This is a genomic window from Methylobacterium tardum (assembly GCF_023546765.1).
Classification (GTDB): Bacteria; Pseudomonadota; Alphaproteobacteria; order Rhizobiales; family Beijerinckiaceae; genus Methylobacterium; species Methylobacterium tardum.
Genome location: NZ_CP097484.1, coordinates 2,109,588 through 2,165,769, shown reverse-complemented (window position 1 = coordinate 2,165,769; position 56,182 = coordinate 2,109,588). Strand labels below are relative to the sequence as shown.

53 protein-coding genes (1 of these 53 running past the window's edge) are annotated in these 56,182 nt (G+C 69.8%); 26 read left to right on the top strand and 27 right to left on the bottom strand.

Annotated elements, in window-relative coordinates; genetic code table 11:
• The 4 genes from M6G65_RS10145 to M6G65_RS10130 form a co-directional block, all read left to right on the top strand.
• On the top strand, positions 1–279 hold the final stretch of the coding sequence (locus M6G65_RS10145) for a hypothetical protein (protein WP_238200311.1). Its footprint begins 426 nt before the window's first position; only the last 279 of its 705 coding nucleotides appear in the window; its start codon lies off the left edge, out of view; it ends in the stop codon at positions 277–279.
• Entirely contained in the window at positions 279–770 is a 492-nt protein-coding gene (locus tag M6G65_RS10140; RefSeq protein ID WP_250103894.1) for a hypothetical protein, read from the top strand. The genes M6G65_RS10145 and M6G65_RS10140 overlap by 1 nt, the downstream gene beginning before the upstream one ends.
• A 583-nt stretch (positions 771–1,353) precedes the next feature.
• The gene (locus tag M6G65_RS10135) at positions 1,354–1,671 is read left to right on the top strand and encodes a hypothetical protein (RefSeq protein WP_238199635.1); all 318 of its coding nucleotides are present in this window, start codon (positions 1,354–1,356) and stop codon (positions 1,669–1,671) included.
• Positions 1,672–1,832: 161 nt separating this feature from the next.
• On the top strand, positions 1,833–2,039 hold the full coding sequence (locus M6G65_RS10130; RefSeq protein WP_238199636.1) for a hypothetical protein: 207 nt from the start codon (positions 1,833–1,835) through the stop codon (positions 2,037–2,039).
• 76 nt (positions 2,040–2,115) lie between these two features.
• On the opposite strand, the gene M6G65_RS10125 is transcribed toward M6G65_RS10130, so the two are convergent.
• Both M6G65_RS10125 and M6G65_RS10120 read right to left on the bottom strand, forming a co-directional pair.
• Positions 2,116–2,478 carry a hypothetical protein gene (locus M6G65_RS10125; protein WP_238199637.1) on the bottom strand — a complete coding sequence of 121 codons (363 nt, stop codon included), beginning with the start codon at positions 2,476–2,478 and terminating at the stop codon, positions 2,116–2,118.
• A 172-nt stretch (positions 2,479–2,650) separates the two neighbouring features.
• Positions 2,651–2,989, bottom strand: a complete 339-nt coding sequence (locus M6G65_RS10120) for a hypothetical protein (protein ID WP_238199638.1) — start codon at positions 2,987–2,989, stop codon at positions 2,651–2,653.
• 241 nt (positions 2,990–3,230) lie between these two features.
• Here M6G65_RS10120 and M6G65_RS10115 point away from each other — a divergent pair, with 241 nt between their 5' ends.
• The 5 genes from M6G65_RS10115 to M6G65_RS10095 all read left to right on the top strand — a co-directional run bounded on the left by M6G65_RS10115 (position 3,231) and on the right by M6G65_RS10095 (position 6,198).
• Positions 3,231–3,494, top strand: a complete 264-nt coding sequence (locus M6G65_RS10115; RefSeq protein ID WP_238199639.1) for a hypothetical protein — start codon at positions 3,231–3,233, stop codon at positions 3,492–3,494.
• Between the two features lie 23 nt (positions 3,495–3,517).
• Positions 3,518–3,919, top strand: coding sequence for a rhodanese-like domain-containing protein (locus M6G65_RS10110; protein WP_238199640.1), 402 nt, complete (start codon positions 3,518–3,520; stop codon positions 3,917–3,919).
• A 172-nt stretch (positions 3,920–4,091) separates the two neighbouring features.
• Complete coding sequence (locus tag M6G65_RS10105; RefSeq protein ID WP_250103893.1) at positions 4,092–5,120, top strand: PAS domain-containing protein; 1,029 nt, start codon at positions 4,092–4,094, stop codon at positions 5,118–5,120.
• Positions 5,121–5,157: 37 nt separating this feature from the next.
• Entirely contained in the window at positions 5,158–5,844 is a 687-nt protein-coding gene (locus M6G65_RS10100) for a response regulator (RefSeq protein WP_250103892.1), read from the top strand.
• Positions 5,845–5,976: 132 nt separating this feature from the next.
• Positions 5,977–6,198, top strand: coding sequence for a hypothetical protein (locus tag M6G65_RS10095; RefSeq protein WP_373323906.1), 222 nt, complete (start codon positions 5,977–5,979; stop codon positions 6,196–6,198).
• Here M6G65_RS10095 and M6G65_RS10090 read toward each other — a convergent pair.
• The gene (locus M6G65_RS10090) at positions 6,158–7,087 is read right to left on the bottom strand and encodes a DUF6328 family protein (RefSeq protein ID WP_238199642.1); all 930 of its coding nucleotides are present in this window, start codon (positions 7,085–7,087) and stop codon (positions 6,158–6,160) included. The two genes, M6G65_RS10095 and M6G65_RS10090, sit on opposite strands and share 41 nt — an antisense overlap.
• A gap of 81 nt (positions 7,088–7,168) precedes the next feature.
• On the bottom strand, positions 7,169–8,068 hold the full coding sequence (locus M6G65_RS10085) for a phosphatidylserine decarboxylase (RefSeq protein ID WP_250103891.1): 900 nt from the start codon (positions 8,066–8,068) through the stop codon (positions 7,169–7,171).
• Between the two features lie 294 nt (positions 8,069–8,362).
• On the opposite strand from M6G65_RS10085, the gene M6G65_RS10080 reads away from it, so the two are divergent.
• Positions 8,363–9,370: a CorA family divalent cation transporter gene (locus M6G65_RS10080; RefSeq protein WP_250103890.1), complete on the top strand. Its 1,008-nt coding sequence runs from the start codon at positions 8,363–8,365 to the stop codon at positions 9,368–9,370.
• Positions 9,371–9,400: 30 nt separating this feature from the next.
• Here the strand turns inward: M6G65_RS10080 and M6G65_RS10075 are convergent, their stop codons facing one another.
• The 3 genes from M6G65_RS10075 to M6G65_RS10065 form a co-directional block, all read right to left on the bottom strand.
• Complete coding sequence (locus tag M6G65_RS10075) at positions 9,401–11,578, bottom strand: hybrid sensor histidine kinase/response regulator (protein WP_430929558.1); 2,178 nt, start codon at positions 11,576–11,578, stop codon at positions 9,401–9,403.
• A complete protein-coding gene (locus tag M6G65_RS10070) occupies positions 11,571–14,138 on the bottom strand; it encodes a PAS domain-containing hybrid sensor histidine kinase/response regulator (RefSeq protein ID WP_250103889.1) in 2,568 nt (855 codons plus the stop codon). Before M6G65_RS10070 ends, M6G65_RS10075 begins: the two co-directional genes overlap by 8 nt.
• A gap of 587 nt (positions 14,139–14,725) precedes the next feature.
• Entirely contained in the window at positions 14,726–14,914 is a 189-nt protein-coding gene (locus M6G65_RS10065; protein ID WP_238199648.1) for a type II toxin-antitoxin system ParD family antitoxin, read from the bottom strand.
• 96 nt (positions 14,915–15,010) lie between these two features.
• On the opposite strand from M6G65_RS10065, the gene M6G65_RS10060 reads away from it, so the two are divergent.
• Complete coding sequence (locus M6G65_RS10060) at positions 15,011–15,409, top strand: hypothetical protein (protein WP_238199649.1); 399 nt, start codon at positions 15,011–15,013, stop codon at positions 15,407–15,409.
• A 34-nt stretch (positions 15,410–15,443) separates the two neighbouring features.
• Here M6G65_RS10060 and M6G65_RS10055 read toward each other — a convergent pair whose 3' ends face one another.
• The 3 genes from M6G65_RS10055 to M6G65_RS10045 form a co-directional block, all read right to left on the bottom strand.
• On the bottom strand, positions 15,444–16,328 hold the full coding sequence (locus M6G65_RS10055) for an NAD(P)H-hydrate dehydratase (RefSeq protein ID WP_238199650.1): 885 nt from the start codon (positions 16,326–16,328) through the stop codon (positions 15,444–15,446).
• Entirely contained in the window at positions 16,325–17,089 is a 765-nt protein-coding gene (locus tag M6G65_RS10050; protein WP_250103888.1) for a histidine phosphatase family protein, read from the bottom strand. The genes M6G65_RS10055 and M6G65_RS10050 overlap by 4 nt, the downstream gene beginning before the upstream one ends.
• A gap of 247 nt (positions 17,090–17,336) precedes the next feature.
• A complete protein-coding gene (locus M6G65_RS10045) occupies positions 17,337–20,573 on the bottom strand; it encodes a PAS domain-containing protein (protein WP_250103887.1) in 3,237 nt (1,078 codons plus the stop codon).
• A gap of 322 nt (positions 20,574–20,895) precedes the next feature.
• Between M6G65_RS10045 and M6G65_RS10040 the strand changes: the two genes are divergently transcribed.
• Entirely contained in the window at positions 20,896–21,270 is a 375-nt protein-coding gene (locus tag M6G65_RS10040) for a response regulator (RefSeq protein ID WP_238199653.1), read from the top strand.
• Positions 21,271–21,310: 40 nt separating this feature from the next.
• Here M6G65_RS10040 and M6G65_RS10035 read toward each other — a convergent pair whose 3' ends face one another.
• Positions 21,311–23,524, bottom strand: coding sequence for a PAS domain-containing sensor histidine kinase (locus M6G65_RS10035; protein ID WP_238199654.1), 2,214 nt, complete (start codon positions 23,522–23,524; stop codon positions 21,311–21,313).
• 513 nt (positions 23,525–24,037) lie between these two features.
• Between M6G65_RS10035 and M6G65_RS10030 the strand changes: the two genes are divergently transcribed.
• Positions 24,038–24,223, top strand: a complete 186-nt coding sequence (locus M6G65_RS10030) for a hypothetical protein (RefSeq protein ID WP_192708444.1) — start codon at positions 24,038–24,040, stop codon at positions 24,221–24,223.
• A 31-nt stretch (positions 24,224–24,254) separates the two neighbouring features.
• Here M6G65_RS10030 and M6G65_RS33445 read toward each other — a convergent pair whose 3' ends face one another.
• On the bottom strand, positions 24,255–24,386 hold the full coding sequence (locus tag M6G65_RS33445; RefSeq protein WP_284042378.1) for a hypothetical protein: 132 nt from the start codon (positions 24,384–24,386) through the stop codon (positions 24,255–24,257).
• A 272-nt stretch (positions 24,387–24,658) separates the two neighbouring features.
• Here M6G65_RS33445 and M6G65_RS10025 point away from each other — a divergent pair, with 272 nt between their 5' ends.
• The 8 genes from M6G65_RS10025 to M6G65_RS09990 all read left to right on the top strand — a co-directional run bounded on the left by M6G65_RS10025 (position 24,659) and on the right by M6G65_RS09990 (position 33,714).
• Entirely contained in the window at positions 24,659–25,945 is a 1,287-nt protein-coding gene (locus tag M6G65_RS10025) for a nucleotide sugar dehydrogenase (protein WP_238199657.1), read from the top strand.
• Between the two features lie 26 nt (positions 25,946–25,971).
• Complete coding sequence (locus M6G65_RS10020; RefSeq protein ID WP_238199659.1) at positions 25,972–26,562, top strand: CoA-binding protein; 591 nt, start codon at positions 25,972–25,974, stop codon at positions 26,560–26,562.
• Positions 26,563–26,991: 429 nt separating this feature from the next.
• Entirely contained in the window at positions 26,992–27,453 is a 462-nt protein-coding gene (gene rplM / locus M6G65_RS10015) for a 50S ribosomal protein L13 (RefSeq protein ID WP_160534646.1), read from the top strand.
• A 2-nt stretch (positions 27,454–27,455) separates the two neighbouring features.
• Positions 27,456–27,941: a 30S ribosomal protein S9 gene (rpsI, locus tag M6G65_RS10010; protein ID WP_192708448.1), complete on the top strand. Its 486-nt coding sequence runs from the start codon at positions 27,456–27,458 to the stop codon at positions 27,939–27,941.
• 176 nt (positions 27,942–28,117) lie between these two features.
• Positions 28,118–29,068: an N-acetyl-gamma-glutamyl-phosphate reductase gene (gene argC / locus M6G65_RS10005; protein ID WP_192708449.1), complete on the top strand. Its 951-nt coding sequence runs from the start codon at positions 28,118–28,120 to the stop codon at positions 29,066–29,068.
• A 265-nt stretch (positions 29,069–29,333) separates the two neighbouring features.
• A complete protein-coding gene (locus tag M6G65_RS10000) occupies positions 29,334–30,716 on the top strand; it encodes a coagulation factor 5 8 type domain-containing protein (protein WP_238199661.1) in 1,383 nt (460 codons plus the stop codon).
• Positions 30,717–30,788: 72 nt separating this feature from the next.
• On the top strand, positions 30,789–32,033 hold the full coding sequence (locus tag M6G65_RS09995; protein ID WP_250103886.1) for a hypothetical protein: 1,245 nt from the start codon (positions 30,789–30,791) through the stop codon (positions 32,031–32,033).
• 34 nt (positions 32,034–32,067) lie between these two features.
• Positions 32,068–33,714: an SGNH/GDSL hydrolase family protein gene (locus M6G65_RS09990; RefSeq protein WP_238199664.1), complete on the top strand. Its 1,647-nt coding sequence runs from the start codon at positions 32,068–32,070 to the stop codon at positions 33,712–33,714.
• Positions 33,715–33,897: 183 nt separating this feature from the next.
• Here the strand turns inward: M6G65_RS09990 and M6G65_RS09985 are convergent, their stop codons facing one another.
• The 5 genes from M6G65_RS09985 to M6G65_RS09965 all read right to left on the bottom strand — a co-directional run bounded on the left by M6G65_RS09985 (position 33,898) and on the right by M6G65_RS09965 (position 37,551).
• Positions 33,898–34,230, bottom strand: coding sequence for a hypothetical protein (locus tag M6G65_RS09985; protein ID WP_238199665.1), 333 nt, complete (start codon positions 34,228–34,230; stop codon positions 33,898–33,900).
• A 14-nt stretch (positions 34,231–34,244) separates the two neighbouring features.
• The gene (locus tag M6G65_RS09980; RefSeq protein ID WP_250103885.1) at positions 34,245–34,997 is read right to left on the bottom strand and encodes an FkbM family methyltransferase; all 753 of its coding nucleotides are present in this window, start codon (positions 34,995–34,997) and stop codon (positions 34,245–34,247) included.
• A 60-nt stretch (positions 34,998–35,057) separates the two neighbouring features.
• Entirely contained in the window at positions 35,058–35,393 is a 336-nt protein-coding gene (locus M6G65_RS09975; RefSeq protein WP_238199667.1) for a hypothetical protein, read from the bottom strand.
• Between the two features lie 219 nt (positions 35,394–35,612).
• Positions 35,613–37,040, bottom strand: coding sequence for a phosphohexomutase domain-containing protein (locus M6G65_RS09970; protein WP_250103884.1), 1,428 nt, complete (start codon positions 37,038–37,040; stop codon positions 35,613–35,615).
• Positions 37,041–37,260: 220 nt separating this feature from the next.
• Positions 37,261–37,551 carry a hypothetical protein gene (locus M6G65_RS09965; protein WP_238200146.1) on the bottom strand — a complete coding sequence of 97 codons (291 nt, stop codon included), beginning with the start codon at positions 37,549–37,551 and terminating at the stop codon, positions 37,261–37,263.
• Positions 37,552–37,790: 239 nt separating this feature from the next.
• Here M6G65_RS09965 and M6G65_RS09960 point away from each other — a divergent pair, with 239 nt between their 5' ends.
• Positions 37,791–38,057: a hypothetical protein gene (locus M6G65_RS09960; RefSeq protein WP_238200145.1), complete on the top strand. Its 267-nt coding sequence runs from the start codon at positions 37,791–37,793 to the stop codon at positions 38,055–38,057.
• A 791-nt stretch (positions 38,058–38,848) separates the two neighbouring features.
• On the opposite strand, the gene M6G65_RS09955 is transcribed toward M6G65_RS09960, so the two are convergent.
• Genes M6G65_RS09955 through M6G65_RS09930 form a run of 6 tightly spaced genes read right to left on the bottom strand, consistent with a single transcriptional unit; the run spans position 38,849 to position 43,396 of the window.
• On the bottom strand, positions 38,849–39,508 hold the full coding sequence (locus M6G65_RS09955; protein WP_238200144.1) for an LbetaH domain-containing protein: 660 nt from the start codon (positions 39,506–39,508) through the stop codon (positions 38,849–38,851).
• 13 nt (positions 39,509–39,521) lie between these two features.
• Positions 39,522–40,244 (bottom strand): SDR family NAD(P)-dependent oxidoreductase, encoded by a 723-nt coding sequence (locus tag M6G65_RS09950; protein WP_238200143.1) that lies wholly within the window; start codon positions 40,242–40,244, stop codon positions 39,522–39,524.
• Positions 40,245–40,254: 10 nt separating this feature from the next.
• Positions 40,255–40,482, bottom strand: coding sequence for a hypothetical protein (locus tag M6G65_RS09945; protein WP_238200142.1), 228 nt, complete (start codon positions 40,480–40,482; stop codon positions 40,255–40,257).
• Entirely contained in the window at positions 40,482–41,519 is a 1,038-nt protein-coding gene (locus M6G65_RS09940; RefSeq protein WP_250103883.1) for a ketoacyl-ACP synthase III, read from the bottom strand. Before M6G65_RS09940 ends, M6G65_RS09945 begins: the two co-directional genes overlap by 1 nt.
• Complete coding sequence (locus M6G65_RS09935; protein ID WP_250103882.1) at positions 41,512–41,823, bottom strand: hypothetical protein; 312 nt, start codon at positions 41,821–41,823, stop codon at positions 41,512–41,514. The genes M6G65_RS09940 and M6G65_RS09935 overlap by 8 nt, the downstream gene beginning before the upstream one ends.
• Entirely contained in the window at positions 41,789–43,396 is a 1,608-nt protein-coding gene (locus M6G65_RS09930) for an HAD-IIIC family phosphatase (RefSeq protein WP_250103881.1), read from the bottom strand. Before M6G65_RS09930 ends, M6G65_RS09935 begins: the two co-directional genes overlap by 35 nt.
• A gap of 208 nt (positions 43,397–43,604) precedes the next feature.
• Between M6G65_RS09930 and M6G65_RS09925 the strand changes: the two genes are divergently transcribed.
• The gene (locus tag M6G65_RS09925; RefSeq protein WP_250103880.1) at positions 43,605–45,038 is read left to right on the top strand and encodes a MaoC/PaaZ C-terminal domain-containing protein; all 1,434 of its coding nucleotides are present in this window, start codon (positions 43,605–43,607) and stop codon (positions 45,036–45,038) included.
• Positions 45,039–45,074: 36 nt separating this feature from the next.
• Here the strand turns inward: M6G65_RS09925 and M6G65_RS09920 are convergent, their stop codons facing one another.
• Positions 45,075–45,611 (bottom strand): hypothetical protein, encoded by a 537-nt coding sequence (locus tag M6G65_RS09920; protein WP_238200135.1) that lies wholly within the window; start codon positions 45,609–45,611, stop codon positions 45,075–45,077.
• Positions 45,612–45,962: 351 nt separating this feature from the next.
• Between M6G65_RS09920 and M6G65_RS09915 the strand changes: the two genes are divergently transcribed.
• The 3 genes from M6G65_RS09915 to M6G65_RS09905 all read left to right on the top strand — a co-directional run bounded on the left by M6G65_RS09915 (position 45,963) and on the right by M6G65_RS09905 (position 50,806).
• Entirely contained in the window at positions 45,963–46,565 is a 603-nt protein-coding gene (locus M6G65_RS09915; RefSeq protein ID WP_238200134.1) for an acyltransferase, read from the top strand.
• 306 nt (positions 46,566–46,871) lie between these two features.
• A complete protein-coding gene (locus tag M6G65_RS33440) occupies positions 46,872–50,504 on the top strand; it encodes a glycosyltransferase (protein WP_284042377.1) in 3,633 nt (1,210 codons plus the stop codon).
• Positions 50,501–50,806 carry a hypothetical protein gene (locus tag M6G65_RS09905; RefSeq protein WP_250103879.1) on the top strand — a complete coding sequence of 102 codons (306 nt, stop codon included), beginning with the start codon at positions 50,501–50,503 and terminating at the stop codon, positions 50,804–50,806. The genes M6G65_RS33440 and M6G65_RS09905 overlap by 4 nt, the downstream gene beginning before the upstream one ends.
• Before the next feature lie 517 nt (positions 50,807–51,323).
• On the opposite strand, the gene M6G65_RS09900 is transcribed toward M6G65_RS09905, so the two are convergent.
• The 3 genes from M6G65_RS09900 to M6G65_RS33705 all read right to left on the bottom strand — a co-directional run bounded on the left by M6G65_RS09900 (position 51,324) and on the right by M6G65_RS33705 (position 55,774).
• Positions 51,324–51,551 (bottom strand): hypothetical protein, encoded by a 228-nt coding sequence (locus M6G65_RS09900; RefSeq protein ID WP_238195624.1) that lies wholly within the window; start codon positions 51,549–51,551, stop codon positions 51,324–51,326.
• A 180-nt stretch (positions 51,552–51,731) separates the two neighbouring features.
• The gene (locus M6G65_RS09895) at positions 51,732–54,899 is read right to left on the bottom strand and encodes an efflux RND transporter permease subunit (protein ID WP_250103878.1); all 3,168 of its coding nucleotides are present in this window, start codon (positions 54,897–54,899) and stop codon (positions 51,732–51,734) included.
• A gap of 8 nt (positions 54,900–54,907) precedes the next feature.
• Complete coding sequence (locus tag M6G65_RS33705; RefSeq protein WP_347710484.1) at positions 54,908–55,774, bottom strand: efflux RND transporter periplasmic adaptor subunit; 867 nt, start codon at positions 55,772–55,774, stop codon at positions 54,908–54,910.
• Positions 55,775–56,182 lie beyond the last annotated feature (408 nt).

Genomic DNA, 56,182 nt, shown 5'->3' with positions numbered 1-56,182 from the left:
GCTGCCGACGCCGCCGCGGCCTGGATGCGCGACGAGCCGGAGGCGCTGTGGGCCAAGATGGGCCACATCGGCTCGCCGCCCGGCAACCACTACTTCCACGGCCAGTTCCTGCTCGTCGTGGCGGGCGAGGAAGGGATGGAGGCGCGCCTGCACCTTGACGCCGAGGTCATCGAGATCGGCCCGTTCTACGCCAACACCCGGTCCAAAAAGGCGAACGCGCCCAAGCGGCACGCGCTCTACGACCCGCACGGCCTCGTCGCCGGGACGGAGGACGCGTGATGGCCGATATCGATCCCGCCAAGCTCGTCGCAGCCCTGCGCAAGGCCATGACCATGGTCGAGGCGCTGTCGCTCAAGGTTGAGTTCCTGGAGGAGCAGAACGCCAAGCGCGCCCGCACCGAGGAGGAACTCGCCCAGCACCTGATGCGCCTGCGCACGGAGATGCGTGAGCGGAAGATCCACATCGGCGACGTGTTGATCGCCAGCGTGAACGCCCTGATCGATCATCAAGATGCCGAGAACGAGCGGATCCGTGCCCGCCTCGGCGAGCAGGAGAAGGACCTGCGCTACCTCCAAAGCTACGTCGCCGGGCACGAGGTGGCGTTGATCAACCTCACCGGGCAGGCACCGGAACTGGTGCTGCTGGAGGACCTCGAAGCCGAGACGTGTGCGTCGCCTGTCGTCGAGGTCGGGGCGCCCGTCTCCTACCCTGAGCCGGAGGCGGGTGGCTGCGGATCCGATGTGAGCCCCGCGACGACTGCCGGGCGCTGACGACCGAAGGTCGGGACCATGGAGCCTCGCTTGACGCGAGGTCCCACGGTGTTACCCCTTGAGCAAGGAAGCGAGACTATTGATCGTGCGGTAGAAATCGGTGGCTGGGGCGAATCCCGCTCCCTCCGCCAGCCACTATTGATTAGACAAGCTTTTTGAACTGACAGGGGCTACCCCACCATTCACCCCACCAGCAGTGGGAGGTCGGGGCAGCGAAGGCCTCCGGTATATGGACGGCACGCTCGGGCCGTCATCGACGTGAAGGCATGGCGCTCGACTCGAAAGCCCCTTAAGGAGCATTCGATGGGTGGTTCGCGATAGCCCGGGCTATGCCAAGATCCCTACACCCTGCGACGCCCGACAGGGCTGGAAGATCCGCCAGCGCATCTTGGACGCCTGAGTCTGATACCGCGACCGAACTCACCGAACAGGCTGGCCTGCCAGGTTGGGAGCCAACGAGCCACGCAATCGGGACGCGATGAGTGACCAGCCGTCCAACGTCGCTGCCCCCGCAACGGTTGAGCCGCCTGGACCGTTCATGGACTCGTCGAGGAACACTGCAGCCTGCCGGATGCCTGAGCCGATGCTGACGAAGCGATCTCAAGGAGAGAGCGAGACAGAGGCCCCGACCGGAGCAGGTCAGGCGCTGATGATGGGGGAGGCCGTTGCTGGTGCTTTCGAGGAGCACGGCGGCGAGCTGGGTAAGCTCTGCCGCGAGACGCTCGCCCGCGACCTTGCAGAAGTCGTTCAGCCGCTCCTGAGCACGTGCACCAACGCGGAGTGGATTGAGGCCATCAACGCGCGTCTCGACTTGCTAGAACGCGATACCGGCAAGCCGGGCCCCAGGCTTGTACGCTTCGAGGCAAACGGCGTCGCGGAGATGACCGCACCGGCGCGCTGAGATCCGTCTCAAGCAAAATTGGTTCGACCCTCCGTCCTGGCGACATGGCACCAGGTGAGCGGAAACGCGCGTCTCAATCCTAAGCTGACCGCATCCATGCATCTATCGCACGGGTGGTATCTGGCACTTGGTATGCCACCGAATGCGATTCGATGTCATAAATGCTGCAACGCAAACGCCAGCACGGATTGTCCGCCATGATCGCTCTCGCTGTTACCGCTCTCGTCGCCGCCGTTGCCGCCAACGTCGCGCTCGTCCCCTTCATGGCCGACCGTCTGAGCCCGAAGAGCAGCGCCCCGGCCGCAGCTGGTTCCACGCTCCTGGCGAGCAACGAAAACCACGCTGCCGTGGCGAAGATCGCCGCGTAACCGCACTATTCCTCGCTGCACTGCGAACAGATTCGCCCCGCCCGGCCCAGTGCCCGGCGGGGCTTTTCATGTCCGCTCAATAGTGGCGTTCGCTGCTCTCGCTCATCCGCCTCGGGATGTAATCGCCGGAGCGGGACTGCTGACCGAACACCAGCCAGCCGAGGCCAAAGCCGATCGCACCCGCGATGAACAGGCCGGTCATCGTCCCGGTGTCCATGTCGCTGACTGCGCGACTGCCCTGGCGGTAGTAGCGGGAACCGTACTCAGAGGCGTTGTCCCAAGCGTCTGAGGCCCTGCTGGTGGCGTCCCGCAACGTCTCCTTGGCCTGGTCCGCGACGCCAGCACCGCCGCCGGATGAGCCGCCCGCACTGCCGCCGCCCGATTTACCCGCTGACGCACCGGATAGGCCGCCCGTCTGCCCTGATTGGTTGTCTGCCATGGTCAGCTTTCCTCCTGCGCTCTGAGTGACTCATGAGGGGGAACCACTCAGCAGCGGAGGTGATCCCCCGTAGGGGGTTCAGACCGTATGTTGTGTTGGGCGGCTAGGTCATGGAGCCGGGCCTCATGCGGATGGCCGATCTCAGCCGGTAGCGTCGGCTGACGGGACGTCATCAGGACCATCTGAATGACCGGCCTGGGCGCTCAGCAGCCGGCCGGTCCTTGCCGAAACCAGAACGGCTGCTTCCGAGGCTCTCCGCGAAAGCGGACAGGCTACTGCGCTGGCCGACGACGCCAGGGCCCCAGCCGACGCCGGCACGAACGAACAGGCATGCGCCCGCGTGGTGGATCTCCAGGACCTTGGCGCGGCCGGTGCCGAGCACGGCAGCGACGAGGCTGCAGGCCTTGCTGAGCACCTCGTCCAGGTTCTGGCACGTCAAGGCGAACTCGCCGAAGTCGGCCAGCATTTTCTGACGCCTGAGCATCTCCCAGATCCGGTCGGCATCGGACATCGCCGTTCCCCATCGCTGGAAGTCTCCGCGCCTCGGCGACGAACTGCGAGTTCAGCCCCTGCTCGGCACCTCGGCTCTTTGGGGAACACACGGAGTCTTATTGCGTGCACGATGAGCGCTGGCGCGTCATGAGCGGACATTTGCCTGAGCGCCTTTGACCTGTGCGATGACGCGGCTGGGCCCGTGCGTGGATGGGCATGCGGTTCGGAACCGTCCAGGCGCCCACGGCGCTCCTGACGGTATGGACCGTCTCAAACACACCGTGCGCTCCATCCTCGCACACGCGGGGTCCTACAGGCCCGGCACCATCATTGAGGCCGAGCGGATCGTGGACGCCTACCTCGATGATTTCGAGGGCTATCGGGCGCGTCGCGCCGCGATGGATGCGCTGCTCCATGAACTCGCCTTGCCGGAGCACCACGCGCGCAACCGTGGTGGCCTGTTCGAGCTGATCGAGCTCCACCTGAAACGTCGGCATCGCGAAGCGGCACGGCTGTTCCAGTAGCCGCCAGCCGTCCCTCAGCCGGCGTGAACGACCCTAAGCCGCGCCCGAGTGGGCTGCGGACCCCGGGCTCGGCGTCGCGCTCTGGGAGTGTTCGACGCGCGCACACCCGCCGAGTTCACGGGGGAGGACTGCGCAAGAACGCCCGCGGCGGGCACCTGCCCGGGGCCCGCCGCGTCGGCCACGCCGACCTGCTGACCGCTGAAGGCCGCTTGAGGCAGCCGCAGGAGCTGCGCGCCATGCTGGAGAGCGCCGGGTTCAGCCCGGGAGAGCGGATCGTCACCCACTGCGACGGAGGCGGTCGCGCGGCCCTCGCGGCGCTCGCCGCGGTGCAGGCTGGGTTCAGCCGGGTGGACACCTACTACCCCAGCTTCTCCGACTGGGCGAAGGACGAGAGCTGCCCCATCGTGCGGGATGGCGAGAGCTGAGAGCCTGCCGGAACGTCTATGGAGCTCTCAACTCAATGGCTGCGTGAGTTGGACTAGGTGCAAAGGCGATAGGTTCAGGAGGCAAAGGCACCGGGGTTACACAGTCCTCGGCGAAACCGTCGAGGCTGCGAACCCGACTGCGCAGGGACGCGTTACTGACCTCATGGCGCACATGAACGATGATGAGGGATCGCCGGAACGCGCCGGCGGCGGACACGAGAGCTCGGGCGAGCCTGCACGCGGCAGCATGGACCAGGGGGCGCTTGAGCCCCTCGGCCGTCCAGGTCTGCGCCACTGGCAGCAGAGCACCATCACCGATCCGGACCTGAGCGACCGCGGCGGCGTCTTCTTCGCCGCCGTCGAGATGACCCGGATGCCGATGATCCTGGCCGACCCTCGCCAGGACGACACACCCATCGTGTTCGCCAACAACGCCTTCCTGGACCTGACCGGCTACGAGGAAGGCGAAGTCCTCGGCCGCAACTGCCGCTTCCTGCAGGGCGCGGGCACCGACCCGGATCACGTCCGGCAGCTCCGGGAGGCCCTCGTTGAAGGCAGGGCCACCGCACTGGAGATCCTGAACTACCGCCGGGACGGCACGCCGTTCTGGAACGCGGTGTTCATGGGTCCGGTACACAACCCCGAAGGCGAGATCATCTACTTCTTCGCCAGCCAACTCGACGTGACGAACCGGCGCGAGAGCGAGCAGCAGTTTCGGCAGGCGCAGAAGATGGAAGCCATCGGCCAGCTCACGGCAGGGCTGGCCCACGACTTCAACAACCTGTTGCACGTGATCAACGGTAGCCTCGAGCGGATGGCGGCCAAGCGGCACGATGAGCAAGCCTTCGAGCGCTATCTCGCAGCAGCCACGACGGCGGCTGATCGCGGTGCCAAGCTCACCCACCAGCTTCTCGCCTTCGCCCGGCGTGGGCGCCTGGAGCCGAAGGGCATCGACTTGAGCGAACTCGTCAACTCGGTTGCCGAGTTGCTGGAGAGCTCGGTCGGCAGCAAGGCCACGCTGCACCTGAACCTGCAGCGGCGCCTGCCGCAGGTGCGGGTGGACGCCACGCATCTGGAGATGGCTCTCCTGAACGTCGTCGTGAACGCCCGCGACGCCTCGCCGAATGGCGGCGCCATCACGGTCACCACGAAGCGGGTTCACCTCAACGGCGACGCCGCCTCGCGGCAGCTGGAGCGGTGATTACGCGCTGCTCTGCGTCTCGGACGAGGGCACCGGCATGGCGCCGCACATCGTGGCCCGGGCGACGGAGCCCTTCTTCACCACCAAGCCGCGCGGCGAGGGAACGGGCCTGGGCCTCGCCATGGCGTCAGGCTTCGTGCAGCAATCGGGCGGGAGACTGGAGATCGACAGCGGGGTCGGACGCGGCACGACGGTCCGCATGCTGTTCCCCATCCTTGAGCGACAGGCGGACGAATTCGCGCCGAAAACGGCTCCGACCGGCTATCAAACGCGCCCGCTCGATAACCCGACGGCGCCGCCTTTGGTGCTCGTAGTCGGCGACAGTCGCGAGGCTGCCGCGATGGCTGGTGAGGCCTTGCAGGACATCGGTTACCGCGTCGTCGTCGCCCACAGCGCCGAGGAGGCCCTGCAACGCTTCGACGAGGCGCACGGTAGCGGTGACGCGTTCAAGCTGGTGTTCTCGGACGTCATCATGCCGGGCGGGGCGAACGGCCTGGTCTTGGCCAAGCATGTCGCCGACCGCGACCCGACCGTGCCGGTCCTGCTCACGACGGGTTACAATGACGAGATGGCCATCGACGGTCCCCAGCCTCACGCAATGGACGTCCTCGGCAAACCGTACCGGCGCAGCGAGCTGATCGACCGCGTTCAGGCGGCCTTGCGAAGGGGGGCACGCACGGGACCGGGTCGAACGACGTCCGATTTCGGGCACGCCCAAGCCTGAGCGGCAAGATCCGCCACCGACCCCGCAGACCCGCGCCCGCTCAGCTGCGCCGGGCGAACCAAGCGCACCCGGCTTCTCCTCGGGTGCCGAGGCGACGGGGCCGACGTCCGCCTGATTGATGCGGCCTCCTGGATGAAGGGCCGCTCGTCGCTCGGCTTCCTGCGCTACGCCGCGCTCGTGCGCATCGAGAAGGACGGCAAGCGCCGCCTGGTGCTCGTCGGCCTGAAGGCGGCGGTCGAGCCCGCGGCGCCGGTGGCCCCTGTCGCAGAAATGCCGGTGGATCCGGGATGCGCAGGCCGCCTGGAGGTGCGCCTCAGGATGTGGGCGCTGTGTCCTTGCGCGCCCGCAATATGAGCGGGTGCACGTGCCAGAGCCCGCCCAGCAGCGCGAGGGAGGCGAGAGCCGCAATCAGCCCGGCCACGTTCGATGCGACGACCTTCGCAACGACGACGCCGAGATCGACCGAGATGCCGAGCGCGAGTGTCACGCTTGCGGCAAGGAGGAATCGGGTGCCGAGCGCGTGGAACTCGGGTGTGTCCTCGCCCGCGTAGACGATGCGGTGGAAGGCCGCCGGCGCCATCAGCCAGACCACCGTCAGGGCCAGCAGGGCCAGCGCGACAAGGTGCACGACCTTCGCCGCGAAGGTCAGCTTCTCGAACGCCTCCGAGAAGGTGATCACCAGCTGGAAGCCGAGGAGCGCTTGGGCGCCGGGCAGGACTACCCGGGCCTCAGTCAGCATCTGCTCGATCTTGGTTTCCAGCGGGGTGTGCTCGTGCTCGGGTTCGCGGTCGGTCATGGTGCGCTCCCGTTGTCCGGCGGTTCGTGTCATCAGCCCCTCCAACCCGTACCAGAACAGGAGGGCGAGGCCGCAGAAGAAGAGGCCGACGACGGCGCCGGGGCCGAGCCCCAGGACCGGATTGACGGCGAGGTACAGGTCGGCCCCGAGCGCCAGCGCGAAGGGCCCGAGTGCGAGGCCGGCGTAGCGCCCGATCACGCCGAGCAGGCGCTTGGTGTCCCGTCCGCCCTCGACCACGCGGTGCTGGACCGAGGGCGTGATGAGGAGCGCGATGGTCAGGGTGATGAGGGCAAGCGCTGCGACCCAGATCACGCGGTCATGGAATGGCAGGCGCTCGAAGGTTGGGCGGAAGGCGCCTTGGAACTGGAAGCCCAGCAGGATCTGCGAGCCGAGGATCAGGATGCGGGTCTCGTCGAGGCCGACCTTCACCTTCTTCGATAAGGACATACGCAGCGAGGTCCAATTGAGCCGGGATGCAGCAATCGACCACCGCCACGTCGGGTTCCGAAGGCGGACCCGGCGCGCGTACTACGCACTTTTGCGGCGAGCAGCGACGGGTTCGCCCAGGCGCACGATGGTTTCCATGCCCTGCGGCGTGTGCTCCAGGATGTCACCTGCTGGCCGCCACGCGCCGGGCTCGCCGAAGATGGCCACGGCAGAGCCGCCGAACTTGAACACCGACTTCTGCTCCCCGCGCCGGAACGGCCGGTCGAGCGGGTGACGCTGCACGATGCGTCCGACGGTGAGCGCGCCGAACTCGGCGAAGCCGAGACGGCCGAAATGCTCGGTTTGCAGGATGTTCACTTGGCGCTCGTTGCGGATGTAGATGTCCGGCTTGTTCTGCACGGCCGTCCACGACACCGTCCAGATGCTGCGCCCCAATCGTTCGTGGTCCAGCGTCCGCCCGTCGTCCGGGTAGTGAACGTGGTGGTAGTCGACCGGCGAGAGCCGCATCAGCAGGACGGGGCCGCCGAGGAAGGGCTTGGCGCGCTCGGCATTGCCGAGGATGTCCGCGGCCGCGAGCGACTGCCCCTTCACCGGGAATCGCTGCTCGGGGCCGAAGCGCTCCCAGCCGAAGTAGCGCGCCTCGGCGGGCGCGCCCATCGTGCCCGGATCCTCGGGGAAGCGGCGCTTGCCGGGCTTGAACTCGCGCACGAACCAGTCGGCGTAGGAGCGGTACCGGCGCTCCTCGAATTCGCTCATGTCGATGTGGTACTCGCGCACGAACGGCTCGATGCTCCGTCTCGTCCAGGGCGCGTCCTGGTAGAGCGCGTAAAGCTTGTCGAAGAGAGGTGTCGCGCGCAGCCGCTGCCCCGGGGCGCGCAGCGGCCTCGTCTCGTAGGTCGTTTGGTGGTCGGGCATGAACTCCTCGACCGCCTTGCCCTTGTCGCGGTCCCACAGCTTGAGTGGCTTCGGATCGGCCGCCATCACGCCTCCATACGCGACCCGGCGAAGGTGGCGGGTCCGGGGGCGACAACCCTCGCAGGCTAGGGGGTGTTCCTCCGGCCACCGCCGCAGGATGGCATGCGCCAAGCGCCTCCGCGTCCACAGCCGACGCGTCCGCTCCCGCAACGAACCGTGGCCGCTGGCCGTTGAGGGAGGCCCAGTCGCGGACGCTCACGATGACCCTTCTCGCCCCGCTCATCGCCGGAAACTCGCCATCGCCAGCACCGTCGCGCTTGTGGCGTTCGCGATAGACTGAGCGGACCGGTCCGACCCGCGATGGCCGTCATCCAAGGTGCCTCGCCGCCTGGGCTACTCTGGGCCATGTCCTTCGGCGAGCGGGGCTGCGGCCGACTCCTCGCGGCTGACGAGGCGCTCCCCGACCTGGGCGCCTTCGGTGGCGGCTTCCTCTGGCTGCACTTCGACCTGAAGGTGGCCGAGCTCGGGCCGCTGATCGACGCCGGGCATGTCGGGCCGCGTCTCCTAGCCGAGGCCGTCTTCCGTCCGGACGAGCACCAGCGCGTCACGGTCGCAAACGGCCACGTCGGTGGTGTGGTTGCCGACCTGGCCCGGCCCGGAGCCAAGCCGGACGCCTCGGGTCGCCTGCACTTCGTGATGGGACCCCGCGCGCTGGTGAGCGGACGCAGGGGGCCGACCGAGAGCCCGGACGCCACCCGCGCCACCGTCGAGAAGGGCCAATCGATTCCCTCGCCCGTTCTCCTCTTGGAGACGATGGTCGGCCACGTGGTCGCCTCGATGGCCGCGACGGGCCAGCGGCTCTCGGACGAGGTCGACGGGATCGAGGATCGCGTGCTCGATGGGCGCGTGCGCGACGACCGCCGTCGCCTCGGCCCGATCCGCCGGAGTGCCGTGCGCCTGCACCGACAGCTTCTCGGCCTCGCCGCCGTGTTCCACCGGTTGGAGGAGGACGACGCCGCGCACGACCTGCACGGACCCGCCGTCGCCGTAGCGGCGCGCCTCGCCCAGCGGCTCGATGCCCTGGACCGGGACGTGACCGCGCTCGCCGAGCGCGCGCGGCTGCTGCAGGAGGAGGTCGGCGCCCGCGTGGCCGAGGAAAGCAACCGCCAGCTCTACGTGCTCTCCATCCTTTCGGCGCTCTTCCTGCCGCCGACCTTCCTCACCGGGCTGTTCGGCATGAACGTGAAGGGTCTGCCCTTCGCCGACGACCCGCACGGCTTCCTGTACGTCGGCGGCTTGTCCCTGGTCTCGGCGGCGGCGACCTACGGCATCATCCGAGCCCTTGGCATCCGGCCACCACGTGGCTGACGGCGGCGCCCAAGGGCCGGCGTCCGGGATCTACGCCTCCGAGGGGGCCGCACGAACCTTCGGCATGCGCTTGATGGCAGCCCGCAGAACCTTGCCGATCTGCTCGGCGGAGTAGGGCTTGCGCACGAGCTCGAACCCGTGGGCTTCGTCCTGCGCCAGCACGTGGCTGTAGCCCGATGTGAGGATCACCGGCATCTCGGGGTGAAGCTCCCGCAGCCTCTTTGCGAGCTCGATGCCGCCCATGCCCGGCATCACCACGTCCGAGAAGACCGCGTCGAAGCGGAAGGGCACCGCCTCGATCTCGGCGAGCGCCGCCTCTGCGGTCTGGGTCAGCACGGTGCCGTAGCCGAGGTCATGCAGGATCTGCATGCAGAAGCGGCCGATCTCGACGTTGTCCTCCACCACCAGGATGCACTGGTTGGCATCCTCGACCGGCGCGCCCTCCGGCTCCGCCGCGTCCCTCGCCGCGCCATCGTGCGCGTCCGCCTGGGGCAGGTAGAGCGTGAAGCTGGTACCGCGTCCGAGGACGCTCGCCACGTCGACGTCGCCGCCCGACTGCTTGGCGAAGCCGATGACTTGACTGAGACCCAACCCGGTGCCCTTGCCAATCTCCTTGGTGGTGAAGAACGGCTCGAAGATCCGCCCGAGTTGGTCCGGGGCGATGCCCGAACCCGTGTCCGTGACCGCAACCACCACGAAATGGTTCGCGGAGGCGGCGTGGCCGCGGATGGCCGGCTTCTGGCGGTTGCAGCTCAACGTGATGGTGAGCGTACCCTCGCCCGCCATGGCGTCGCGCGCATTCACCGCGAGGTTCACCAGCGCGGTCTCGAATTGGCTGGCGTCGGCTCGCACGAAGCAGGGCCCCTCGGGCCTCTCCGTCACGATGCGGATACGCGCCCCCGTGAGAGTATCGAGCATGGCCGCCACGCCGGCCAAGCGCTCGCCGGCGTCGAACACCTCCGGCTTGAGCGCTTGGCGCCGGGCGAAGGCGAGGAGTTGCGCCGTCAGCTTGGCGGCACGCTCCACGGTGTCGGACACCGCGTCCATGTAGCGGGTGCGGCGTTCTGCCGGCAGGTTCGGGCGGCGCAGGAAGTCGATGGACGAGCGGATGATGGTCAGCAGGTTGTTGAAGTCGTGCGCGACGCCGCCGGTGAGCTGGCCGATGGCCTCCATCTTCTGGGCCTGAACGAGCGCGTCCTGCGCCTCCGCGAGTTCGCGGGTCCTCTCCTCGACCCGTTGCTCCAGGGTCTCGTTCATGCCCTGAAGGGTGTCGCGGAGCTGCCGGTCGGCCACCGCGCGGCGCTCGACATTCCGGGCCAGCCGGGTGGTCAGGGCGGCGAGCCAGAGCGCCAGGACGATGACGAGGAGGGCCGTCCCGGTCTCGGCCTCCAGCAGGCCTGCGCGGACGGCGTGGAGTTGCAGCAGGCCCAGCACCAGAGGCGCGACCACGGCCGCCGGCAGCATGTGCCGGGTCAGGACCCCTGCCTCGCCGCCCCCCAGTGCGGTTGTCACCCATGGCCGGTTGGGGCGGCTGAGGAGCACTCCGAATGACAGGGTACCGAGCGTCAGTGCGGTGACCAGGGCCATGCGGGAGAAGGGGCCGCCCTGGTGGAAGGCGCCGAGGCCGTAGGCGTAGCCGAGGCTGCCCACCGCCGCGACGACGAAGGCGAGCAGGGCCGCGGCCGTGCCGAGGCGGCGGAGGCGACGGCTTCGAGCATCCTGTAGGATGAGGCCCGAAGCGGCGCCGACAAGGCCCACGGCGGTCGCCAGGGCCATGCCGCTGCCGGGCGCCAGCGGCGCGAACACCAGCCGCTGAGCCCAGTCGCCGAGGCGGAAGCTGCCCGGCAGGGCGTATTGCAGGCCACCGCCCAGCGCGATGGCCGCGGCCACGCCGGCTAGGCTCCGACCGGCGCGACGGCTGGCCGTCGCGCCCTCGCGCCGGGCGGCGAGGAGCAGCGCTGTACCCAAAGTGAAGCTGGCGAGCGCCGTCAGGACGACCATAGGCGTCTGGCCTGGAACGAGCCGCCGCATCGCCGGCACGTCGAACCACCAACCCGCCAACACCGTCAGCGACAGGGCCGTGCTGATGGCGCCGCACGCTCGCGCGATCCGTCGCGCCCGGGCGGCGGCCCGCATCGACCGCGACGGGACGGCATCAAGGGCGATGGAGCTTCCAGCGTCGCTCGCCGGCTGCGCGGCATCAGCCATGCGCGATCATCTCGCGAATGCGCACGCCGAGGGTCTCGACCACGAAAGGCTTGGTCAGCACCGCCATGCCGGGCTCCAGGTGGCCGTTGCCCACGACAGCATTCTCGGCGTAGCCCGTGATGAACAGCACCTTCAGGTCGGGCCGACGCTCGCGGCCGGCATCGGCCATCTGCCGCCCGTTCATGCCGCCGGGCAACCCCACGTCGGTGATCAGCAGGTCGATGCGCACGTCCGATTGCAGAACCTTCAGTCCCGAGGCGCTGTCGGCCGCCTCGATGGCGGCGTAGCCGAGCTCCTCCAGGACCTCGGTGACCAGCATGCGCACGGTCGGCTCATCGCCGACCACCAGCACCGTCTCGCCCTGCTCGGCACGCTGGACCTCACTGAGGGCGGCCAGCGGGTCGATCTCCTCGACCGTGCCATGGTAGCGGGGCAGATAGATGCAGACGGTCGTGCCCTCGCCGACCTCGGAGTAGATCCGCACCTGCCCGCCCGACTGCTTGGCGAAGCCGTAGATCATGCTCAGCCCGAGCCCCGTGCCTTGGCCGATGGGCTTGGTCGTGAAGAACGGGTCGAACGCCTTGGCGATGACGTCCGCGGTCATGCCGGTGCCGATGTCGGTCACGCAGAGCGACAGGTACTGTCCCGGCGGGATGTCGTGCTTCCGGGCCGCGTACGCGTCGAGCCACTTGTTGGCGGTCTCGACCGTGATGCGACCGCCCCTCGGCATGGCGTCGCGGGCGTTGATGCACAGGTTCAGGAGCGCATTCTCAAGCTGGTGCGGATCGACCAGGGCCGGCCACAGCCCGGCGGCGCCGACCACCTCGACCTCGATCTCAGGGCCGACCGTCCGCCGGATGAGCTCCTCCATGCCGCGGACGAGGGCGTTCACGTTGGTGGGCTTGGGATCGAGGGTCTGACGGCGGGAGAAGGCGAGCAGACGGTGCGTTAGCGCGGCGGCCCGCTTCGAGGCGCCCTGGGCCGCGGTCATGTAACGGTCGAGATCGGTCAGCCGACCCTGGGCCATCCGGGTCTGCATCAGCTCCAGCGAGCCCGAGATGCCGGCAAGCAGGTTGTTGAAGTCATGCGCGAGGCCGCCTGTCAGTTGCCCGACGGCCTCCATCTTCTGCGCCTGCCGCAGCTGCTCTTCGAGCCGCGCCTTCTCCTCGGCGGCCTCCCTCTCGGCGGTGACATCGCGTCCGATGCCTGTCAGCCGCTCGCCGCCGGGCTCGGGCGCGAGCTTCCAGGCGATCCAGCGCCAAGTCCCGTCGGCCGCCTTGACCCGGTCCTCGAACCGAACCGGCTTGCCCGTGGCCCGCATGTCGAGCAGCGCCTCCATCACGACCGGGAAGTCGTCGGGGTGGACGATCTCGGCGTAGGGCCGCGTCAGCAGGGTTTCCTCGTCATGGCCGAGTAGGGCCGTCCAGGATGGGCTCACCCGCAGGAGACGGCCCTCGTAGTCGGCATTGACGAGCAGGTCCTCGCTGAGGTCCCACAGCCGGTCGCGCTCGGCGGCGAGCCCGGCCTCTGCGTCACGCTGGGTGGTGACGTCCTGCACGAACACGTAGAAGCCGTCGACCTCGCCGCGGGCGTCCCGCCGCGGCTCGTAGCGGATATCGGCGATGCGGCGCCTTCCGTCCGGCCAAGGCCAGGGCAGGTCGAGGCGGACCGGCGTGCCGGCGAGCGCCCGCTCCATGTACGGCAGGCGCGCCTGGAAGCCGGCCTCGTCGACAAGGTCGGGGACCTTTCGACCGACCACCTCCGCCGGCGTGCGGTCGAACCAGTCGCGGTAGGCGGCGTTCGCGAACCGGTAAGTCAGGCTGCGGTCGACGAAGGACACCAGCAGGGGCAGCGCGTCGGCGACGAGCCGCAGTTGGGCCTCGCTCGCGCGCCGTGCCTCCTCTGCCGTGATGCGGCCGGTCTCGTCGCGGGCGACCTTCAGGAAGCCGCGCGGGCGGTTCTGGGCGTCAGGCGGCAGCGGGTGAACCGAGCCGTTCAGGAAGACGCGCCGGCCATCTTTGGTGACGTGCCAGCGCTCGTCGATGGCGCAGCCCTCTCGGGCCGCCGTGGCTATCTCCCGGAGGTCGGCACCCCGCTCGCGGTCCTCGGGGGTGAACGTGATGGCGGCTGGCTGCCCGACCGCCTCCCCGGGCGACCAGCCCAGCACCGCCTGCGCGCCGGCCGACCAGCGCGTGATGACGCCGTCCGTGTCGGTGGTGAGGATGACGTGGTCCCGGGCGCTCTCGGCGACGAGGCGCAACTCCTCCTCGCTCTCGCGCAGGGCCGCCTCGGCGAGCCTGCGGTCGTGCACGTCCTCGGCGACGCCGTACCAGCGGATGACCGTGCCGGCCTCATCCCGGCGCGGGTAGGCGCGGGCCCGCTGCCAGCGGTACTCGCCGGTGGCGGCGATGCGGATGCGGTAGTCGACGTCCACGGGCTCGCCCGACCCCAGGCGGGCCGCGAACACCGCCGCCGTCGGCTCCAGGTCGTCCGGGTGCAGCGCCTTGGTCCAGCCCGTCCCGTCCGGCTCGCCGGGTGCCGGCCCGTGAGTTCGAGCCAACGGTGCGAGTAGGAGGTGATGTTGCCGTGCGGGTCGCAGGTCCAGGGCACCTGCGGGTTGAGCTCGACCGTCTGTCGGTAGTGCTCCTCGCTCTCGCGCAGCGCGCGGTCCGCCAGCACGCGCGCGGTGGTCTCGTTGGTGAAGACGAAGAGACCGGTGACGCGGCCCTCGCCGTCGAGCACGCGCGAGTAGGAGAACGAGAACCAAGTCTCGGCTGGGCCGCGGTCGGTGCCGAGCTTCCAGGGCAGGTTATCGAACCGTCGGCTGCGCCCCGCGAAGGCGTCGCCGATGATGGGCTTGGCCTGTTCCCAGGCGTCGGCCCAGACCACGTCGAAGCGCTCGCCCATGGCCCAGGCGAGCCGTGGCCCGAGCAGGGGCGCGTAGGCGTCGTTGAAGAAGAAGTGGAGCTCGGGCCCCCAGGCGAGGATCATCGATTCCGGCGAGTTCAGCACCAGGCTGAGCGCGGTGCGGAGCTCCGTCGGCCAAGTCTCGGGCCGGCCGAGGGGATGGTCCGACCAGTTGCGCGCGCAATCTGGCGGGCGGCCTCGCCGCCGCCGGCGAGGAAAGCCAGTTTGTCGCTCACTGGATCAGGCCTCGCCGGGCGTCAGCGCCCCTTCGCGACAGGCCTGGAAGGCGACCGCGCGCTCTTCGAGAAGGCGCAGCGCCGCGCGCATGACCTCGCCCATGTTGCCGTATCGGCCCGAGGCGAGCAGCCGCTCCACGACGGCCAGGAGCTCGGGGCTGAGCGAGATCGTGACGGACCTTCGGACGGGCATGAGGGCCTGTGGCCTGTGAGATTAGGTCGTACAACGCGGCGGCGTGCCGCAAAGATGCCGCCGCAATATGCCCGCGCTGCCCCCAGCACCAGTACGATGGTGGCCGTATCCGTCTCCATGGCCGCCTACGGGGGCGCCGACGCAGGCCGAGGGGCCGGCTCTTCCGAACAGCCAGCGGAGCGGCGTCGGCGCGGATGCCGGCAGGCCGAGCAGCGCGAGCGCGACGGCACCCGGGAGTGCAACGACCGGCTGATCGGCGTGGCCGTGAAGGCCCGCGCGCGCACGCGCTCCCTAAACCCGCAACCAGGCATGCGGGACGAGGTCGAGGCGTTGTTCGGCCACGACAACCAGCTCGCCGACAAGGACTTCAGGCTGCGCCGGAGTGGCGACGCAGAGACCGCACGCGCACTCGTCCGGCACGGGAACAAGGCATCGAGCGGGGCCCAGTCCTGGCGTCCCGTGTCTCTGCCCCGGTCCAGGGAGCCGCCAAGGTAGCGTCCATGGCGGCATCCGTGGCGGCGGAACGGCCCTAGGAGCCCGTCTCGCGCAGCAGGCGCGGCACCTCGCCGGGGATCTCGCGGGCGAGAAATCCGACTGGGCCGATCGAGGCTGCCAAGCGCTTTCCGGCCTCCCCGTGCAGGAACACGCCCCATAGCGCCGCGGCCAACGGCGCCAGACCGCGCGCGAGCAGCCCGACAACGATGCCGGCCAAGGCGTCCCCCGAACCGGAGGTCGCCAGGCCGACGCCACCGCCCTCGTAGAGCCAGCGCGCACCCTGCGGGTCCACGATCCAGGTCTGCGCCCCCTTCATCACCACGACGGCGTGCAGCAGGTTGGCCGCCGCAAGCGCCGCGTCGAGCGGGTCCGCCTCCACCGCCTCACGGCTCCGGTCCAGCAACTGCGCCATCTCGCCAGCATGCGGCGTGATCACCACCCGTTCCCCGTGCCGGCAGACGTCGCCGGCATGCGGGGCGAGCCCGCAGATCGCTGCCGCGTCGAGGATGAAGGATGCGTCAGGCAGCGCCTCAAGCAGTTCTACGGCCAGCTTCGTGGTCGGACCGTCCTCGACCAGGCCGGGACCGATCAGAAGGCCGTCGCAGCCCTTCGTCACCTTGAGCAGGCAGTCCTTGGCGCGCTCGCCGTCGACGCCGCCCTCCGGTGTCTCGGGAAGGCCGACGACCATGGCCTCGGGCACCGCGAGCCCCATGCCGGCGGCCCTGCTCTCGACGGTCGCGATCTTCAGCTTGCCCGCGCCCGCGCGCAGGGCGGCAACGCCGGCCAGCAGGGCAGCGCCAGGAACCGAACGAGAGCCCCCGAGCACCAGCGCGCTGCCGCGCTCGTCCTTGCTGCCCTCGTGCGGCATGGGGAGGGGGAACGCCTTAAGGCTGCCCGCGGTGAGGATCTCGTGCGTCATCGGGCGGCCACGTTCGCGTCGGGCTCGGAGGTGATCGGCGCCCCAGCCTCGGCGACGGGCGCGACGAAGTTGTAGCGCACCAGCGCCAACCTGCCGGTGGTGCCGACGCTTGGCCGGAACGCGTACTCCGTCACCGAACAGTTCGCGACGTCACCCGCGGCGTCGACGGCCAGGATCTCTGACTCGGTCATCTCCTCAATCAAGTAGCGCAGGCACAGCACGACGACCTGATGCGCGACGATGAGAACCCGCTTGCCGCCATGGTGCAGCGAGACCGTGTCCAGCGCGCTCCTCAGGCGCAGGATCACGTCGCACCAACTCTCGCCGGATGGCGGGCGGTGGTAGAACTTGCCTAGGCGCCGGCGCATCTCGGCTTGCTCGGGATGCAGTTGCTCGACGCCAGTCCACGTCAGCCGGTCGAGGATGCCGAGCTCCTTCTCGCGCAATCGCTCGTCGACCACGTGTGCCGGCGCGTCCTTCGTCAGGCCGCCCGCGGCGCGGATGCGGTCGGAGGTCTGCACGGCCCGCAGGTACGGCGAGGTCAGAATGGTTTCAGGGCGCTCGCCCGCCGGGAGGTCTGCGAACCAACTCCCAACGGCGTCGGCCTGCCGTTCGCCGCGTGGGCTGAGTGGCACGTCGACGTCCCGCTCGGCTATGTCGATCCGCGCCAGGCTCGCGCCGTTCGCCGCCTCGGCGGCGACGTTGCCGGCGCTCTCACCGTGCCGCACGATCCACAATCGGCTCGGCCATCGCTGCTGCATGTGTCGGCCGTCCTCTCTCGGTGTTCGGCAACGTCCGTCGCGCCAGCCGGTTCGCACGACGACGCCCGCGGCCTCACCGACTTGCGACCGCCCCTTGCTGGAGCGGCCCCGGCGCGGAGTCCCGCGATCCCACCCGACCGGGGCAAGGGGCCGAGAAACCCTGGCCCGCTCACCCGCACTCGCCGCCCGGAGGTCCCACCCCCGCTTCCGCATTGCCGGTCGTGCGGCCTCCGATCCCCCTTGGGGTTCAGTTTCCCGTCACGCGGGCAGCGTCCCGCCGGCGCCTGCCACCGGCCACCTTGCGAAGCATGCGCGAGACCTGGTCGGCCGAGTACGGCTTCTGCAAGAGTTCGAAGCCGTTCGAACTCTCCTGTGCCAGAACGTGGCTGTAACCGGAGGCCAGGACCACCGGCAGGTGCGGCAGCCGCCGCTGCAGGATGCGGGCGAGCTCGATCCCACCGATACCCGGCATGACGACGTCCGAGAACACGACGTCGAAGCCGGCGCCGTCGGAGCCGAGCTTGTCAAGCGCCTCTTCGGCGTTGGTCGCCCACGTGGTGATGTAGCCCAGGTCCTCTAGGATCTGGGTGGCGAAGCGTCCGACCTCGACGTTGTCCTCGACCACCAGCACCCTTTGGCCTGCCCCGCCCGGATCCACGGATGCCGCCTCCCCGGCGTCCCCGCGAACGGCGAACTCCGCCTCGACCTGGGGCAGGTAGAGCGTGAAGGTGGTGCCCTGGTCCGGTGTGCTGTGCACGTCGACGTCGCCGCCCGACTGCTTGGCGAAGCCGAAGACCTGGCTGAGGCCGAGGCCGGTGCCCTTGCCGACCTCCTTCGTGGTGAAGAACGGCTCGAAGACGCGGGACAACAGGTCCGCTGGTATTCCCGAGCCGGTGTCGCTGAGAGAGACAGCCGCGAAGGGGCCTTCAGCGCCGGCATGGCCGCGGATCGATGGCAGCGGTGCGCCGCATCGAAGGCGCAGCGTCAGCGTTCCCGAGCCGTCCATGGCGTCGCGTGCATTCACCGCCATGTTCACCAGCGCCGTCTCGAACTGGCTGGCGTCCACACGGACGAAGCACGGGTGATCCGGTAGCTCGGTCACCACCCGGATGCGAGCGCCCGTGACTGTGTCGAGCAGGTCTCCGACGACGGCCAGGCGTGCGCCGACGTCGAGCGTCTCGGGCTTCAGGGTCTGCCGCCGGGCGAAGGCGAGGAGCTGGCCGGTCAGTTTGGCCGCGCGATCCACCGTCTCCGAGACGGCGTTGAGGTACCGGCCCCGGCGCTCCTCGGCGAGGTCCGGCCGTCGCAGGAAGTCCACCGACGAGCGGATGATGGTCAGCAGGTTGTTGAAGTCGTGGGCCACGCCCCCGGTCAGTTGCCCAACCGCCTCCAGCTTCTGCGACTGCCGGAGCGCCTCCTCGGCGTCCCGGAGCGCCTCCGCCTGCACCTTCTCGGCGGTGACGTCGCGCCCATAGGCGTAGACGAGGTCGCCCTCGATGGCCGTGCGCCATGAGATCCAGCGCGGGGTGCCATCCTTGTGCCGGTAGCGGTTCTCGAAGTCGGTGAGCGGCCCCGACGTCACGGCCCGTTCCAGGGCCGACCGGGTCGACTCGGCATCGTCAGGCCAGATGAATTCGCCGAAGTGCCGGCCCGTGACCTCCGCGGGGCCGTAGCCCAGAATCGCCTCCCAGGCCGGGTTCACCGCCTTGAACACGCCGTCGGCGCCCACCACGACCAGCAGGTCGCGCGAGTTGCGCCAGACCCGGTCGTGCTCGGCGGTGCGCTCGGCGACGCGCTGCTCCAAGGCCTCGTTGAAGCGCACGAGCTCGGCCATCACGCGTTTCTGGTCGTCGATGTCGGTGCTGGTGCCGACCCAGCGCACGACCGCGGTGTCGCCCGCCAGCACCGGCTGCGCCCGGGCCAGGAACCAGCGGTAGGTCCCATCGGCGCGCCGCAGGCGGTACTCGCACTCGTAGTTGGTGAGGCTCCCGACCGCCGCCAGCCACTCCCTGGCCACGCGCTCTCCATCGTCAGGGTGGATGATGGCCCGCCAACCGTTCGCGTCGAGCTCTCCCGGCTCGACACCCGCATAGGCGTAGACACGCTCGTTGAACCAGTAAGCGCGGCCATCCGGGTCGGTGACCCAGACGAAATTCGGCAAAACCTGGGAGAGGACGCGGAACTGCTCCTCGCTGTCGCGCAGTGCCGCCTCGGCCTGCTTGCGGGCGGTGATGTCGATGGCCGTGCCGATGACCCGGATGCAGCGCCCGCCCTCGAAGACGCCGCGGCCCTTGGCGGCCACCCAGCGCACGACGCCGTCCTCCTTGCCCACCGTGCGAAACTCGACGTCGTAGACGGCGCGCCGGTCCGGGTCCGCTGCGGCGGCATAGGCCGCACCGGTGACCTCCCGGTCCTCCGGGTGCAGCCCCGCATAGTAATCGGCCATGGAGACCGGCACATCCGGCGAGATCCCGAACATCGCCTTCACCCGAGCCGGCCAGAACATCGTACCGTTGACCTCGTCCACGTCCCACAAGCCGACCTCGGCGGCATCGGTGGCGAGTCGCAGGCGCGCCTCGCTCTCGCGCAACTGCTCCTCGGTGTTCCTGCGGGCGGTATCGTCGAGGTGCAGGCCGTCCCATACGAGTTGGTTGTCGACTTCACGCGGCGCGGAGATGATGCGGGTCCAGACGAGGCTGCCGTCGGGACGGCGCATGGGCGCCTCGACGTCGAAATGCGCGAGGTCCCGCACGGCGGCTGCCTCGGCCTCGGCGATGCGGGGGCGGTGCTCGGGCAGGATCAGGTCGTAGGCCGCGGCCGGATCGGCCAGCACGGCCTCGGCCGAGACGCCGGTCATGCGCTCGAAGCCCTGCGAGACGTACAGAAAGCGCCGGCTCGAACCGTCGCGAGGCGTGGCGATCTGGTAGACGTAGCCGCCCGGCAGGTGGTCGGTCACGGCCCTGAGGCGTGCCTCCGCCTCCCGCAGGCCGGTCTCGGCCAGCACGCGCCCGGTGGTCTCGGTGCAGGCGCAGAACATGCCGGCAACGCGCCCGCTCTCGTCGCGCACCGGCGAGTAGGAGAAGGTGAACCAAGTCTGCTCGCCGAAGCCGCGCCGGTTCATGGTCAGCGGCATGTCGTCGGACCAGGTCGGCTCGCCCGCGAGCGCCGTCTCCACGAGCGGCGCGATGTCGGGCCAGATCTCCGACCAGATGTCTCGGAAGCGAGCACCGAGCGCAGCGGGATGCTTGCCGCCGAGAATCTCCGCATAGGCGTCGTTGTAGAGGAAGCCGAGTTCAGGCCCGAAGGCCACGAACATCGGGAAGCGCGAACCGAGCAGCAGGCTCACGGTGGAGCGGAGGCATGGCGGCCAGGTCGCGGGTGGTCCCAGCGTTGAGCCGGACCAATCGTGGCAGCGCATCATCGCGCCCATCTGACCGCCCCCTGCGAGGAAGAGCGGGAACTCGGAGGTGGCGCTTTCTGGCATGCGGCGTCGGTCGGTTTTAGCCGGTTAGCAGGACCCGCGCAGACGCAGCATCCGGTTTCCAGCGAGAAGCGATTGTTTAGCGGAGACCTGAGGGTAGATCCCGGGAGGTGGCAAGCTGGCGACGTTGCCTGGGAGCAGCGCCGCCTTCGGCCTGCCACCGACGGCGACCTTGCCCGAGCATACCCAATCCGAGCCGCGATAGGCACGCGCGGAACCACGCAGGCCAGGGTAGCACCAAAGGCCTCGCACGCGATCCGAGAGGCTCGCAGATGCGGCTCTGCGGAAGCGCGGCGCCGCGCTGCTGGTCGACGACGAGGAACGCGTGCGCCTGAGCACGGCCGACATGCTGGGCGAGCCCGGATCTGCCGTGGTCAAGGCAGTCTGGGGCGAGGCGGCGTTGGGCATGGTCGACCGCGGCGAGCGCTTCGACCTGCTCGTGACCGACCACTTCATGCCCGGCATCACCGGCACCGATTTGGCACGCCCCGTCTGGAGCCTGCAGCCTGATGGGCCCGTGCTCTTGGTTTCCGGCTACGCGGAGAACGACGGCGTCGCGGCCGGCCTGCCGCAGCTCACCAAGCCCTTGCGCGAGGATGAGCTCGCGTCGAGCCTCGCCCGGTTGGATCACGCCTTATCCTCAGCCCGCGTTGCGGGCATTGCTGCTCGTTCTTACCAAGATGTTCATCTAACCGTGTGAGCGGAGGACGCCGCGACACATCTCCCAGACCGAGATTCAGCTATTGAGCTGAAGTCTTCGGAGCTGCGCCCTCGGTGAGTGGTAGATCGACGGTGCAAAGCAACTCGGTCTCGCCGAGATTGTAGCTCGTGCGAGCCTGAAGCGCGTAGGGCAGTGCCCGCTCGATCAACTCGCGCCCGTAGCCACCTCGCTTCGTCGGGCTCTGCTCCTCGCGCTGACGCACAAGCCCGATCTCCTGCCAGTCCATCACCAACCGTCGACCTGTCTCGTCCGTATACGTCCGCCATGCCACCCGCAGCTGACCGCTGTCAGTCGTGAGAGCACCGTACTTCCGCGCGTTGGTGGCCAACTCGTGCAGGGCCAGCGCCAAGGTCTGCACTGTGCCCTTGCGCAGGCGCACCTTCGGTCCCTGCACCGTCACGCGCTCCGGGATGTCAGCCGCGCCGAGCGCATCCAGCTCCGAGCGGATAAGCCTGTCCATCGTGATCGGTTCATCCCCTGCTCGGGACAGCAGCCCTTGCACGCGCGAGAGAGCGCCGAGACGTTCGTTGAAGGCCGTCCTGAACTCGTCCAATGACGCGCTTGTGCGCAGTGTCTGTTGCGCCACGGACCGCACCACACCGAGGAGGTTGCGCGTGCGATGCTGCAGCTCCGCGACGAGGATCGCTTGCGTGTCCTCGACCTGCTTCTTCCGCGTCATATCGCGGAAGTAGACAGACAGGCCACCATCGGCGGTCGGGTAGATGCTGATATCGACCCAGTGATTGAGGATGGGCGACATGGCCTCAAGCCTGACCACCTCCCGTGTCTCTGCCGCCCGGAGGTGCGCCTTGTAGGATTCGGACCCGATCGCCTGCGGGAACTCTTCCCAGAATACTTTGCCGAGCAGATCCTGGCGGTCACGTCCCCACCACGCTTCGGCCTCACCGTTGACGTAGGTGAACCGCCACTCAGCATCGACCGCATAGAAGGCGTCCGAGATGCTCTCAAGAATCTTCGCGCTTCGGTCGCGCTCCGTGCGTAGCGCATCTTCGACGTGCTTGCGGTCGGTCACGTCGCGCCAGAACACGGCGAGCGTCCCGTCGGACGTCGGGTACGCTCGCATGTCGAGCCAGTACGCTCGCCCGTCCGCCCAGGTGTAGCGGTGCTCCAGGGCTGCCGGCTCGCGCTCGAACATGGCCTGTTTCAGCAGGCGGCCGATCTCCGAATGTTCGCTGCCAGGGTAGGCCTCCCATTGCGAATGCCCGACGATCTCGTCACGGCGACGTCCGTCCAGGCGCAGCGCCTCATGATTGTGTTCCAAGATTGTGAAGTCAGGGGCAAGCAGGCCAAAGCCCTCGCCCATACCGTCGAGCACGCGGTGCAGCCGCGCCTCGCCCTCACGCAGTCTTTGTTGCACCAGATGTTGCGCGGTGATGTCGAAGCTGACGCCGTTGATGATCCAAGGCCTGTCGCGCTCGGCGCGCCCGCGCCACTGGATCCAGCGACCCGCATTCGGGCCTATCGCCACCTGCACCTGATCCTGAAATTCCTGTTCAGGGACGATCGGCTTCGCGGTCACGGCTGCGAGCGAGGCCGCGCCCTCCGGGTACATCAAATCGGCATACACCGAGGCCGGGTGCAGCGCGTCGGAGAACGAGACGCCCCAGAGGGCTTGGAAGGCGTCGTCCGCCCGAACCAGACCGCTGCGCGTGTCCCATCGCCAAGCACCCATCCCGCCGCTCTCAAGCGCGATGCGGCGAAGTTCCTCGCTCTCGCGCAGTGCTGCCTGCGTGCGACGGCGATCGGTGACCTCCATCAGGATCTCCAGAGCGCCCCCGAACCCATCGGCTCCGTCGGGGATCGGCGACCATGTGGTGTCGAACGCCCGCTCCTCAGGCTGCCTGTCCGGACCGAGCAGCGTGACGCAGAGATCGGCGATCCGGGTTGCCCGGCCCGCCAATGCGGCCTCCATCACGGGGGCGAGCACCGCGGCATGGATTTCCGGCCAGCCCTCCGCTGCTGGCCGGCCGAGCAACTCGGGATGCCTGTCTCGAGCGATCGCGATGTAGGCGTCGTTGTACAGCTGAACATGGGCGGGGCCCCACAGGATGTTGGCGGGCCCCGGCATGGCCAGGATCATGTTCACTGCCACGCTCAGGCCCTGTGACCATCCTTCGATCGGTCCGAGCGGTGTCGCAGCCCAGCCGAAGTCGCGGATGCGAGCGGCCATCTCGCCATCGCCCCTGGGCCAGAGAACACCGGTCAATGTCATGAACTCCTAGGCGCAGGTGCGATCACGTACGAGAGCCGATGTAGATCAGGTCATCTCCCACGCGTAAGATCCATGCGCCGCGCCTTCATCGGAAGTCGCATCGCCTCAGATCGGCTGAAGCATCCGCTCCACCCAGGTTCGGTGACGATTGAGCCGGCAGGACAGCCTCACACCTTCTGCGAGGGTCAGAGAGGCCGCAATCCACCGGCCCACAGTGCAGCACGAATGACCGCCCCAAGGATGCTGGCATCGCAACGCAGGCCAGCCATCTTGACCGACAGGACCTCCGTCTACGGATCAGCCTGTCTGCCAGACAGTCGCCACGGCCGGGTTGCAATACGAGCATAAACAGCTAAGCTCCTCGGTATGGAATACTGAGGAGGGCGACCATGAAACCAGTCTATCCCCTTGAGGAAGACCGCCCAGGAGCAGCGATTCCGCCCGCGACGGCACGTCACCCGGCGCACGAGGACGAGCTCCGTCAGCAGCAGATGCGCCGCCAGCACAACACCCGTGCCCGCGAGCGCGCCGCCCGGCACCATCGCGCCGGCCGATCTCTGCTCTGAGCGCGCGGCCATGCTGGACGCCCTGCTCCTCGTCTGCGCCGTCGTGGCGATCGTCGGGACGGCGATCCGGATCGGCATCGCGGCGACCGCCCCCTCCGTCCGGCCCCGACGCATCACGTGGGACGATCCCTGAGACGGCGCCGATCCTGCGCGTGCGAGGCGCGCTAACGCGGATCGCCCGCATCTCGGATGATGCGCACGGGCCGGAAGGCGCGCGCCGCGACCTCGGCCTCGACCCAGGCGCGCGCCGCATCCATCGAGGGATGATCGGCATAGGCGGGGGTCGCGGCGGCCATTCCGAGCCGGATTGCACGACGTATCCCCGCATGCCGCCGGCAACGGACCCGACATAGCCGAACACCTTGCCGGTCCCGTCCACGAGGTCGGTGCAGTGAACCGGGCCGTCAGCCCAGCGAAGATCAGGCATCCTCACGCCCCACATGCGCGATTCGGGTTGACCGCGTCATAGCACTCGGCCGATGCGGATCGACGCGGGACCGGGCCGCCCCTATACGCGCATCGCGGGCGCGGCGGTGACCGGTGCCTTCGAACCCGCGGGGGATCCGGCGTGGCGGAGAGCGTGGCAATCGTCGGTCTGGGCTATGTCGGGCTCCCGCTCGCCCTGGCCTTCGGCCGGGTGCGGCCCACGATCGGCTACGAGCAATCCGCCGCCAAGGTGGCCGCCTACCAGGCCGGAACCGATCCGACGGGCGAGATCGACGCCGGGGCGTTCCGGGCCGCCACGCATCTCGCGATCACCGACGACCCGACGGCCCTGTCGGCCGCCGACGTGATCATCGTCACGGTCCCGACCCCGGTCGACGCGGCGCAATGCCCGGATTTCGACCTGCTGACCAAGGCTGCGGCGCTGGTCGGGCAGCATATGACGCGCGGGGCGACCGTGGTGTTCGAATCCACGGTCTATCCCGGCGCCACCGAGGAGATCTGCATCCCCGTCCTGGAGCGGCATTCCGGCCTGCGCTGGAAGACGGATTTCTTCGTCGGCTACTCGCCGGAGCGGATCAATCCCGGCGACACGGCGCACGGCCTCGCCCAGGTGGTGAAGATCGTCTCGGGCGACACACCCGAGACGCTGGACCGGCTCAAGGCCCTCTACGGCACGATCGTCCCGGCGGGCCTCCATGCCACCTCGTCGATCCGCGTCGCGGAGGCCGCCAAGGTCATCGAGAACACCCAGCGCGACCTCAACATCGCGCTCATGAACGAGCTGTCGCTGATCTTCGACAAGCTCGACCTCGACACGCAGGAGGTCCTCCGGGCGGCCGGGACCAAGTGGAACTTCCTGCCGTTCCGGCCGGGCCTCGTCGGCGGCCACTGCATCGGGGTCGACCCGTACTACCTCACCCACAAGGCCGCGATGATCGGCTACCACCCGCAGGTGATCCTGGCCGGGCGCCGGATCAACGACAGCATGGCGGCCCACGTGGCCCGGAGCACGGTGAAGCGGATCGTCCGGCGGGGCGGCAGCGCCGGACACGCCCGGGTCATCGTGCTGGGACTCACCTTCAAGGAGAATTGCGCGGATCTGCGCAATTCGAAGGTGGCCGACCTCATCGCGGAGCTGGAGGCGTTCGGCTGCGCCGTGGCGGTCCACGATCCGCGCGCGGGCCGCGCGGAGGCCCGGGACGCGTACGGCCTCGACCTCCTCGACTGGGCCGACCTGCCCGCGGCGGCGGACGCGGTCGTGATCGCCGTGCCGCACCGGGACTATGCCGAACTCGGGCCGGAAGCGATCGCCGCGCTGGCGAAGCCGGGGGGCCTGATCGTGGACGTGAAGGCGCTTCACGACCGGGCGGCCTTTGAGCGGCTGGGCTACGAGGTCTGGCGGCTGTGACGGAATCGGACATCAGGGCGCACGCCATGAACGAGACAGGCCATGACGCCGCTTCGATTGCGGACCGGCATGCGCGCTACCCCGACGCGCAGATCCGCGCGATCCTGAACAGCACGCGCACGATCGCGCTGGTGGGCGCCTCGGCGAACCCGGCGCGCCCGAGCTGGATCGTGCTCAAATACCTGCTCGATCGGGGCTACGCGGTGATTCCGGTCAATCCCGGCCTCGCCGGCCAGGACCTGCTCGGGCGCCGGGTGGCGGGCTCGCTCGCCGAGGTCCAGGGGAGCTTGGGCGGGCAGCCGATCGACATGGTCGAGATCTTCCGCAATGCCGCCGCCGCCGGCCCGCTGGTGGACGAGGCGCTCGCCCTCGATCCCTTGCCGAAGGTGATCTGGATGCAGCTCGGCGTGCGCGATGATGCGGCCGCCGCCCGGGCCGAGGCCCGCGGGCTGACGGTGATCATGAACCGCTGCCCCAAGATCGAGTACGGCCGCCTCTCGGGGGAGATCGGCTGGACGGGGGTGAATTCCCGGATCCTGAGCGCCAGGAAGCCGGTCCTCGCGGGCCGGGGGGTCCAGAAGCTCACCATCGCGGAGCGGGGCCGGCGCGGCGACTGAACGCGATTCCCTCACGATCCCCGACAGCGTCCCGTGGCGCGCTGATCGGGTGATCCCATCCACGGCCCTCATCCTGCGGTGCGGCGAAGCCGCCGCGAAGGGAGGCTTCAGCCAGCCGCGCGATCCCTGACGGTCTCCTTCGAGGCCTGCGCCGCGCTCCGGCACCTCAGGATGAGGGGGTGGACGATCGAGCCTTCGCGGCCGCGCGCCACAGATCGCGCGGTACTATGATACCTCATCGATCAAGCCGCTCTGATTGCTTGCCTTTTCGCGATCGTCGATTTTCCTGTTGACCCGGTTACCGGGTCCGGCTATGCACCCGCCACCGCCGCCGCGTGCCCCCACGCGGCGGCTCGTTTTTCGGCACCCCGATGCCTTCGGATCCCGACGCGTCGGGATCCGGTCCGTCGGAACCCCTGGGATTTGGCTATGAAGACCACCTCGCTGAAGCCCGCCGAGGTCGACAAGAAGTGGATCGTGATCGACGCGGAGGGCCTGGTCGTCGGCCGTCTCGCCTCGATCGTGGCGATGCGCCTGCGCGGCAAGCACAAGGCCGCCTACACGCCCCACGTCGATTGCGGCGACAACGTCATCGTCATCAACGCCGAGAAGGTGAAGTTCACCGGGCGTAAGTACAATCAGAAGAGCTACTTCTACCACACGGGCTATCCGGGCGGCATCAAGGAGCGCACGGCCAAGTTCATCCTCGAGGGCCGGTTCCCCGAGCGCGTGGTCGAGAAGGCTGTCGAGCGCATGCTGCCCCGTGGCCCGCTCTTCCGTCAGATCCTCGGCAACCTCCGCGTCTACAAGGGCGCCGAGCACCCGCACGAGGCCCAGCAGCCGCAGGCGCTCGACGTCGGCGCCCTCAACCGCAAGAACGTGAGCGCTTGATCATGGCGACCCTGCAGTCCCTCGCCGACCTCAACCGGGCGAATACCGGCGCGGTCGACCCCGCCAACGAGGCCCCCATCCACGTCCAGAAGCTGGACGCGCAGGGCCGCGCCTACGCCACCGGCAAGCGCAAGGACGCGGTCGCCCGCGTCTGGATCAAGCCCGGCAAGGGCACGGTCACGGTCAACAAGCGCCCGGTGGAGACCTACTTCGCCCGTCCGGTGCTGCGCATGATCCTGCGCCAGCCGCTGGAGATCGCCGGCCGCGTCGACCAGTACGACATCACCGTCACGGTGGCGGGCGGCGGCCTCTCGGGCCAGGCCGGCGCGGTGCGCCACGGCCTCTCGAAGGCACTGACCTACTACGAGCCGGAGCTGCGCGGCCCGCTGAAGCGTGAGGGCTTCCTCACCCGCGACGCCCGCGTGGTCGAGCGTAAGAAGTACGGCCGCAAGAAGGCCCGCCGCAGCTTCCAGTTCTCCAAGCGCTAAGACATCCGGTCATACCGGTGTCACGGAGAGGGCGGTTCCTGCGGGGGCCGCCCTTTCGCGTTTCAGGACTCGGTTCAAGGCTCGGCCGTTGACAGGCTGCCGCACGGCGCGCACCTGATCCCCGGCCGCGATGCCCGCCTCGGGCGGCATGCATTTCGGAGAAAGCGAGACGGACGATGGCTGGCCAAGGCGCGACGAAGCCCACCGTGTTCATCGACGGCGAGGCCGGCACCACCGGCCTCGGCATCCGCGAGCGCCTGGAGCGCGACGGGCGGGTCGCCCTGCGCAGTATCGCCCCGGAGCACCGCAAGGACCCGGAGGCGAAGCGCGCGCTGCTGGCCGAGGTCGACCTCGTCGTGCTCTGCCTGCCGGACGAGGCCGCCAAGGAGACGGTGGCGCTCGCCGACAGCCTGCCCGGCGGCGGGCCGCGCGTCCTCGACGCCAGCACCGCCCACCGGGTCGCCCCCGGCTGGACCTACGGCTTCCCGGAGCTGACCCGGGAGCAGGGGGCGGCCGTGGCGCGTGCCCGGCGGGTGGCCAATCCCGGCTGCTACCCGACCGGCGGCGTCGCGCTCCTGCGCCCGCTGGTGGAAGGCGGCCTGATCCCGGCCGACCACCCGATCAGCGTCAACGCGGTCAGCGGCTACAGCGGCGGCGGCAAGAGCATGATCGAGGCCTACGAGCAGGGCACGGCGCCGCCGTTCCAGCTCTACGGCCTGGGCTTCGCCCACAAGCACCTGCCGGAGCTGCAGCTCTACAGCGGTCTCTCACGGCGGCCGATCTTCGTGCCGTCCGTGGGCAATTTCCGGCAGGGCATGCTGGTGAGCGTGCCGCTTCACCTGGACACGCTGCCGGGCCGGCCCGCGGCCGCCGATCTGGAGGCCGCCCTGCGCGACTGGTACGCCGGCCAGCCGCTGGTGCAGGTGGTGCCGGGCGCCGGAACCGGCGCGCACCGCGAGAAGATCGAGCCGGAGGATCTCAACGACACCGACCGGCTGGAGCTGCGGGTGTTCGGCTCGTCCGAGCACGGGCAGGCGGTGCTGGTGGCGCGGCTCGACAATCTCGGCAAGGGCGCTTCCGGGGCGGCGGTGCAGAATCTCGGGCTGATGCTCGGACTCGACGGCTGAGGCTCAGGCCGTACGCTGAGGCTCAGCAGACGACGCGCGGCGGACCGGATCCCGTGTCCGCCGCCGCCGCGCGGGGCCTCACGTCGACATCCGACGCCGTCCGCGCATGCGCGCGGATCGGGGGATCTGATCCTGTAGGGACTCGTCGTCCCAGGCGGGTGGAGAAGTCGGCTGCGGCCAGCTACACCTCGCGACGCCGACGGCCCCGCCCGCGTTTCGGAGGGCTCGGCACGAAATCCTGGCGGGAAGGCTCGGGCGCGATTTGATGGGTGCGGACGTCGATCATCATCGGGACTTCGTCGATCTCGCGCAGGGCAGCGCGTGGACACGCGTCGGCCCGGACGGCGCGTCACCGGCCGGAGCCGATGGGGACGCCACAGCGATCGCGATCGACCTCGGCCAGCGCTTTCCCGTTCACAGCCTTCAGATCGGCACCTCCGGGGACGCGGGCGCGGCCGACATCCTTGTCGCCTTCTCCGACGACGGCACGACGTGGTCGCCGCCCGAGCGCGTGCCGCCGGCCGACGACGCGGCGCCCGCAGCCGAGATCCGGATCGCTCCGGGCGAGGCCGCCTGGGCCCGACACATCCGCGTCTCGACCCCGAGCCTCGCGGCCCAAGACGACCCAGCCGTGCAGATCTGGTGCGAGCGTGCCGCGTTCGACCTGATCGTGCTGCGCAAGCTTCTGGACGCCGATTTCGACATCGTGTCCGAGCAGCCGGGCAGCGACGTGTACCGAGCCTACCGGCTCCGGAGCAATCCGGAGCAGACGGGCCTCTCCCTCGTCGGCGTCGATCTCTACGAGAACGGAGCCTTCGGGAACTTCATCATCCAGTGCCTGATCGCCATCGGGATCTGCCGCGCGCTCAAGCTCAAGTACCTCAAGCTGTCCATCATGGACAGGAGCGAGGTCCTCGACTTCGCGGAGGCCCGCGAGATCGGCGGGATCACCTTCCTCCCCGCGCAGGCTCCCCTGCCGCCGGACGGCTATTTCCTGTCGGGGATGTTCTTTGACGTCCGCGTCCAGAAGCTCGCGGGCGAGCTCGACCAGGACGAGTCGCGCCACATCATCAGGAACTACATCCGCCCACTCTTCAACCGCATCCCGACGCGGTTCGAGGCGAAGCCGGCGGATCAGCTCCACATCCACATTCGCTCCGGCGACATCTTCAGCACCTGGGTCGCGCCGCACTACCCACAGCCGCCGCTCGCCTTCTACAAGCTCGTCATCCAGCGCCTGCTCGCGGAGAAGCGCATCACGTCGATCAAGATGGTGTTCGAGAACCGGCTCAATCCGGTGATCCCCGCGCTCGAGGCCTACATTGCCGAGATCGGCCTGCCGCTGACGACCCAGAGCGGAACGCTCGCCGACGACGTCGCGGCGCTCGTCAACGCCCGCTATCTGGTCTTCGGTCTGGGGACGTTCGGGCCCGGCGTGTGCCACCTCTCCGATCACGTCGAGCACGTGTTCTACTTTGCCTCGGGATGGCCGCAGCACTTCCGGGGCATCCCGACCATCGGGAAGCTTACCGAGGTCCTGGACGTGGCCGGCGCCTACACGAAGGTCGGCGAGTGGGACAACTCGCCCGAGCGGCGCGCCATGATGATCGACTACCCGGCCGAGAACCTCGCCTTCGACGACGCCTGAGCCGGCCGTCCCGCCTTGCCGAAGGCGGGAAAACCGGTGACAAGCGCCCAGCCGTTCCGCCGGAGGAGAGATTTGGCCAGCGCCGACCCGTCATCGGAAGCCCAGCGCGTCAACGCCTTCGCGACGCACCGGGCCGAGGTGCTGATGATGCAGCGGCGGCGCCTCCGCTCCCGCCACACCACCCTGGTCAGCTTCGCGGCGAAGTACCATTACGTCGAGAGCCAGCGCCGGCTGGTCGCCGCGGCCGCGGTCACGGGCGATTTCGACACGATCGAGAGCTGGTCCCCGGACCGGCTCCGCGAGACGCCGTTCTACCGGGCGCACCGGGAGATCCTCGACCGGTCCCGGGGCGCCGGGAACTGGGCCTGGAAGCCCTACATCATCGCGGAAGCCCTGATGGGGCGGCGCGACGGCGACTTCATCGTCTTCACCGATACCGGGATGCAGGCGGTCGGCGACGACCCGCTGCCGCCGGTTGCGCCGCTCCTGACCTGGCTCGCCGGGTCCGGGCGTCGGGTGGCGGTCGGCGTGCTCCACGGCCGGCCGCAGCGGGTCTGGACCAAGCGCGACTGCTTCGTGCTCATGGACTGCGACGCGGAGCGCTACTGGGAGGCCGACCAGATCCAGGCCACCTGGATCGCCTTCATGGTGAGTCCGGCCACGCGCCACCTCGTCGCCGAGTGGCTGCGCTACGCGGAAGACCCGCGGGTCGTCACCGACAGCCCCAACCAGATGGGTCTGCCCGACCTCGACGGCTTCGCCGACCACCGCTTCGATCAGAGCATCCTGTCGAACCTGATCTACAAGCTCGACCTGGAGATCCCGCCGCTGCGGCAGCCCTCGAAGCAGATCCGGACGCTGATCGAGGAGCTCGAGACGGACACGCTGGTGGCGACCCGCCCCTCCGACAACATCGCGCTGGGCAAGACCTGGACGGCGAGTTCCGCCTCGCCCTGGTCCGGCACGACGGGTGTCTACGGCACGCGCACCACCGGCGACCCGTCGTTCTTCTTCCACACGGCTCTGGAGCGGGACCCCTGGTTCGTCCTCGACCTCGGCGCGGTGGAGCGGGTCTCGGAGATCCGGATCTACAATCGCTGGGGGCAGCTCAGCGAGCGGGCGCAGCTGATGCGGGTCTGGCTGGGCGAGACCGCGGACGCCTACCGCCTCGTCTTCGACGCCGTGGATGCCCACTGCCATCCCGGCTGGCCTCTCCATCTGCGGTTCGACAACGCGCGGTTCCGCTACCTCAAGATCGATCTCGACGAGGAGCAGTACCTGCACCTCGACGGCATCGAGATCTTCGCGGCGCGCTGAGGCCGCGGCAGCGCGCGACGGCATGGGCGCAGAAATGTCAGACACGCCGCTCTTCCCGTTCGGGCCGATCCTGTTCTTCGGCGATTCGGTGACGGCGGGGCTGACGGCCGGGGCCCCACAACTCTTTTCCGGGCCTCAGACGGTCGCGCGCGGGATTGCCGGGCAATCGACCCGGGACATGGCGCGGCGGCTTCGCTCCGACATCGCCCTCTACGGTGCCCGGGGCCTTCACCTGATCGCCGGCCGCGACGACATCCTCAGCGGCGACGGCGCGTCATCGCTGGAGCAGATCACGGCCGACATCGCCGCCATGCTGCAGGACGCCCGCGACCTCTACGTGCGGACCTGGGTCGGCTCGATCCCGCCGGTCGATCCGGCCGCCCCGGCCACGGCCGGGCTGCCGGCCGCGCGCATCGGGCAGGTCAATGCGTGGCTGCGCGAGCACGCTCCGGCCTACGGCGCGCAGTTCATCGACTACGATCCCGTCCTGGCCACCGAGACGGGCGCGCTCCGGCCCGCGTTCAGCGACGACGGAATCCGGCTCAATGCGGCCGGCGAGGCGGCGCTCCGGGCCACGATGATGGCGGCCCTGACCGCCCCGGGCGTCGAGCAGATCTGGGCCCCGCCCGAGAGCGAGGATGCCGCGCGACGGCGCAAGTTCCTGCATCATTTCGGCTATCTCGACTCGAACACGCGCTATCCGAGCCCGTTCATCCAGTTCGCCGGCAAGCCGGGGGCGAGCCATTACGGCGTCCCGTTCGACGCCAACGGCTTCCTGAACGCGGCGCCGATCGTGGAGCGAAAGCCGGCCGGTGAGACCCGGATCCTGGTCGTCGGCGACTCGACCACCATCGACGGCGGCGACATCGCCAAGACCCTCCCGGGGCGCATCGAGCGGATCCTGCGGGCGGATGGGCTGGCGGGCGCGAAGGTCTACAATTTCGGGGTGATGTCGAGCTGCCTCACGCAGATGACGCACCTGATCTGGTCGCGTCTGATGAACTACAGCCCGGACGCGCTCATCGTGGTCAGCGGCAGCACCGACCTGTTCCAGCCCTGGACCTACGATCCCCGGCCCGGCTACCCCTACAACGCCTTCATCACCGAGCGGCTCTATGATCATTTCTTCGACACGCACGACCCCCGGGCGCGCGAGGACGGTCTGTCCTACGACGCGCTGATCACGCTGATCTACGGGGAGCTGAAGCGGCTGCGCGCGGAAGTCGGCTGGCAGAGCCCGGGCTGGGAGGACGCGGTCGTGCACCAGTACGAGCGCGCCGCGCACCGCCTGACCAAGCTGTCGCACGATCACCGGGTGCCGATCGTCAGCGTGCTGCAGCCGACGATCCTGCGCAAGCGCCACCTCACCGAGGTCGAGCGCGGCGTCGCCTCGGGGGCGTTCCTGGCCTATCTCGACCGCCAGTACACCAAGCTGGAGGCCTTCACGGCGCAGCTCGCGGCCCGGCGCCCGTATCGGCGCACCTTCACGGCGCTGGACCTCAGCGGCATCTTCCGCGACCGGGAGGAGGGGACCTTCTACGACATCGTCCATTACGACGATCCGGCCCGCGAGATCGTCGCGGCGCGGTTGGCCACCGAGATCCGTGGCGCCCTGGAGCGAGCCCGCCCGCGGACGCCCTTCGCGCGCGCGCTGCGCCTTCTCGGCAGCCGGCGGCGCTGAGACTCGAGCCCGCCGAGGTCATCGCGGGGTCACTCCGGCGACGGATGCGTCGGGCGGCAGCCCGCGCCGCCGGTCTCCCTCGTCCGTCTCTGACGTCCTGCGCCGGACACCATCAACCCTGCCCGACCTGCAGGTCTGCGCCTTTGGCACATCCGGCTCGGACATTCCGCCGACCGCGCGGCTCTACGCCGGCCTCTCGCTCCCGCCGGGCTGCTGTTCGAGGTGGGCGCGCAGGATCGCGTATTGCTCCACGACGCGGTCGAGTTTCGCGGCGTTCGCCGCCTTGATCGCCTCCGATCCGAGATCGGGCTCATAGGTGGCCGCAAAATGCGCGGCGTACGCTTTCAGCTTCACGGCGATGAAATCCATGTCCGCCGACCAGACGGCTTCCGCGCGGACTTGCTGGAGGCGCCGGGAGATTGCGAGCCAGTGCAGATCGAGGGCGATGCCGCTGCCCATCTGCCTGAACAGGTCGAACATCGAGTCGAGGATCTCGTTCGCGCTACGGGTCGGCATGGCAGAACGCTCCGTCACGCCTGCGCCGGGAGGAGATCGGGCCGTGCGTACCAATCGTCGAACAGGGAGAGGTGCCGGAACCGTCGGCGATATCCGAGGCCGGTCAGAAGATCGTAGATCTTCCCGCGACTGTCCGAGAAATTGTGCTCGACGCTGATCAGGGCGACGTCGCGACTCGCGAAATCGAAGCTTTGCAGGACATCGAACTCGCCGCCTTCGACGTCGAGGCTCATGTAGTCGATCTGCCGGGGTGCGCGGGCCTCCGACAGGAAACGGTCGAGCGAGATCGTCTTGACCGCGTATTGAACGCCCTGCTGGCGCGCATCCGCGTGGAAATCGCCCGTGATGAGATCCTCGACTCCCGACAGCTCGCCGATGTCGACCTCGTTGAACAGGACCTCAATGCCATCGGTTTTGTAGACGCACTGATCGGTGATGTAGCAATTGCGATTGCGATACAGCGCCGCGTGCCAGGCGCGGGCCGGCTCCGCCAGAGCCCCCTGCCAGCCGAAGGTCTTCTCGAGCAGGAGCGTGTTGCTGAGGCTGACGCCGTCACAGGCACCGAACTCGGCGAAATAGCCGTTCCGCTTCTCCTTCAGCTCGTAGAGGACCCACAGATCCTGCAGCAGCTGCGCGTTGGAGTAGGGGGCCATCCGCGCGGCGAACGACAGGAATTCGAGATCGGACTGGAGGATGTGGGGCTTCTCGTCCAGGTTGTCTCTGAGATGGATCAGCGCGTTGAAGACCGTCAGAAGCTCGGCACTCATGGTCCGCGGTTGCACCTTCTGGCTAGCATTGCTCGATACCGACGAGGCCGTGCGATCGCGTCAGGGATGGACGCGGCCGAGGGGCCGGGTGCCCAGGATCCGGTTCGAGCCGTCGAACAGAACGGCGTGCTGGAGCGAGTCAGGCCCCTGGTCGGGGACGGCGCCCGCCGCCTTTCGGATGGCCGACAGGAAGAGCTTCCGGCTGAACCCGTAGGGGCGCAGGCTGCCCAGCAGCGCGTCGACCAGCGTGGCCATGGCGTCGGACCGCGCGCGGGCCTGGTCGCGGTCGCGCAGGGCCGCGTCCCGCTCAGCCCTGATCACCGCCAACGCGATCTGCTGCTGCTGGATCTGGCGGATGTAGCGCGTGTCGAGGTCGCGGGCGGGGTTCTTCGTCATACGGCAGCCTTGAGGGCCCGGAAGGGGATCAGGCCGGGACACGGACGGCGACCGGCGTTGCCGATCGCACGCCGCGGTGTGCCCCAGATCCGAGGCACCATAGCGACGGTCCGCAGCGCTGTGCAGGCGGTCGAGACGGTTTTGCGCATCACCGCGCGCGAAGGCCCGGTTCGATCCTCGCGTGAGGCGTGTGGCGGGCCATACCGTTCCGCCCGGCCGTCAAGCTCCAGCCCCCTCGTCCGCCATGGCTGAAGCGGCGGCCTTCAGCCCCCACCGCACGAGGTCCTCGGCGTCCCGGGCCGATCTGGCCTCCGCGTAGCATCGCAGTTCCGGAGCGTTGCCCGAGGCGCGGAAGTGGATCGTCCGTCCACCGTCCAGATCGATCCTGATCCCGTCCTGCTGATCGACGGCCTGCGGCGAACCGATCGGCCGGAGGAAATCGTCCCGGAAACCCGCCTCGCCGAGACGGGCGAGAAAGGCGCTGCTCCGCTCCGCGGGCGTGTTCGGAAGCCGGTCGCTCGCCATCTCGCCCGCATCGAGCGAGGCGACCAGATCGGCCAGCGACAGGCCGGCCGCGCGCGCCGCCGCGAGCGACGCCAGGATGGGCAGCATCGCGTCGCGGGTCGGCAGGATACCCAGAACGTTTTCGCCGACGCGGACGTCTGACCCCAGCAGGAAGCCGCCGTTGGCCTCGAAGCCGATCACAGCCCGGGCCCCGGCGCGTCGCGCCTGCTCCATGCCGGCGATGACGAAGGGCGAGCCGACCTTGGTGCGGATGACCTGCTTGAAGCCGCCCGATCGCTCGAGAGCCGAGCAGGCCGTCACCGGCACCACGGCCGTATCGGCGCCCAGGTAGCGGGCCGTGATGAGCCCGAGCACGTCGCCCCGCACGATCCGCCCGGTGCCATCCGCCATCAGGGGCCGATCGGCGTCACCATCGGTGGTCACCAGCGCGTCGTAGTCGCCGGACGCCATGACGCCGCGGATGAACGCGACGTCCTCGGGACGGTGCGCCTCGGTATCGATCGGCACGAAGGTGTCGGACCGGCCGATCGGCGTCGCGCTGGCACCGAAGCCGGCCAGCAGATCCGTCAGCAGATCGCGCGCGACCGAGCTCTGCTGATACACCGCGATGCGCAGCCCCTCCAGGATCCGGGGCGCGAAGGCCGCGCGGTAGCGCTGGCGATAGCGCGCGATGGCATCGGGCTCCGGCACGGGCGGGACGGGGGACGTCGTCGCGTCGGACGCTTCGATATCGCCCAGAGCGGCCAGGATGGCGGCCTCGTCGGCTTTGGTGATCTCGCCGTCGGGCCGATAGAATTTCAGACCGTTGCGGTCCTCGGGGATGTGGCTGCCGGTGACCATGACGGCGTAGGCGCCGCGCCGCATCGCCTCGAGGGCGAGGGCCGGGGTGGGGAGGGCGCCGCAATCGACCGCCGAGAAGCCGGCTGCCGCGGCCGCATGCGCCACGGTCGCGGCGAGGCCGGGACTGCTCGCCCGCAGGTCCCGCCCGATCACGACTTCGCGCCTGCCGTTCCCGGCCGGAACCGATCGGAAGAAAGCGCCGGCATAGGCGTAGCACGGGCTGCCCACGAGGTCCGTCACAAGACCCCGCAGCCCGCTCGTCCCGAATTTCAGACTGCTCACGGCATTCCTACCGATGCTGACGCTGCGACATGCGCGTGACCCATGCCCAAAATCGCACGCCGTCACAACGCTCGGCGTGCGGACACGACGCCGGACGCGAACGCCGTCAGGACGATGGCTGGGTTCTCCTGCCGATCTCAGGCACGGCACGGCGCCCGTGTGCGAAAGGCGCGGATGTGTCGTTGCGGATCCTGAAGCGGCGGCCCCTCAGCCGCGTCGCTCAAGCCGCGAGCGCCGCCTGACCGTCCCGGCCGTGCGCCTGGTCCATGATCTCGCCGATCCGCTCGCCGACCGCGACCGCGATCGCCACCGAGGCCGGCCCTTCCAAGCCCTGCCGGCAGATCCGGTCGAGGACGTCGGTCACCCGCTGCTCCATCACGCCGAGGATCGCCGCGGCCGCCTGGGGCTGCGCGCCGCGCAGCACCGCCGCGAGGTCGCAATAGGCGTCGTGAAGAAGCCGGAGCGTCAACCGCTCGACCGCTTGCTCGTCCTCCGCCGCCAGTGCCCGCATGTCGCGCCTCTTGACCCCACTGCCGGCAGCGTCGCCCGGACCTGTTAACAACAGGTGAAGACGACAGGCGCAAAGCAAGACTCGGCTAACCTATCGGATCCGGGGGGGGGGGGCGCTGGCATCCGGCGCGCGATGCCCGCGCCGGAGCCGGCGTCGGTCACCGAGCGGGCGAGACCGGATGGAACTTGGCGGGCCCCCAGGTGTCGGATCTGCGTGACCCTTCACCACGGGAGTTCCTCATGCGCGCGCTTCTCCTGGCTGGCCTCTGCCTGTCGTCAGCCGTCACCACCCCCGTCCTGGCACAGGTGCAGCAGAACAATCCCAATGCCGCCAACCAGTCGATGGGCCTGAACAGCCAGATGCGCACCCTGCAGCAGGAGCAGACGACCCAGAGCGATACGCTCCGGATGAACATCCAGCGGAACGAGGCCGCGACGCCGGCCCCGAACACCGGCCCCAACGCAATCGGCCCTGTCGGTGGTCGGCCGGGCCCCATGGGGCGCTAGAGCTGTTCCCGGCCCCGTTGAGCCGGTCGGCGACGGGACGCCTGCGTGGTGTTGGATCATCCCACCCGCGTCCTCATCCTGAGGTGCGGCGAAGCCGCCTCGAAGAGGGGCTTCAGCCAGCCGCGCGATCCCTGGGGCGCTCCTTCAGGGCCCGCTGACGCGGGCACCTCAGGATGAGGGGGTGGACACGGAAACAACTTGGTCGTCGCGGCTCGCCAGCGCGCCCCACTCCCAGAGCATGTCGCAACACGAACGGTCGCGGCGCCAAGACGGCTTCGGTGGTGTCCTCCGCGACCGGCCGAAGGCCGTGCTTCTGGCTGCCGCCTGCGCGATCACCTGATCGGGGGCGGCTCTGGAGGCGTGCGTCCGGATCGATCAAGACCGGCTACCGGCCCGAAAGGCTCGATCCGACGTGGCCCGAGAGCTGACTCGGTGTTCCGAGCTGCGTACCGTTCGGCTTGGTGTCCAGGCTCAGCTCTGGGGCGACGAGGCCGCCAGGGGCTGGATTGGACGGCTGGATAGGTTCAGAGGCCGCCTTGCCCCCAGCGAGAGGAATGACGACGCGATCGGGCCGAATCTCGGTCTCACACAGACGCTGACAGATCGGGATCATCACGTCGGTCGGCTGGCAGATCGGTCTCATCGTGCCCTGGACGCACGTGCAGCGGCAGAGGGCTGACGCAGGGGCCGGTAGCAGCGATAAGGGAGACGGCGAGCAGCAGTGAGCGCATGGTGACCAGCCCAGCGTAACCTGGAGCGCGCCGGAGCGCCGCCAAGCCGCTCAGCCGGGTTCAATCGACGGAGCGCCGATCCGCCGCGGCGACCGGGTTGTCGGGCCGAGGCCAGACCGCGGCATCGTCGGGCAGGGTGCGCAGCACCGTGCAGCCCATGCCGATCATGGCCCGCTCGCCGATCTTCAGACCCTGGAGCACTTTGGCGAGGGGACCGACCAGGCTGTCCGCACCGATCGCGCAGCGGCCGCCGATGAAGGCCGCGGGCGAGATCGTCGTGTTGTCGCCGATCGCCGCATCGTGGCCGATGATCGCGCCGGTGTTGACGACGCAGAACCGGCCCAACCGGGCATCGACGTTGACGATCACCCCATGCGCGACGAACGCTCCCGCGCCGAGCGCGACGCCCTGGCTGACGATCGCATGCGGCGACACCAGGGGCGGGCAGGGGAGCGCATGCCGGTCGAGCCAGGCGATGATCTCGGCGCGCGCCTGGATCGCGGCCCGGCTCACGCCGCCCACCGCGAGGGCCACACCGTCGAACTCCGCGCGATCGGCCAGCAGCTCGTCGAGGTAGCCCCGATAGGATCCGACCTGGGCGGTCGGCTGGCTCGAGTAGGTCGCCTCCACCGTGTAGCCGCGCATCTGCGCGACTTCGGCGATCTCCTTGGAGAAGCCGCCGCCGCCGATCAGGGCCAGGCGCTTGGTCGCGCGCGTCACCGAACTCTGTCCGTCACAGCGTCGCCCCGCCGTCGACCCGCAGGATCTCGCCGGTCACGTGCCGCGCCTGCGGCGACATCAGGAACGCGATGGCTTCGACCACCGACTCGACGGTCGCGGCGCCCGCGGGGCTGCGCTTCTCCAGCGCCTCCTTGAACTCCGCGCCGTACATGCGGGCATGGGCCTGGGTCATCTCGGTGTCGAGCCAGCCCGGCGCGACGGCGACCGCCCGCCGGGGGGCGAGTTCGCGGGCCAGCCCCCGGATCAGCGCGTCGAGCCCCGCCTTGGAGGCGGAATAGGGCACGATGGCCGGCTCCGGGCGCTGGGCGGCCACCGACGACACGGCGCAGAACACGGCGTCGCGGGTCGAGATCCGGGCGCTGCCGAAGGCGGCGGCGAACAGGGTCGGGGCGACGAGGTTCGTCTTGTAGAGCCGCTCGACCTCGTCCACGCTGAGGCTGCGCATCGGCTTGATGATCTGGACTCCGGCGCAGTAGACGAGGCCCGTGAGCGGGCCACGCTCGGCGACGGCCGCCTGCAGCACGCCGCCGATCGCCGCGAGATCGGTCACGTCCGCCGCGATGGTGGCGATCCCGGCCGCGGCGAGTTCGGCCAAGCGGTCCGTCCGACGGGCGAGGGCGGTGACCGCCCCCTGCTGGGCGAACCGCTCGGCCACGGCCCGTCCGATGCCGCTGCTCGCGCCGACGACGAGGATGTGCCCCTCGGCCTCCGCCATGGTCCCGGCCTCAGGCTTGCAGCTTCGCGCCGGCGATGCCGAGGAGATCGTCGGTGGTCGCGGCCTCCGCGATCCGCGACGGCTCGACCTCCAGGCCCAGCGTGTCGAACAGCGCCATGATGTTGAGGATGCCGAGAGAGTCGAAGGTCTCGATCTCGCCGAGCTTCTGGCCGCGCGCGAGCGGCCCCGGCCGATCCAGGATCGCGCCGAGCTCGTCCAGGAACCCAGCCTCGGTCATCACGCGGTCTCCTCGAACTTCAGGACGGGCGGTGCGTAGATCCGGTCGGTGGTGATCGCGCACGCACCCCAGCTCAGCCCCACGCCGAATCCGGCCAGCACCGCGCGCAAGGGCCGGTGTGAGAAATCCTCCGCCAGGAAACCCGAGATCGTGCCCGGGATCGAGGCCGAGTTCTGGTTCCCGTAGACGGATTGCGTGCCCGAGGGAAGCTTGCCGTCGTCGAGGCTCAGGCGCCGCTGCAGGTTCTTCAGGATATACTTGTTCGGCTGGTGCAGGACGTAGAAGTCCGGCTCCTCCGGCCGCAGGTCGGCGGCCGCCAGGATGTCGGTGATCAGGGACGGCACGCGCTTCAGTGTGAAGTTGAACACCTGCGCACCGTCCATCTGCATGGAGGCGGGCTTGTCGCGGTCCTCGGCATCGGCGCGCAGGCCGCTATGCGGGATGAACAGGGCCTTCTCGCCGGACCCGTCGCTGTGGAGCTGGAACACGCTCTCGGTCGCGCGCCGCTCGATCAGCACGGCGGCGCCGGCATCGCCCATGATGGGGGTGATGGCCCGGTCGTCCTTGGCGACCATCCGGCTCGCCACGTCGCCGACGCAGAGCAGGATCCGCCTCAGCCCGGATTCGGCGAGGCTGTAGGCGACCGAGAGGCCGTACACGAAGCCGCTGCAGCCCAGCCGCATGTCGAAGCAGAGCGTGTCGGTGCGCAGGCCGAGCCGGTGCTGCAGGCCGATCGCCGTCGAGGGCGAGCTGTAATCCGGCGTCTGGGTGACCAGGATCAGCCCGTCGAGATCCTCCGGCCGCAGGCCGAGGCCGTCGAGGAGGTGCCGGGCGGAATGCAGGCAGAGGTCGGCCGTCGTGGTGGCGTCGCGCACGACGACGTGGCGCGTGGTGAACCCCATGGCGCGCTTGAGCCGCTCGGCCTCCTCCGGCGCCATCCCGAGATCCGCCGCCTCCGCGTCGAAGGCCAGCGCCCGGCCGCCGACCGTGGTGACGAGGCCGGCGAGGCCCGCGTTCCGGAACCGGAGCTCAGCCACGGTTCACGGCTTCCGCCACGTAGTCGAACCAGCTCTGGATCCGGCGCAGCGGCGAGCGCGTGCTGTCGAGGATGCTCTCATCGGCCAGCGGGACGTAGCGGCCCACGGCCTTCTCGACCTCGGACTCGGTCTCGAGCAGCAACTCGACCACCGCGAAGGAATCGATCTTGTCGAACAGGTCGTCCTCGGGCCCGAGCGCGCCCAGCTCCGGGCGGCCCCAGGTGTCGGCGAGGCGATCCAGGGTGGCGCGGGCCGCGGCGGCGGCGCTCTCACTCCGCGACGATGTGGATGTAGGCGGTGTCATCCGGTCCTCGGGTCAGTCGATAGTCCTTGCCCTCGGGGCCAGAGCCGATGAGCGCGAACCCGTTCTCGTCCAGGAAGGTCTCGACCATGCGGTTCTTCGGGCTCGGGCGGTAGTGGGCCCGCAGCGCCGGATCGGCCTCCTGCTGGCAGATGTAGCGCAGGACTTGGCTCTCAATGCGGCGCCCAAGCGCCCGGCAGCTCATCAGGAAGGTCTCGAGCGCGCCGTCCCGGACGATGGCGACCCCGACGACACCCATGTCGCCGAACCGGTCGACCACCCGGGCCGCATAGACGCTGCCCTGCCGCATCGCGGAGGCGACCTCGTCCTCGGTGTAGCGGCGCGTGGTGAGATTGAACTGGTTGGTCTTGTTGATCAGCTGCGTGACCCGCCGTAACGAGCCCGGATTGTTGCGGGCCATGTGCACGCGGATGTCGAGAGAAGCGAGGTAATCCTCCATCGAGGCGGCCGAGCGCTGCAGCTCCTGCCGCTGCGCCTCGCCCCGGTACTGCTCGGTCTTGGCCAGATCCTCGGCGGTGACGTTCCGGGCCCGCAGGGACGCGATCCCGTCGAGGAGCGCGAGGGCCAGCTCCGGACGCGTCCGGTCGAACAGGTGGCACTCGACGCCGGGCAGCCGCGCCCGGACCTCCTCGATCTCGAAGGGGTTGTCGCCGAGGAAGATGAAGCTGTCGAGGCCGAGATTGAGCGTCTCGGCGAGTTCGCGGATGTTGTCGCTCTTCTCCGACCAGTTGCTGCGGTAGGCCACGAAATCGTCGAGGCGCAGCGGCATCGCGCGCTGCGCGAAGACCGAGCGGAAATCCTCGTCGTTGTTCTTGGTCACCGCGCAGAGCAGGATGCCCAGGCTCTTCAGGCGCAGCAGCTGGCGCTGGAGCTGCGTGTGGACGATCCCCGGATAGTCGGTGTCGACCTCGAGGTTCTCCACGCCGTCCTCGCCCACGACGCCGCCCCAGAGCGTGTTGTCGGCGTCGACCACCACGACCTTCCGGCGCGCCCGCAGCCGGACCGCGACGGCGTCCGCGTAGCGCTCCACCAGCGCGTCCACGGCGGCCGGGGCGTAGGGCATCTGGTAGAGGAGGCGGTTCCGCTCGCGGAACGCGTTGGCGAAGCCGAGGATCGCGAGGGCGCCTGCCGCGTCGGCGACGCTGACCCGTTCCTGCGACCGGGCGAGGTCGAACAGCACCGCGTTCACCCGGGCCAGGGCTTCGAGCTGATCGTGGAGATCGCTCTCCACCGACGAGACCGGCACGAACGGCACCGTGTTGAGGATGACGGTGCCGGGGCCGCGCTCGAGCCGGGCCGAGACCAGCTCGGCGAGGGCCCGCGCGCGGGCGACCGCGCCGGCATCCGGGGCGACGTCGAAGAACCAGCGATGGTCGAGATGCACGATCAGGACGTCGACGGAGGCCGGCCCCGCCAGGACCTGCTCGATCTGCCCGATGGGGAAGTGTTCGCAGCTCGCGTCCGCGAGGTCCGCGAGGCGGCCGGACACTTTCCCGAACGGGTTGGTGACGACGTTTCCGACGAAGCCGATCGACAGGGCGCGAGCCGTGGTCATCCTCGATACCGGTTCCTGCGGCGTCCCGGTGGATGCCTGCCCTCCGGCGGTCGACCGGCCCCTTTCCGTGCGTGCGCGTGCCGCCCTCTTGCGAGATCCCCTGTCATAAAGCAAGGGGCGAAGCGGTTCGCGCCGGTGCCTCCGTGCTGCACGCGGGCGCTCGGTCGCGGCCCCGTCGGGGCCGAGGCCGCGGATGAGGAGCTTCCCGATGAACGGACCCGGGTCGGACGATCCCCCCGCGATGACGCGGGTCTGGACCGAGGCGCATCAGATCGCCTTCGCGCGGGCCACCGGCGACGTGAACCCGATGCACATGGATGCGCGCGTGGCCCGCCGGACGCTCGCCGGCGACAGGGCCGTTCACGGCGTTCATGCCGCCCTCTGGGCCCTGGATGCCTGCGCGGACAAGCAGCCGCTCGCGCGGCTCGCGACGCTGCAGATGCGGTTCGAGCGCTTCGTGCTGGTCGGAGATCGGGCCGAGGTCACGGTCCACGACGCGGATGCGCGGCAGATGCGCCTCTCGGTGTCGGTCGATGGAGTCCGTACGGTCACGATCCAGGGAACATTCGCGTCCGAGCGGGCACCGGCCGAGACGGTCGATGCGGCACCGACCGAGATCCCGGACGCGCCGGACGTGATCGATCCGGCGACGATCGCCAGTCTGGCGGGCACGTTCCGGCTTCCCGATCCTGCGGCAATCGCCGCGCTGGCGCCGCGGCTCGCGCAGGCGATCGGCCCCGCCCGCGTCGCCGGGCTGGGTGGCCTCTCGACCCTCGTCGGCATGTTCGTGCCCGGGCTGCATTCGATCCTCTCGAAGATCGACGTGACGGTCACCGACGCGGCGCACGGATCGCGCCTTGCCTACGCGGTCAAGCGGTTCCAGCCGATGCTGCAATCGGTAACCCTCGAGGCGAAGGGGCCGGGCCTCACCGCGCGGGTCGAAGCCTTCGTCCGTCCGCGCCCGGTCGAGCAGGAGAGCCTGCAGGACATCGCCGCGCTGGTGCAGCCGGGCGCGTTCTCCGAGGTGTCCGCCCTCGTCATCGGCGGTTCGCGGGGCCTGGGCGCGGCGACGGCCGTGCTGATCGCCGCGGGGGGCGGTGCGGTCTGCATCACCTACGCGTCGGGCGTCGAGGAGGCGGAGGCGGTCGCCCGGGAGATCCGGGACGGCGGCGGCCGCTGCCAGGTGCTCCGCTACGACGCCGCGGGTCCGGTCGCCGCCCAGCTCGATGCCCTGGCGATGCGCCCATCCCAGCTCTACCATTTCGCGACACCCCGCATCTTCCGCCAGAAGCGCGCGCCGTTCGAGCCGTCCTGCTTCGAGGAGATGATGCGCGTCTACAATTACGCCTTCTACGAATTGAGCCTGTTCTGCCTCGGACGCCGGGATGCGGTGGCGGCCTTCTATCCCTCGACCACGGCCATCGACGAGGCGCCCCGCGACACGCTCGAATACGTCATGGCGAAGAGTGCCGGCGAGACCCTCGCCGCGACGATGGCGCGGACGATCCCGAACCTGCGGACCGTGATCGAGCGCCTGCCGCGGGTGCGGACGGATCAGACGGCCACGATCTTCCCCGTCCCGGCCGCTTCCCCCGGCGCGCTGATGCTGCCGATCATCCGGCAGATGTCGGCGACGGCCTGACCCGCACACCGACCAGCCCGGGACGAGCGGCCCCGCTCACTCGGCCGCGGCGTCGCTGTGAGGCTCGTCCTCGGCAGACCTGTCCTCGGCCGGATCAGCCTCGCCCGCGGCCGCGTCGGGTTCCCGGTCCGAGCCCAGTGCGGCGGTGAAGAAGTCGCCGTTCCGGACCGCTTCGCCGCCCGTCACCATCATGCTCAGATAGGTGTTGAGGGTGTTGGGTGCGACGTCGGGGAGCCGTTCGGCGATCTCGGCATGCGACAGGCCCTGCGGACCCGCGCTGCCGAGCAGCCCCTTCAACCGGCCCTTGGCCGAGTTCGCCCGCGGACCGCGGGCGCCGCGCCGTCCGCCCTGCTGTGGCGCAGCGCGATCACCGGCGGTCGGCCGCGGGGCCTCCGAGGAACGCGGATGCCCTGTCTCCTCGAGCGGAACGCCCTCCACGATCGAGGTCAGCGCGGCCTCTGCCGCGCGGAGCTTCGTCAACTCCGCCGCGATCCGATCGTAATCGCTCTGCAGGGCCGCGCGGCGCGCCCTGACGTCGACCAGAGCCTTTGTCAGCGTGTTGTCTTCAGCCACGGGATGGCCTCATCCTCAAGATCGCTCAAGGCCGGCCATACGTCATAGGCCCCTTCGGACGTCAACACGCGGCAGACCTGTTGCCACTCTGTCGGGAGGCAGAATCGGTGGGCGTCAGCGCGAGTTGTGACGCCGGCGCTACATGGCCTAGAGACATCCGGAAACACCTCTACCGGATTCGAACGCACTCGCGTAGCGTCGCGCGGCAACGGTTCCGATCACAGCGCTCCGATCCCGTGGCTGCCACGGCAGAAGACGGGGCTACTTCCCCGGCCTCGAAGCGCGGCCCTCCGGGCGCCGGCACAGACCGCATCGCGCGGGGACGCAGACGTCAACCCCACAGAGAACAGTATGTCGCTGAACATCTTCGATAAAGGCGAAAATAACGTCATCGATATCGATGTCCGCGACCAGCAAAACCAGGCCGGAAAGATATACATAAACGGCAGCAACAATTACGTCCGCATCGGAAGAGGCTGCGTTTCGGACAAGGATATGCACATCGTCATCGAATCGAATTGCCGGTTCGATGTTGGGGAGGATGTTCGTCTCTCGATGGCCAACATCTATATCGGTCCGGGCTCGGTGCTCAGCATCGGCGACCGGACGGGCTTCACCGGTTTGGTCCACCTCAACCTCATCGAGGCGAAGACGATCGAGATCGGGACGAACTGCTCGATCGCTTCCGGTGTGTGGATGACGACGAGCGACTTCCACTCCGTCGTCAGCCTGGATACCGGCGCGCGGCTGAACCCAGCCAAGCCTGTCCGCGTCGGCCATCACGTCTGGATCGCCAACCAGGCCACGCTCCTCAAGGGCTCCGTCATCGGCGACAACGCTATCGTCGGCGCCCATGCGGTCGTGACCGGAACCGTGCCGCCCCATTGCGTGGCCGCAGGAAATCCTGCGCGTATCGTGCGGGAGAACGTGACCTGGCGCTCGGACCTCATCTGAGCGCGTCTGCGCGCGCGGAACTCCGTGCTCCCGGTCGGCGTGACCAGCGTTGTTTACCCCGCGCGCGCGTTCCGATAGGGCGGTGGGCCGCCGCTGCGCCTCCCGGGCCGACGCGGCGCCCGGCCTTCAATCCAGCCTGCGCGAACACATGCTCATCCGAGCTTCAGGTCCCGATCGATCCGCCAGCGCGAGCCGCGCGTCGGCACGGACCGATCGTGCGGCATCGGTCGACGGCGGCACGATGATCGACGGAGCGCCGCCGATCCCGATGCCGGGCGCATCGGCCGATGAGCCGAGAGCGGTGCTTTGAGGACGCTCTACGGACTGTATCTCCGCTGGGCCGGTACGGGCTCCGTCCGCGCGAGCAGCAACCCGCTGGTCCGGCTCGCAGCGCGCGGCGGCCTCCCGGCCGCGAACGACCTCGCCACCGCGGAGGCGCAGATCGCGGCGCTGGCGCCGTCTTTCGACGCGGGCTTCTACGCGAGCTGGTACGGGATCACGGCCGATCCGGTGCGCGACTACCTCGTCCAGGGCTGGCGCGAGGGCCGCGACCCGCGGCCCGACTTCTCCTCCGCCGCCTACCTCGCCGCCCGGCCCCATCTCGCCAAAGCCGGCATCAACCCGTTCCTGCACGCCCTCTCGACACACAGGCGCCGGTCCGGTGCGGCCGGCGGCGCGGACACGGGCGCGGCCCTGCCGAAGCCCGACACCGCCGAGGTCCAGCGCCTCGCCCGCCGCCTCGCCGACGGGCCGTTCTACCTCGCCGGCAACCCCGACCTGCGGGAAGCCGGCGTCGATCCGGTCGACCACTACATGGCCTCGGGCTGGCGCGAGGGCCGCGAGCCGTCGCCCCGCTTCGACACCCTGGCCTACTGCCTGACCCGCGGGATCACCTACGCCACCCAGAACCCGCTGGTGCACTACGTCCTGCACGGCGGAGCCGCCCGGCCGGAGCCGGCCGAGGCGCTGGCGCTGCGGGTCGCGACGCTCGCGCCCTATTTCGACGCCGCCCACTACCGGCGGCGCCTGAACGCCGCGCAGCCGGAGGCGTGGGCCGGCGCCACGGACGCGGAGCTGCTGCGCTTCTACGTGGCGGAGGGCTGGCGGCGGCTCGTCAGCCCGCGTCCGGACTTCGACCCGGCCGGCTTCGTGCAGGCGCGCGCCGGCAGCCGGGCGGTCGCGGACGACCCGTTCTTCCGCTACGTGGCCGAGACGCGTCTGTCCGGGCGGGAGCCGTTTGCCGAGCCGGAGCGGCTGAACGTGCCGGCGGTGGATGAGGCCTGGTACCGGGCGACCTACCCGGATGTGGGCGGGCGTGAGCCGTACCTGCACTTTGCCGGTCTGGGCTGGCGGGAGCTGCGCGATCCGGGGCCGGGGCGCTCGACGCTGGCGGCGCTGCTGCGGGTGTGCGGGTTGCGTCCGGCGCGGGCGCCTGTCGAGGACACGGGCTGGCTGGGGGCGATCGGGGCCGAGCCGGTGGAGCGGGCGGCGTTCCTGGACCTGCAGGCGCGGCTGGTGGCGGGGCATTTCGACCACGGCTTCTACCGGGCACGCTACGGGCTGCCCGCGGAGGCCGACGCGGTGCGCGACTATTGCGACACCGGCTGGCGCAGGGGCCGAAACCCACGGCCCGACTTCAACGGCTGGGCCTACCGGGCGCATCACCCCCACGTCGAGGCGACGGGTCTCGCCCCCTTCGTCCACTTCCTCGCCACGGCGCTGCTTCGCGGCGTCGACCTCACGGATCCCGCCTTCGATCCGCGCAACGGCAGCCCGCCGCCTGAGGAAGATGCGGAGCTGATGGAGCAGGCGCGGCTGATCGAGCCCTATTTCGACGCCCCCTGGTACCTGAAGCGCTACCCCGACACGCGCGGGTTCGAGAACGGTCCCGCCATGCACTTCCTGTCGCACGGACAGGAAGAGGATCGCGATCCCAGCAAGGCCTTCGTGACCCGGTTCTACCGCCGGGCCTACGGTCACCTGTTGGGTCCTGGGGAGTCGCCGTTCCTGCACTACGTCCGGACCGGGCGGGCGGCCGGGCTGCTGGCCGCGCCCGAGGATCTGGGCACCGCCCCGCCCATGACCGCCCCCGCAGCCCAGGACTGGGACGGCCTGCCGCAAGCCCTGCCCATCGCTCAGGCCCGCGTCGTCGTCATCGTCCCCGTCTACAAGGGACGCGGCGAGACCCTGCGCGCCATCCACGCCTGCCTGTCGGCCCCGCAGCAAACCCCCTTCACCCTGCTGGCCGTCAACGACCGCTCCCCCGACCCGCAGCTCACCGCCGAGCTGGCCGACCTCGCCCGCAAGGGCCTGTTCCACCTCGCCGAGAACGAGCAGAACCTCGGCTTCGTCCGCTCGGTCAACCGCGCCCTCAGCCTCCGCCAGGGCCGCGCCGTCGTCCTGCTCAACTCCGACGCCCAGGTCTTCGGCGACTGGCTCGACCGCCTCGTCGCCCATGCCGAGCCCGATGCCGAACCCGAGGCTGAACCCGCGGACGCCGCCCGCCCGCGCGTGGGCAGCGTCACGCCGCTGTCCAACAACGCCACGATCTGCTCCTACCCGCGCTTCAACGCCAACAACACCATGCCGCTGGAGATCGACCGGCCCGATCTCGACCGCTTGGCCGCCCGGATCAACCGCGGCCGCGCCGTGCCCGTGCCCACCGGCGTCGGCTTCTGCATGTACATGACCGCCGAAGCGCTCGACGCCGTCGGCCCCCTCGACGCCGAGGCCTTCGGCAAGGGCTACGGCGAGGAGAACGACTGGTGCCTGCGCGCCACCAAGGCCGGCTTCGTCAACCTGCTCGCCGAGGACGTCTACGTCTACCATGCCGGCCAGATCTCGTTCGGGCTGGATGAGGGCGGCGAGTACGACCAGGGCCAGGCGGCGCTGCTGTCCAAGCACCCCGACTACCCGGCGCGTGTCGGGCAGTTCGTCCAGGCCGATCCGGGCCGGGGCGGGCGGGCGCGCCTCGACCTCGCCCGGCTGGCCCGGCACTGCGCCGGCCGGGCGCTGCTGTACGTGACCCACAGCTGGGGCGGGGGCATCCAGCGGCACATCGACGACATGATCGCAAAGGCCCGGGCCGAGGGCCTGTCGGTGGTGCTGCTGCAGATCGACCGGACCCGCAACCTCGAGGTCCAGGTCGCCTACCGCGGCGCCGAGTTCCTGTACCTGCCCAACCTCGGCAGCCTGTACCTGCCGCGCGACGCCGCGACGGTGTCGGGCTTCATCGCGGCGCTGGCGCCGGTCCTGATCCACGTGCACTCGCTGGCGGGGCTGCGCTGGGCGGCGGCGCGGGCGCTGATGGAGCTGGTGGCGGGCTCGGGCCGGCCCTATGCCTGGACGCTGCACGACTACTCGCCGGTCTGCCACCGCAACCACCTGGTGCAGCCGGACGGGCGCTATTGCGGCCTGGCGCCGGTCGCCGAATGCCGGGCGTGCCTGGCGGCGGATGCGGAGGGGTTCGAGGAGCCGGATCCGGGTGAGCGGCGGGCGGCGTTCGGGGCGTTCCTGGCCGGGGCGGCGCGGGTGTTTGCGCCGTCCGCCGACACGGCGGCGCGGATCCGGGGGTGTACCCGGACCTGGCGATCACGGTGCGGCCGCATCTGGAGCCGGAGCGCACGGTGCGCGACACCACCCTGCAGCGGCCCGGACGCGTCCGGCGGGTCGCGGTGCTCGGCGCCATCAACCTGCCCGAAGGCGGGCTCCTGCTGCAGGCACTGGCAACGGATGCGCGCAAGCGGGATCTGCCGCTGCGGTTCTCGATCGTGGGCTTCTCCGACCCGGCGCTCACGGGCGGCCTGGAACGCGCCGGGGTCACCGAGACGGGATGCTACTCCACCGACGACACGACCCTCGACCGGCCGGCACGCGCGGCCCTCCAGATCGCCCAGACCGACCGCCACTGGGACGACGACGAGGTCCTCGACCTCGTGAACCAGATTTCAGCCGACCTGATCCTGCTTCCGTCGATCTGGCCGGAGACGTACGCGTACACGCTGACACTGGCTCTGCGCACCGGCCTGCCGGTGGTGGCCTTCGACCTCGGCGCGCAGGGCGAACGGCTCTCCGCCTACCCGAACGGCCACCGCCTGCCCTACGCACTGGTCACCGACCCGGCCGCCTGCAACGACCGCCTGCTGACCATCGACATCTCGGAAACCGGGCGGCTCTCCGGGCCGATCCAGGCCGCCGCGTACCAGAGCCTCATGCGCGACTATTACGGTTTTACGCCCTGACACCGCTCTCCGGCGGCACATTGGCCCGCCACGCTTCGGTTCGTTTCCGGAATTCCCGGTCGCAGGCCGTGCTTCACGACATGGCAGCGGATTGTGCACCCTATCCGTGCCGGACGCGATCGTACCGGCCTTACCGGCGCATTCGAGGCCTCAATTTGCGTGCTATGTGCGGACAGATCCGGATCGAGCCCCGTCAGACACTATCGCACCCATAGTGGTGCAGCGGGGCGTGCGCCCAACCCAGGCTTCGACGGCAAACTGGACCTGTCGGTCTACCCGGACGCTCGCGACGCGGGCGTCAACCTGCTGCACTTCATGAAGTGGGGGGTCCAAGAAGGGCGGCTGGACGCCGTGCAGCTTGATCGTTCGCCGACAGGAGCGAATCGCCTGAACACGCCCGGCGACGCAGTCGGTGAGACGTCGGCCGTGTGGGCGCAGATGATTGCGACACTGCAGGGCCGCGCACTGTCGAGGTTGAACCCGTCGCTCGTCGTCGCCGCGCCGGCCTCCGGATCTGCTACACGTCCGGCAGGCGCCGTCCCTTCACGACGACCCGCGGCCAGCGGTCGAGGCCGATCGGCATCAGGACCGCGATCTGGTGCGGAATCTCGGCATCGCCCAGAAGGCTCTCGAGGGAGATCCGGCAGGCCGCCTCGAGTTCGGCCTGGGTGCGCGCCCCCGAGGTCTTGATATCGGCGATCAGAAGCGCCGCGATTTCATGAGCGAAGGCATCGCCATCCGACATGCCGGCCTCCCGAAGCGAATCAGATCAGAATAATCTTCTTCGCAAACTTCCAACATCAGGACAGAACTACGTATCCACGCCTCGTTTGTTGATATTTATCCTCCAAGCTGCCTCCATCCCCGGCGATGGCGGTTCGGGACGGAATCGCGAGACCCTTGCCGGACGTGAGCCCGGCTCGGCTCAGGCGTCGAGGTTCCCGCGATGCCGCGCCCTGACCGTCTCGCCCGTCCTGTCGGAGGCGGGCAGGGACCGGCGGTCGAAGGGCAGGCGCAGGCCGGCGACGACCGGATAGACCGCCGGCAGCACGACGAGGGTGAGCAGCGTCGCGGAGATCAGGCCGCCGATCACCACGGTCGCCAGCGGTCGCTGAACCTCCGCCCCGGCGCTCGTGGAGAGGGCCATGGGCAGGAAGCCGAGGGCGGCCACCAGCGCGGTCATGATCACCGGCCGCAGCCGCATCCCGGCGGCGCGCGTCGCGGCCTCCCGAGGCGCCAGGCCGGTCGCCTCCAGGTCGCGGATGTAGCTCGTCAGCACGACGCCGTTGAGGATCGCGATGCCGAAGGTCGCGATGAAGCCGATCGCCGCCGAGATCGAGAACGGCATGTCGCGCAGGGTGAGCGCCAGGATGCCGCCGGTGGCGGCGATCGGGACGTTCAGGAAGATCAGGCCGGCGAGGCGGATGTCGGCGAACATCACCACCAACAGGACCAGGATCGCCGCCAGGGCGGCGGGGACGACGACGGAGAGGCGGGCGGTCGCCTCCTGCAGGGTCTGGAACTGCCCGCTCCAGACCAGGGAATAGCGCGGCGGCAGCGTCACCTGCCGGTCGACGGCGGCGCGGGCGGCCTCGACGAAGCTCCGGACGTCGCGGCCGCGGACATTCGCCTGCACGGAGATCCGCCGCTGCAGGCGCTCCCGGCTGATCTGCGCCGGACCGGAGGCCACGTCCACGCTGGCAACCAGCGCCAGCGGCACCATCATCCGGCTGCCCGCCGCGCGGCCGGGCTCGTTGCGTCCAACCGGCAGGGCGCGGATCCGCTCGATGTCGCTGCGGTCGGCCGGATCCAGGCGCACCACGATCTCGGTGATCGCGTTGTCGTCGCCGTAGACCACGCCGCTGGTGCGGCCGCCGAGGCTCTCGACCACGTCGAGCACGTCGGAGACATTGATGCCGTAGCGGGCCGCCTTGGCGCGGTCGACCTGGATCGCGAGCGCCGGCATGCCGGCCTGGGCCTCGGCCTTCACGTCCGCAGCGCCGGGGATCCCCGACACCGTGCGCACGATGGCGTCGGCCGTCTCCTTCAGGACCGTCAGGTCGTCGCCGTAGAGGCTGATCGCCACGTCGCCGCGCACGCCCTCCAGCAGGTCGTCCATGCGCATCTGGATCGGCTGGGAGAAGGTGTAGGCCACGCCCGGCACCTCCTCCTTGAGCCGCCGGTCGAAGGCCGCGACGAGACCGTCCTGCGTGTCGGCGGTCGCCCAAGTGGCGGGATCGGTCAGCGTGATGAAGCTGTCGGTCGATTCCACGCCCATCGGGTCGGTGGGGATCTCGGCGCTGCCGGTGAGCGAGACGACGCGCTTTACCTCCGGAAACGACTTCAGCACCCGCTCGATGCGGGTCACTGCGGCCAGCGAGGCGCTGAGATCGATGCCGGGCAGCTTCTCGGAGGTGACGACGATCGAGCCCTCCGACAGCTTCGGCAGGAACTCGCCGCCGAGCCGCGTGGCCAGCACCCAGGATCCCGCGAACAGGGCGAGGGTCGCCAGCACGGTCAGGCCGGCATGCCGCTCGGCGGCGCGCAGCATCGGCGTGTAGGCGCCGCGCACCCAGTGGACGAGGCGCGTCTCGCGCTCGCCGACGCCGCGGCCGGCGAGGAAGATCGCGGCGAGCGCCGGCATCAGCGTCAGGGTCACGACCAAGGCGCTGCCCAGCGCCAGGATGACGGTCAGCGCCATCGGCACGAACATCTTCCCAGCGACGCCCTGGAGCGCGAGGATCGGCACGTAGACCAGAATGATGATCGCCACCGCGAACATCACCGGCCGCGCCACCTCGGCGGCGGCGTCCCGGACGAGGTCGTGGGCCGGCCGGTCCGGGTGCGCGCCGCGGGCGCGCAGCACGTTCTCGATCATCACCACGGCGCCGTCGGCGATCAGGCCGAAATCGATGGCGCCGAGACTCATCAGGTTGCCTGAGATGCCGAGGAGCCGCATGCCGGCAAAGGCCATCAGCATCGACATCGGGATCGCCGCGGCCACGATCAGCCCGGCCCGGAGGTCGCCGAGCAGGAGCAGCAGGACGACGACCACGAGGACTGCGCCTTCGAGGAGGTTGTGCGCCACGGTGTGGATCGTGCGGTCGGCGAGCGCGCTGCGGTCGTAATAGGGGACGATCGCCATCCCGGGCGGAAGCTGCGGGCGCAGGTCGTCGATCGTCCTCTTGACCTCTCCGACCACTGCGCTGGCATTCGCGCCGACCTGCATCAGCGCGATGCCGACGACCGTCTCGCCCGCCACGTCGTGGGTCACGGCCCCCAGCCGGACCTTGGGCGATTCCACCACCTGGCCCAGCGTCGCGAGCGTCACCGGGACGCCGCCCGGGCCGGTGGCGACGACGATGGCGGCGATGTCGTCCGGCCCCTTGGCGAGGCCGAGGCCGCGGATCACCTCCTGCTGGTCGTTGTGCGCGATGTAGGCGCCGCCGCGGGCGGCGTTGTTGTCGGCGAGCGCCGTGAAGACCTGGGCGAGGGTGACGCCGTAGCGGCGCAGGGCGTCGGCGGAGACCCGGACCTCGTAGGTCGGCATCTCGCCGCCGTAGATGTTCACGTCGGCGATGCCCGACGTGAGCTTCAGCTTCGGCGCGATCGTCCATTGCAGGGTGCGCCGAAGCTGCATCGGCGTGTAGGCGGGCCCGCGCAGCTCGAACTGGTAGATCTCGCCGAGTCCGGTGGCCATCGGGCCCATCTGCGGGTCGCCGATTCCGGCCGGCATCAGGCTCTTGGCGGCGGGCAGGCGCTGGAACACTTGGCTGCGCGCCTCCGCGAGTGGCATGCCGTCGGCGAAGGTGACGTAGACCGCCGAGACACCGGCGCGCGACGTGGAGCGGATCCCCGTCAGGGCCGGCGCCCCCGCCATGGCGTTCTCCACCGGGAAGGTGACGAGGCGCTCGACCTCCAGGGGGCCCAGGCCCGGCGACAGGGTCAGGATCATCACCTGCTTGGGCGAGATGTCCGGCACCGCGTCGATCGACAGGCCGTCGAGGTTGGCGACGCCTCCCGCCGCGGCGGCGAGCGCCACCACCAGGACCAGGAAACGGCGGCGGATCAGCAGGGCGAACCAGGCGCGCATCGGGCGCCTCAATCCGTCGCGCCGAGCAGGCTGCGCAACAGGATCGCCTTGAGCCCGAAGCTGCCCGCGGTCGCCACGCTCTCGCCGGCCGCGACGCCGCTCTGGACCTCGACCCAGTCCGAGCGCTGGATCCCGAGCCGGAGGGCGCGCCGCTCGAACCGGTCGGGGGCGACGCGCACGAAAGCGATCGGTCCCTGCTCGGTCTGCTGGACGGAGGCCGCCGGCACGGTGACGCCGTCCCGGCCGAGATCCGCCGCGATGGTGACGGAGACGAACATGTTGGCGCGCAGGAGATCGCCCGGATTGTCGAGCTCGATCCGCGCCGGCGCCGTGCTGGTCGCCGGATCGAGGGCGGCGTTCACCGAGCGGACACGTCCCTCGAAGGGAGGATGACCCGGGATCGGGCTCTCCACCGCGGCGGAGTCGCCGGCCTTCACCCGCGCGGTATCCGGCCCGTAGAGGTTCGCCAGCACCAGGATGCGGGTCGGGTCGGCGACCGTGACGGCGTCGCGTCCGGTATCGACCACCTCGCCGAGGGTGACGCCGACGCTGGTCACGATGCCGGAAATCGGGGTGACCACGGCGCTGGTGCCGGGCGCGGCCCCCTCGGCGGGGGCGAGGCGCCGGTACTGCGCCCGGTACAGCTCGACATTGGCCTCGGCCGATTGGATGGCGGCCCGGGCCTTGGCGAGGTCCACCTGACGCCGCTCGACCTCCGCCTGGGCGACACCGCCGAACTTGAGCTGCTCCTGGCCGCGCTTGAGCTGCAGCGCCGCCACCGCCTCGGAGGCCTGCGCCTCGCCGAGGGCCGCCTGCGCGGCCGTGAGGCCGTTGCGCGCGTCGAGGAGGCCGGCGGCGTCGAGGGTCGCCAGCACCGGCCGGCCTCGACCGGGTCGCCCGGCTGGACCGCGAGGCTCAGGACGCGCCCCGGGGTCCGCGGCTTCAGATGCGTCATCCGCCGCTCGCCGAACGCGACGGTGCCGGGGGCGCGAACCGGCAGCACGATCCGGCGGGCCTCGGCCTGCCCGACGGCGAGGCCGATCCGCGTCTGGCCGGCCGCGTCGAGGGTGACGCTGTCCGGATCGGCCGGGGCCTCGCCGCCCTTCGTGTCGGACGCCTCCGTCACGGGCGTGGCGGGCGACAGACCCAGCCGGTCGCGGATCGGCGCGCGGCCGAACCAGCCCGCGACGGCGAGCGCCGCGGCCAGCAGGACGAGGCGCGGGAGGACGCGCCCCGAGCGCCGGGTCGGCGGTCGGGCCGATTCGCGATCCTCCGCGCGCGCC

What these genes read in the sequence shown, in the direction of transcription:
- M6G65_RS10050 (WP_250103888.1), bottom strand. Translation starts at nt 17,089, where the DNA reads ATGCAGCAGCGATGGCCGAGCCGATTGTGGATCGTGCGGCACGGTGAG.
- M6G65_RS10135 (WP_238199635.1), top strand. Translation starts at nt 1,354, where the DNA reads ATGCTGACGAAGCGATCTCAAGGAGAGAGCGAGACAGAGGCCCCGACC.
- M6G65_RS10065 (WP_238199648.1), bottom strand. Translation starts at nt 14,914, where the DNA reads ATGCCCGTCCGAAGGTCCGTCACGATCTCGCTCAGCCCCGAGCTCCTG.
- M6G65_RS09895 (WP_250103878.1), bottom strand. Translation starts at nt 54,899, where the DNA reads ATGCGCGCCTGGTTCGCCCTGCTGATCCGCCGCCGTTTCCTGGTCCTG.
- M6G65_RS09985 (WP_238199665.1), bottom strand. Translation starts at nt 34,230, where the DNA reads ATGCCGACCCGTAGCGCGAACGAGATCCTCGACTCGATGTTCGACCTG.
- rplM (WP_160534646.1), top strand. Translation starts at nt 26,992, where the DNA reads ATGAAGACCACCTCGCTGAAGCCCGCCGAGGTCGACAAGAAGTGGATC.
- M6G65_RS10075 (WP_430929558.1), bottom strand. Translation starts at nt 11,578, where the DNA reads ATGGCTGATGCCGCGCAGCCGGCGAGCGACGCTGGAAGCTCCATCGCC.
- M6G65_RS33445 (WP_284042378.1), bottom strand. Translation starts at nt 24,386, where the DNA reads ATGGCCGCCGCGACCCCCGCCTATGCCGATCATCCCTCGATGGATGCG.
- M6G65_RS09945 (WP_238200142.1), bottom strand. Translation starts at nt 40,482, where the DNA reads ATGACCGAGGCTGGGTTCCTGGACGAGCTCGGCGCGATCCTGGATCGG.
- M6G65_RS10100 (WP_250103892.1), top strand. Translation starts at nt 5,158, where the DNA reads ATGGCGCCGCACATCGTGGCCCGGGCGACGGAGCCCTTCTTCACCACC.
- M6G65_RS10105 (WP_250103893.1), top strand. Translation starts at nt 4,092, where the DNA reads ATGAACGATGATGAGGGATCGCCGGAACGCGCCGGCGGCGGACACGAG.
- M6G65_RS10045 (WP_250103887.1), bottom strand. Translation starts at nt 20,573, where the DNA reads ATGCCAGAAAGCGCCACCTCCGAGTTCCCGCTCTTCCTCGCAGGGGGC.
- rpsI (WP_192708448.1), top strand. Translation starts at nt 27,456, where the DNA reads ATGGCGACCCTGCAGTCCCTCGCCGACCTCAACCGGGCGAATACCGGC.
- M6G65_RS10140 (WP_250103894.1), top strand. Translation starts at nt 279, where the DNA reads ATGGCCGATATCGATCCCGCCAAGCTCGTCGCAGCCCTGCGCAAGGCC.
- M6G65_RS10120 (WP_238199638.1), bottom strand. Translation starts at nt 2,989, where the DNA reads ATGTCCGATGCCGACCGGATCTGGGAGATGCTCAGGCGTCAGAAAATG.
- M6G65_RS09965 (WP_238200146.1), bottom strand. Translation starts at nt 37,551, where the DNA reads ATGCGGGCACTGGCGGCGGAGGACGAGCAAGCGGTCGAGCGGTTGACG.
- M6G65_RS10095 (WP_373323906.1), top strand. Translation starts at nt 5,977, where the DNA reads ATGAAGGGCCGCTCGTCGCTCGGCTTCCTGCGCTACGCCGCGCTCGTG.
- M6G65_RS10020 (WP_238199659.1), top strand. Translation starts at nt 25,972, where the DNA reads ATGAACGAGACAGGCCATGACGCCGCTTCGATTGCGGACCGGCATGCG.
- M6G65_RS10085 (WP_250103891.1), bottom strand. Translation starts at nt 8,068, where the DNA reads ATGGCGGCCGATCCGAAGCCACTCAAGCTGTGGGACCGCGACAAGGGC.
- M6G65_RS10060 (WP_238199649.1), top strand. Translation starts at nt 15,011, where the DNA reads ATGGTGGCCGTATCCGTCTCCATGGCCGCCTACGGGGGCGCCGACGCA.
- M6G65_RS10130 (WP_238199636.1), top strand. Translation starts at nt 1,833, where the DNA reads ATGCTGCAACGCAAACGCCAGCACGGATTGTCCGCCATGATCGCTCTC.
- M6G65_RS10000 (WP_238199661.1), top strand. Translation starts at nt 29,334, where the DNA reads ATGGGTGCGGACGTCGATCATCATCGGGACTTCGTCGATCTCGCGCAG.
- M6G65_RS09990 (WP_238199664.1), top strand. Translation starts at nt 32,068, where the DNA reads ATGTCAGACACGCCGCTCTTCCCGTTCGGGCCGATCCTGTTCTTCGGC.
- M6G65_RS09950 (WP_238200143.1), bottom strand. Translation starts at nt 40,244, where the DNA reads ATGGCGGAGGCCGAGGGGCACATCCTCGTCGTCGGCGCGAGCAGCGGC.
- M6G65_RS09980 (WP_250103885.1), bottom strand. Translation starts at nt 34,997, where the DNA reads ATGAGTGCCGAGCTTCTGACGGTCTTCAACGCGCTGATCCATCTCAGA.
- M6G65_RS09900 (WP_238195624.1), bottom strand. Translation starts at nt 51,551, where the DNA reads ATGTCGGATGGCGATGCCTTCGCTCATGAAATCGCGGCGCTTCTGATC.
- M6G65_RS10090 (WP_238199642.1), bottom strand. Translation starts at nt 7,087, where the DNA reads ATGTCCTTATCGAAGAAGGTGAAGGTCGGCCTCGACGAGACCCGCATC.
- M6G65_RS10035 (WP_238199654.1), bottom strand. Translation starts at nt 23,524, where the DNA reads ATGACATTGACCGGTGTTCTCTGGCCCAGGGGCGATGGCGAGATGGCC.
- M6G65_RS09915 (WP_238200134.1), top strand. Translation starts at nt 45,963, where the DNA reads ATGTCGCTGAACATCTTCGATAAAGGCGAAAATAACGTCATCGATATC.
- M6G65_RS09975 (WP_238199667.1), bottom strand. Translation starts at nt 35,393, where the DNA reads ATGACGAAGAACCCCGCCCGCGACCTCGACACGCGCTACATCCGCCAG.
- M6G65_RS10125 (WP_238199637.1), bottom strand. Translation starts at nt 2,478, where the DNA reads ATGGCAGACAACCAATCAGGGCAGACGGGCGGCCTATCCGGTGCGTCA.
- argC (WP_192708449.1), top strand. Translation starts at nt 28,118, where the DNA reads ATGGCTGGCCAAGGCGCGACGAAGCCCACCGTGTTCATCGACGGCGAG.
- M6G65_RS09930 (WP_250103881.1), bottom strand. Translation starts at nt 43,396, where the DNA reads ATGACCACGGCTCGCGCCCTGTCGATCGGCTTCGTCGGAAACGTCGTC.
- M6G65_RS09925 (WP_250103880.1), top strand. Translation starts at nt 43,605, where the DNA reads ATGAACGGACCCGGGTCGGACGATCCCCCCGCGATGACGCGGGTCTGG.
- M6G65_RS09935 (WP_250103882.1), bottom strand. Translation starts at nt 41,823, where the DNA reads ATGACACCGCCTACATCCACATCGTCGCGGAGTGAGAGCGCCGCCGCC.
- M6G65_RS10080 (WP_250103890.1), top strand. Translation starts at nt 8,363, where the DNA reads ATGGCCGTCATCCAAGGTGCCTCGCCGCCTGGGCTACTCTGGGCCATG.
- M6G65_RS10055 (WP_238199650.1), bottom strand. Translation starts at nt 16,328, where the DNA reads ATGACGCACGAGATCCTCACCGCGGGCAGCCTTAAGGCGTTCCCCCTC.
- M6G65_RS09960 (WP_238200145.1), top strand. Translation starts at nt 37,791, where the DNA reads ATGCGCGCGCTTCTCCTGGCTGGCCTCTGCCTGTCGTCAGCCGTCACC.
- M6G65_RS10115 (WP_238199639.1), top strand. Translation starts at nt 3,231, where the DNA reads ATGGACCGTCTCAAACACACCGTGCGCTCCATCCTCGCACACGCGGGG.